The sequence below is a fragment of the Paenibacillus uliginis N3/975 genome (genome assembly GCF_900177425.1).
GTDB classification, from domain to species: domain Bacteria; phylum Bacillota; class Bacilli; order Paenibacillales; family Paenibacillaceae; genus Paenibacillus_AQ; species Paenibacillus_AQ uliginis.
Genome location: NZ_LT840184.1, coordinates 6,233,763 through 6,291,433 on the forward strand (window position 1 = coordinate 6,233,763; position 57,671 = coordinate 6,291,433).

Annotated in this window: 58 protein-coding genes and 1 riboswitch (1 of these 59 only partly in view); of the genes, 3 read left to right on the forward strand and 55 right to left on the reverse strand. The window is 47.8% G+C overall.

Translation table 11 applies throughout. The features are described from left to right. Positions 1–333: 333 nt before the first annotated feature. Positions 334–876 (reverse strand): hypothetical protein, encoded by a 543-nt coding sequence (locus tag B9N86_RS28955; RefSeq protein ID WP_208916685.1) that lies wholly within the window; start codon positions 874–876, stop codon positions 334–336. Between the two features lie 105 nt (positions 877–981). Here B9N86_RS28955 and B9N86_RS28960 point away from each other — a divergent pair, with 105 nt between their 5' ends. Further along, positions 982–1,575 carry a TetR/AcrR family transcriptional regulator gene (locus B9N86_RS28960; RefSeq protein WP_208916686.1) on the forward strand — a complete coding sequence of 198 codons (594 nt, stop codon included), beginning with the start codon at positions 982–984 and terminating at the stop codon, positions 1,573–1,575. A 129-nt stretch (positions 1,576–1,704) separates the two neighbouring features. On the opposite strand, the gene lysS is transcribed toward B9N86_RS28960, so the two are convergent. From lysS to pth, 36 genes are all read right to left on the reverse strand, one after another. Continuing rightward, on the reverse strand, positions 1,705–3,222 hold the full coding sequence (gene lysS, locus B9N86_RS28965) for a lysine--tRNA ligase (RefSeq protein WP_208916687.1): 1,518 nt from the start codon (positions 3,220–3,222) through the stop codon (positions 1,705–1,707). 156 nt (positions 3,223–3,378) lie between these two features. Beyond that, on the reverse strand, positions 3,379–3,855 hold the full coding sequence (gene greA / locus B9N86_RS28970; RefSeq protein WP_208916688.1) for a transcription elongation factor GreA: 477 nt from the start codon (positions 3,853–3,855) through the stop codon (positions 3,379–3,381). A gap of 219 nt (positions 3,856–4,074) precedes the next feature. After that, on the reverse strand, positions 4,075–5,097 hold the full coding sequence (dusB, locus tag B9N86_RS28975) for a tRNA dihydrouridine synthase DusB (RefSeq protein ID WP_208916689.1): 1,023 nt from the start codon (positions 5,095–5,097) through the stop codon (positions 4,075–4,077). Between the two features lie 43 nt (positions 5,098–5,140). Then, positions 5,141–5,347, reverse strand: coding sequence for a helix-turn-helix domain-containing protein (locus B9N86_RS28980; protein ID WP_208916691.1), 207 nt, complete (start codon positions 5,345–5,347; stop codon positions 5,141–5,143). Further along, positions 5,299–5,847: a 2-amino-4-hydroxy-6-hydroxymethyldihydropteridine diphosphokinase gene (gene folK / locus B9N86_RS28985; protein ID WP_208916693.1), complete on the reverse strand. Its 549-nt coding sequence runs from the start codon at positions 5,845–5,847 to the stop codon at positions 5,299–5,301. The genes B9N86_RS28980 and folK overlap by 49 nt, the downstream gene beginning before the upstream one ends. An 8-nt stretch (positions 5,848–5,855) precedes the next feature. Further along, on the reverse strand, positions 5,856–6,218 hold the full coding sequence (gene folB, locus B9N86_RS28990) for a dihydroneopterin aldolase (RefSeq protein ID WP_208916695.1): 363 nt from the start codon (positions 6,216–6,218) through the stop codon (positions 5,856–5,858). A 41-nt stretch (positions 6,219–6,259) separates the two neighbouring features. Continuing rightward, entirely contained in the window at positions 6,260–7,117 is an 858-nt protein-coding gene (gene folP, locus B9N86_RS28995) for a dihydropteroate synthase (RefSeq protein WP_208916697.1), read from the reverse strand. Continuing rightward, positions 7,118–7,999 (reverse strand): aminotransferase class IV, encoded by an 882-nt coding sequence (locus tag B9N86_RS29000; protein WP_208916699.1) that lies wholly within the window; start codon positions 7,997–7,999, stop codon positions 7,118–7,120. After that, positions 7,996–8,577, reverse strand: coding sequence for an aminodeoxychorismate/anthranilate synthase component II (gene pabA, locus B9N86_RS29005; protein ID WP_208916701.1), 582 nt, complete (start codon positions 8,575–8,577; stop codon positions 7,996–7,998). Before pabA ends, B9N86_RS29000 begins: the two co-directional genes overlap by 4 nt. Positions 8,578–8,589: 12 nt before the next feature. Next, positions 8,590–10,173: an anthranilate synthase component I family protein gene (locus B9N86_RS29010; protein ID WP_244562887.1), complete on the reverse strand. Its 1,584-nt coding sequence runs from the start codon at positions 10,171–10,173 to the stop codon at positions 8,590–8,592. A gap of 203 nt (positions 10,174–10,376) precedes the next feature. Continuing rightward, positions 10,377–11,315, reverse strand: coding sequence for a cysteine synthase A (gene cysK / locus B9N86_RS29015; protein ID WP_208916703.1), 939 nt, complete (start codon positions 11,313–11,315; stop codon positions 10,377–10,379). Between the two features lie 283 nt (positions 11,316–11,598). Further along, positions 11,599–12,546 (reverse strand): peptidyl-prolyl cis-trans isomerase, encoded by a 948-nt coding sequence (locus B9N86_RS29020; protein WP_208916705.1) that lies wholly within the window; start codon positions 12,544–12,546, stop codon positions 11,599–11,601. A 22-nt stretch (positions 12,547–12,568) separates the two neighbouring features. Beyond that, positions 12,569–13,453 (reverse strand): Hsp33 family molecular chaperone HslO, encoded by an 885-nt coding sequence (gene hslO, locus B9N86_RS29025; RefSeq protein ID WP_208916707.1) that lies wholly within the window; start codon positions 13,451–13,453, stop codon positions 12,569–12,571. A gap of 109 nt (positions 13,454–13,562) precedes the next feature. Beyond that, positions 13,563–14,327: a type III pantothenate kinase gene (locus B9N86_RS29030; RefSeq protein WP_208916709.1), complete on the reverse strand. Its 765-nt coding sequence runs from the start codon at positions 14,325–14,327 to the stop codon at positions 13,563–13,565. Further along, on the reverse strand, positions 14,324–15,199 hold the full coding sequence (gene nadC / locus B9N86_RS29035) for a carboxylating nicotinate-nucleotide diphosphorylase (protein WP_208916711.1): 876 nt from the start codon (positions 15,197–15,199) through the stop codon (positions 14,324–14,326). The genes B9N86_RS29030 and nadC overlap by 4 nt, the downstream gene beginning before the upstream one ends. Beyond that, positions 15,189–16,805, reverse strand: coding sequence for an L-aspartate oxidase (gene nadB / locus B9N86_RS29040; protein WP_208916713.1), 1,617 nt, complete (start codon positions 16,803–16,805; stop codon positions 15,189–15,191). The genes nadC and nadB overlap by 11 nt, the downstream gene beginning before the upstream one ends. 35 nt (positions 16,806–16,840) lie before the next feature. Beyond that, a complete protein-coding gene (gene nadA, locus B9N86_RS29045; RefSeq protein WP_208920938.1) occupies positions 16,841–17,779 on the reverse strand; it encodes a quinolinate synthase NadA in 939 nt (312 codons plus the stop codon). Positions 17,780–18,007: 228 nt separating this feature from the next. Continuing rightward, a complete protein-coding gene (gene ftsH, locus B9N86_RS29050; protein WP_208916715.1) occupies positions 18,008–20,074 on the reverse strand; it encodes an ATP-dependent zinc metalloprotease FtsH in 2,067 nt (688 codons plus the stop codon). Positions 20,075–20,175: 101 nt separating this feature from the next. Beyond that, positions 20,176–20,715: a hypoxanthine phosphoribosyltransferase gene (hpt, locus tag B9N86_RS29055; protein WP_208916717.1), complete on the reverse strand. Its 540-nt coding sequence runs from the start codon at positions 20,713–20,715 to the stop codon at positions 20,176–20,178. Positions 20,716–20,772: 57 nt separating this feature from the next. Beyond that, entirely contained in the window at positions 20,773–22,218 is a 1,446-nt protein-coding gene (gene tilS, locus B9N86_RS29060; RefSeq protein WP_208916720.1) for a tRNA lysidine(34) synthetase TilS, read from the reverse strand. Positions 22,219–22,276: 58 nt separating this feature from the next. Next, the gene (locus B9N86_RS29065; RefSeq protein ID WP_208916722.1) at positions 22,277–23,191 is read right to left on the reverse strand and encodes a serine/threonine protein kinase; all 915 of its coding nucleotides are present in this window, start codon (positions 23,189–23,191) and stop codon (positions 22,277–22,279) included. Continuing rightward, on the reverse strand, positions 23,175–23,915 hold the full coding sequence (locus B9N86_RS29070; RefSeq protein ID WP_208916724.1) for a vWA domain-containing protein: 741 nt from the start codon (positions 23,913–23,915) through the stop codon (positions 23,175–23,177). The genes B9N86_RS29065 and B9N86_RS29070 overlap by 17 nt, the downstream gene beginning before the upstream one ends. 162 nt (positions 23,916–24,077) lie before the next feature. Next, positions 24,078–26,588 carry a stage II sporulation protein E gene (gene spoIIE, locus B9N86_RS29075; protein WP_208916726.1) on the reverse strand — a complete coding sequence of 837 codons (2,511 nt, stop codon included), beginning with the start codon at positions 26,586–26,588 and terminating at the stop codon, positions 24,078–24,080. Between the two features lie 344 nt (positions 26,589–26,932). Continuing rightward, on the reverse strand, positions 26,933–27,415 hold the full coding sequence (locus B9N86_RS29080) for a S1 domain-containing RNA-binding protein (RefSeq protein WP_208916728.1): 483 nt from the start codon (positions 27,413–27,415) through the stop codon (positions 26,933–26,935). Positions 27,416–27,536: 121 nt separating this feature from the next. Next, positions 27,537–27,878: an FtsB family cell division protein gene (locus B9N86_RS29085; protein ID WP_208916730.1), complete on the reverse strand. Its 342-nt coding sequence runs from the start codon at positions 27,876–27,878 to the stop codon at positions 27,537–27,539. A 12-nt stretch (positions 27,879–27,890) separates the two neighbouring features. Beyond that, a complete protein-coding gene (yabQ, locus tag B9N86_RS29090; RefSeq protein WP_208916732.1) occupies positions 27,891–28,460 on the reverse strand; it encodes a spore cortex biosynthesis protein YabQ in 570 nt (189 codons plus the stop codon). After that, positions 28,457–28,738, reverse strand: a complete 282-nt coding sequence (gene yabP, locus B9N86_RS29095) for a sporulation protein YabP (RefSeq protein WP_106769539.1) — start codon at positions 28,736–28,738, stop codon at positions 28,457–28,459. Before yabP ends, yabQ begins: the two co-directional genes overlap by 4 nt. Before the next feature lie 182 nt (positions 28,739–28,920). Continuing rightward, positions 28,921–29,199, reverse strand: coding sequence for an RNA-binding S4 domain-containing protein (locus B9N86_RS29100; protein WP_208916734.1), 279 nt, complete (start codon positions 29,197–29,199; stop codon positions 28,921–28,923). Next, positions 29,199–29,471, reverse strand: a complete 273-nt coding sequence (locus tag B9N86_RS29105) for an HU family DNA-binding protein (RefSeq protein ID WP_208916736.1) — start codon at positions 29,469–29,471, stop codon at positions 29,199–29,201. Before B9N86_RS29105 ends, B9N86_RS29100 begins: the two co-directional genes overlap by 1 nt. 165 nt (positions 29,472–29,636) lie before the next feature. Beyond that, entirely contained in the window at positions 29,637–31,151 is a 1,515-nt protein-coding gene (gene yabN / locus B9N86_RS29110; RefSeq protein WP_208916738.1) for a bifunctional methyltransferase/pyrophosphohydrolase YabN, read from the reverse strand. A 96-nt stretch (positions 31,152–31,247) separates the two neighbouring features. Next, complete coding sequence (locus B9N86_RS29115; protein ID WP_208916740.1) at positions 31,248–32,933, reverse strand: putative polysaccharide biosynthesis protein; 1,686 nt, start codon at positions 32,931–32,933, stop codon at positions 31,248–31,250. A gap of 268 nt (positions 32,934–33,201) precedes the next feature. Continuing rightward, the gene (gene spoVT / locus B9N86_RS29120; protein WP_208916743.1) at positions 33,202–33,744 is read right to left on the reverse strand and encodes a stage V sporulation protein T; all 543 of its coding nucleotides are present in this window, start codon (positions 33,742–33,744) and stop codon (positions 33,202–33,204) included. Between the two features lie 427 nt (positions 33,745–34,171). Continuing rightward, positions 34,172–35,281 carry a peptidylprolyl isomerase gene (locus B9N86_RS29125; protein ID WP_208916745.1) on the reverse strand — a complete coding sequence of 370 codons (1,110 nt, stop codon included), beginning with the start codon at positions 35,279–35,281 and terminating at the stop codon, positions 34,172–34,174. Continuing rightward, on the reverse strand, positions 35,265–38,792 hold the full coding sequence (mfd, locus tag B9N86_RS29130; protein WP_208916747.1) for a transcription-repair coupling factor: 3,528 nt from the start codon (positions 38,790–38,792) through the stop codon (positions 35,265–35,267). The genes B9N86_RS29125 and mfd overlap by 17 nt, the downstream gene beginning before the upstream one ends. Before the next feature lie 155 nt (positions 38,793–38,947). Further along, complete coding sequence (gene fin / locus B9N86_RS29135; protein ID WP_208920940.1) at positions 38,948–39,178, reverse strand: anti-sigma-F factor Fin; 231 nt, start codon at positions 39,176–39,178, stop codon at positions 38,948–38,950. Positions 39,179–39,304: 126 nt separating this feature from the next. Continuing rightward, positions 39,305–39,865: an aminoacyl-tRNA hydrolase gene (gene pth / locus B9N86_RS29140; protein ID WP_208920942.1), complete on the reverse strand. Its 561-nt coding sequence runs from the start codon at positions 39,863–39,865 to the stop codon at positions 39,305–39,307. Between the two features lie 144 nt (positions 39,866–40,009). On the opposite strand from pth, the gene B9N86_RS29145 reads away from it, so the two are divergent. Next, positions 40,010–40,210 carry a hypothetical protein gene (locus tag B9N86_RS29145; protein ID WP_208916749.1) on the forward strand — a complete coding sequence of 67 codons (201 nt, stop codon included), beginning with the start codon at positions 40,010–40,012 and terminating at the stop codon, positions 40,208–40,210. 129 nt (positions 40,211–40,339) lie between these two features. Here B9N86_RS29145 and B9N86_RS29150 read toward each other — a convergent pair whose 3' ends face one another. The 13 genes from B9N86_RS29150 to B9N86_RS29215 all read right to left on the reverse strand — a co-directional run bounded on the left by B9N86_RS29150 (position 40,340) and on the right by B9N86_RS29215 (position 53,068). After that, positions 40,340–41,293 carry a ribose-phosphate diphosphokinase gene (locus tag B9N86_RS29150; RefSeq protein WP_208916751.1) on the reverse strand — a complete coding sequence of 318 codons (954 nt, stop codon included), beginning with the start codon at positions 41,291–41,293 and terminating at the stop codon, positions 40,340–40,342. Between the two features lie 78 nt (positions 41,294–41,371). Next, positions 41,372–42,772 carry a bifunctional UDP-N-acetylglucosamine diphosphorylase/glucosamine-1-phosphate N-acetyltransferase GlmU gene (gene glmU / locus B9N86_RS29155; RefSeq protein WP_208916753.1) on the reverse strand — a complete coding sequence of 467 codons (1,401 nt, stop codon included), beginning with the start codon at positions 42,770–42,772 and terminating at the stop codon, positions 41,372–41,374. 110 nt (positions 42,773–42,882) lie between these two features. Continuing rightward, the gene (gene spoVG / locus B9N86_RS29160; protein ID WP_006207419.1) at positions 42,883–43,167 is read right to left on the reverse strand and encodes a septation regulator SpoVG; all 285 of its coding nucleotides are present in this window, start codon (positions 43,165–43,167) and stop codon (positions 42,883–42,885) included. A 183-nt stretch (positions 43,168–43,350) separates the two neighbouring features. Next, positions 43,351–44,178 (reverse strand): pur operon repressor, encoded by an 828-nt coding sequence (gene purR / locus B9N86_RS29165; RefSeq protein ID WP_208916755.1) that lies wholly within the window; start codon positions 44,176–44,178, stop codon positions 43,351–43,353. Positions 44,179–44,283: 105 nt separating this feature from the next. Continuing rightward, entirely contained in the window at positions 44,284–45,138 is an 855-nt protein-coding gene (gene ispE, locus B9N86_RS29170; protein WP_208916757.1) for a 4-(cytidine 5'-diphospho)-2-C-methyl-D-erythritol kinase, read from the reverse strand. Between the two features lie 185 nt (positions 45,139–45,323). Further along, positions 45,324–45,506 carry a small, acid-soluble spore protein, alpha/beta type gene (locus B9N86_RS29175; RefSeq protein ID WP_208916759.1) on the reverse strand — a complete coding sequence of 61 codons (183 nt, stop codon included), beginning with the start codon at positions 45,504–45,506 and terminating at the stop codon, positions 45,324–45,326. Positions 45,507–45,652: 146 nt separating this feature from the next. Continuing rightward, on the reverse strand, positions 45,653–45,928 hold the full coding sequence (veg, locus tag B9N86_RS29180) for a biofilm formation stimulator Veg (protein ID WP_208916761.1): 276 nt from the start codon (positions 45,926–45,928) through the stop codon (positions 45,653–45,655). 357 nt (positions 45,929–46,285) lie between these two features. After that, positions 46,286–47,179: a sporulation peptidase YabG gene (gene yabG / locus B9N86_RS29185; protein ID WP_208920944.1), complete on the reverse strand. Its 894-nt coding sequence runs from the start codon at positions 47,177–47,179 to the stop codon at positions 46,286–46,288. A 285-nt stretch (positions 47,180–47,464) separates the two neighbouring features. Then, a complete protein-coding gene (rsmA, locus tag B9N86_RS29190; RefSeq protein ID WP_208916763.1) occupies positions 47,465–48,349 on the reverse strand; it encodes a 16S rRNA (adenine(1518)-N(6)/adenine(1519)-N(6))-dimethyltransferase RsmA in 885 nt (294 codons plus the stop codon). Continuing rightward, positions 48,346–48,897 carry a ribonuclease M5 gene (rnmV, locus tag B9N86_RS29195; RefSeq protein ID WP_208916765.1) on the reverse strand — a complete coding sequence of 184 codons (552 nt, stop codon included), beginning with the start codon at positions 48,895–48,897 and terminating at the stop codon, positions 48,346–48,348. The genes rsmA and rnmV overlap by 4 nt, the downstream gene beginning before the upstream one ends. 119 nt (positions 48,898–49,016) lie before the next feature. Further along, complete coding sequence (locus B9N86_RS29200) at positions 49,017–50,240, reverse strand: resuscitation-promoting factor (protein ID WP_208916767.1); 1,224 nt, start codon at positions 50,238–50,240, stop codon at positions 49,017–49,019. A gap of 273 nt (positions 50,241–50,513) precedes the next feature. Beyond that, a riboswitch (cyclic di-AMP (ydaO/yuaA leader) is annotated at positions 50,514–50,725 on the reverse strand. 201 nt (positions 50,726–50,926) lie between these two features. Next, the gene (locus B9N86_RS29210) at positions 50,927–51,694 is read right to left on the reverse strand and encodes a TatD family hydrolase (RefSeq protein ID WP_208916771.1); all 768 of its coding nucleotides are present in this window, start codon (positions 51,692–51,694) and stop codon (positions 50,927–50,929) included. A gap of 84 nt (positions 51,695–51,778) precedes the next feature. Continuing rightward, positions 51,779–53,068, reverse strand: a complete 1,290-nt coding sequence (locus tag B9N86_RS29215) for an HD domain-containing protein (protein WP_208916773.1) — start codon at positions 53,066–53,068, stop codon at positions 51,779–51,781. A gap of 317 nt (positions 53,069–53,385) precedes the next feature. Between B9N86_RS29215 and B9N86_RS29220 the strand changes: the two genes are divergently transcribed. Beyond that, positions 53,386–53,640, forward strand: a complete 255-nt coding sequence (locus B9N86_RS29220) for an AbrB/MazE/SpoVT family DNA-binding domain-containing protein (protein ID WP_208916775.1) — start codon at positions 53,386–53,388, stop codon at positions 53,638–53,640. A gap of 195 nt (positions 53,641–53,835) precedes the next feature. Here B9N86_RS29220 and rsmI read toward each other — a convergent pair whose 3' ends face one another. The 5 genes from rsmI to holB all read right to left on the reverse strand — a co-directional run. After that, the gene (gene rsmI / locus B9N86_RS29225) at positions 53,836–54,726 is read right to left on the reverse strand and encodes a 16S rRNA (cytidine(1402)-2'-O)-methyltransferase (RefSeq protein WP_208916777.1); all 891 of its coding nucleotides are present in this window, start codon (positions 54,724–54,726) and stop codon (positions 53,836–53,838) included. Next, the gene (locus B9N86_RS29230) at positions 54,723–55,481 is read right to left on the reverse strand and encodes a tRNA1(Val) (adenine(37)-N6)-methyltransferase (protein ID WP_208916779.1); all 759 of its coding nucleotides are present in this window, start codon (positions 55,479–55,481) and stop codon (positions 54,723–54,725) included. Before B9N86_RS29230 ends, rsmI begins: the two co-directional genes overlap by 4 nt. A 282-nt stretch (positions 55,482–55,763) precedes the next feature. Further along, entirely contained in the window at positions 55,764–56,135 is a 372-nt protein-coding gene (gene yabA, locus B9N86_RS29235) for a DNA replication initiation control protein YabA (RefSeq protein ID WP_208916781.1), read from the reverse strand. A gap of 32 nt (positions 56,136–56,167) precedes the next feature. After that, complete coding sequence (locus B9N86_RS29240) at positions 56,168–56,968, reverse strand: PSP1 domain-containing protein (protein WP_208916783.1); 801 nt, start codon at positions 56,966–56,968, stop codon at positions 56,168–56,170. Positions 56,969–57,026: 58 nt separating this feature from the next. Beyond that, on the reverse strand, positions 57,027–57,671 hold the 3' portion of the coding sequence (holB, locus tag B9N86_RS29245; protein ID WP_208916785.1) for a DNA polymerase III subunit delta'. 339 nt of this gene lie beyond the right edge of the window; the window shows 645 of its 984 coding nt (coding positions 340–984); the start codon falls outside the window, past its right edge; it ends in the stop codon at positions 57,027–57,029.

A 57,671-nucleotide genomic window follows, 5' to 3' on the forward strand; every position in this document is an offset into this window, starting at 1 on the left:
TTTATGATCTTACCGAAGTAAGATCGGTTTAACTCACTCGTTGTTCAGTTTTCAAAGGTCAACTTCTTCAGTGTTACCGGCGAATCTCGTTCGCAGCAGCAACTCTTATAATATATCACACTCTATCGAGTTTGGCAAGCTTTTTTTTGAATTTAATTTTCATCAATTCATTTTGACTTGCTATTCGTTTGTCGTGTGTCGACCGTATCTCTCGGCCGGAAATATAATATACCATATGATTGGCGCGATAGGCAACCCCTAATTGCAATTTTTTTAAGTGGTAAAGTTATACAGTAAAAGATAGCTCTTTTCTTTGTCATCACTAAATATTCGCTAACCTTCTCGAGCTTCCTTTTTAGGCCATAGCGTGTAACTAAAACTAATTACAAAATCAATGACTACAACGCCAGCCCAGCCAAAAGCAATTCGTTCAAGTTCTTTCGTTCGCGATGCATCTCCTACTATCATTACCATTCCTACTAATAGGAGAGCTCCCAGTACCCAAGCCAGTAAATGCCGATACCAGCCCTGCCTTTCCCATTGTGCACGATTCTTTCCGTACTTCGGTCTGGTTTCAGGCTTAGGTCCTCCCGCAAATCGGTGAGCAAACCTCTGATCCGCCCACTTAATCATTCGATGTCCGAAAGCGATCGTTACTCCAATATATATAGCTGCCAGGCCATGCACCAGTTCGGCTTTCGCTCCATTCTTCAGATCAATGACCGTAACCACAATGAGAAGCAAATCGATTGCGGGAGTGCAAAGCAGCAGTATACCACCAGCTTTTTTCCATCCAAAAATATATCTTGCGCTAAGACCCGATAACACAAAAATCCAAAAAGCAATTTCACAGCCAATAATCAAAGCTCCAATCATCGTACAGTACCTCTCCCCTTGATCAGATTGTTTATTTAGAACGATTGTATTAAAAACAATATAACACATGTGTGTTAAATAAAACAACCATGATATAATAAAGACATGCCAAAAATAGTTGATCATGAACTTCAAAAAGAGAAAGTGGCAGAAGCTGCTTGGAGAGTGATTCGTAAGAACGGCATGGAGCAAGCCTCCGTCCGCAATATTGCAGAAGAAGCCGGTCTTTCCGTTGGATCCATGCGCCACTATTTCTCATCTCAGTCGGAGCTCTACATGTACTCCATGAAACTCGTGTCGGAAAGAGTAAACCTCCGGATTAAGAATATCGCTTTTACAGGAGAGCTTCTGACAGACATTCCGGTGCTTGTTCAGCAGATATTGCCTTTAAATGAAGAAACAATTCCCGAAATGGAGGTGTGGTTTGCTTTTGTTGTAAAGTCGATGTCCGACCCCTCACTAGCGGTACTGCGTAAACAAGTAGATGACGATATGCGCCAAATGTTCGTTATGATCATTCAGGCGTTGACCGATCAAAATTTAGCCTTGCCCGATCTGGACTATGATATTGAAATTGAACGGTTCTATGCCCTTATCGATGGTTTGGCCATTCATGCCGTTCTTAGACCTGAGGTGCTTACCAAGGAAAAAATAGAGTCTGCCGTAAACCGTCATTTACAGTCTATATGTCGTCCTTAGTGATTGCAGAAAGACACAAAAATAACAGTCTTCCTAGATAGAATATCTATACTTAGAGATGCATATAAAAAAGGAACAGCCGCCAAACAAATGGCACAGGCTGTTCCTTTTTGTATAAACAATATTTGATTAGTCTTGTGTACGGTTCCGCATGTGAGGGAACAGCAGTACGTCACGGATGGACGGAGAGTTGGTGAGCAGCATGATCAGACGGTCCACACCGATACCAAGTCCTCCTGTAGGCGGCATACCGTACTCCAGCGCACGAAGGAAATCCTCATCCATTTCATGTGCTTCATCATTACCCTGCTCGCGCTCCTGAAGTTGCCCCTCAAAGCGTTGACGCTGATCGATCGGATCATTCAGCTCGGAGAAAGCATTCGCATGTTCACGCGCTACGATGAACAATTCGAAACGATCCGTAAATCGCGGATCTTCATCGTTCTTTTTCGCTAGCGGTGAAATCTCTACCGGATGACCAGTTACAAACGTCGGCTGAATGAGTGTTTCTTCCACAAACTGCTCGAAGAATGCGTTCAGAATATGTCCAAACGTCATATGCGGTTCAACAGGAACTTTATGTTCTTTAGCTAGACGGTGAGCTTCTTCATCCGACATTTGCACACCAAAGTCTACACCCGTTACTTCTTTAACTGCATCTACCATGGAGACACGGCGCCATTGCGGCGTCAGATCAATTTCCTGTCCCTGATAGGAGATAACTTGAGTTCCAAGAACTTCTTGGGCAATGTGAGCAATAAGATTTTCGGTCAATGCCATAATATCTTTATAATCCGCATATGCTTCATACAGCTCGATCATCGTGAATTCCGGATTGTGGCGTGTTGAAATACCTTCATTCCGGTATACACGTCCAATTTCATAAACCTTCTCCAAACCGCCTACAATTAGGCGTTTCAGGTGAAGCTCAATCGCAATACGCATATACAATTCCATATCCAGCGCATTATGATGCGTAATAAATGGACGTGCAGCTGCACCACCGGCGATGGCGTGAAGGGTTGGTGTTTCCACTTCCAAATAACCGAGCGAATCCAAATAGCGTCGCATCGATTGAATGATCTTGGAACGGGTAATGAACGTCTTTTGGACTTCCGGATTAATAATAAGATCGACGTAACGCTGACGGTAACGAAGCTCCACATCCTTCAAACCGTGAAATTTCTCAGGAAGAGGGTACAACGACTTTGAGAGAACTTCCAAGTTTTTAACCTTAATCGTGGTTTCCCCTGTTTTGGTCTTAAAGAGTGTACCGCTGATACCAATAATATCTCCCAAATCCAAAATGCTGAAAGCTTGGTATTTCTCTTCAGCAACCGAATCTTGGCGCACATAAATCTGAATCCGTCCGCTCAGGTCCTGAATGTGAGCAAAGGAGGCTTTACCCATACCGCGTTTTGCCATGATCCGGCCAGCAAGGTTAACTTCAACCTGCTTCTCTTCCAATTCCTCTTTAGTTAAAGCATCATACTGCTTCAGAATATCTCCGGCATGATCTGTTCTTTCATATTTACCGCCGAATGGGTCAATTCCCAGCTTGCGAAGCTCGTCCAATTTATTGCGGCGAATCTGCAGCAGCTCACTTAGTTCCTGTTCTTGTTCCTGATTGTTCATTTCTTCCGTCATCGTCGATTCATCTCCTTCATTCTCGCGTCGGCCGAATCATACTCGGCCATACCTACCAACACAAACACTCAGATTTTAAGTCCTGACCTATTGGACAGTCCCATATGTAAATAGCGAAAAAAGCCCCCCAAAGGAAGCTTCCACGCTCATTCCAACTTACTTCTTAATTTCTACGATTTTATATTGAATGACGCCGGCTGGAACGTTAACGTCGACCACTGACCCTTTTTGCTTGCCAATAATCGCTTTACCAACAGGACTCTCGTTGGAAATCTTATTGTTGAGCGGATCGGATTCCGCCGTACCGACGATTGTATATTCCATTGTATCACCATACTCCAAATCCTCAACAATAACCGTATTGCCTACATTAACGACGTCGGTATTGATATCGTCGTTATTGATGATACGCGCGTTGCGGAGCAATTTTTCCAGCGTAATGATACGGCCTTCGATAAAGGCTTGTTCGTTCTTGGCGTCTTCATATTCGGAGTTCTCACTAATATCACCATAACCAATGGCTACCTTGATACGTTCCGCGACTTCACGCCGTTTAACGGACTTCAGATTCTCGAGTTCGTCCTCCAGTTTCTTCAGACCATCCTGTGTAAGAATGACTTCTTTATCGCTCATCTTAACCGATTCTCCTGTCATGTAGATAATTTAAATCACCATACCACCATACTATATGCGAATCTTTGGGGATAAGAACTTTCCCCTGATGCTTGCTGTATATCAAGGCGAATTTATACTGAAAAATTATATGGTAACCATTTCAAAAAGTCAATGAACGCCCTCGCACGAATGAAAACGCTATCGTTAGCCCTAGGTGCGCAAAAGGTGTTCTGCTTATTACATCGCTGTAGCTGCTTGCGGATATGCACTCTTCGTTGCATCATCGAAGGACTCCAACTGATCGACAAAATTAGTCAACAGACTAACCATCTCGTCCCGCTTCGTTTCTTCCATAATAACGTCCTTAATCCGGGCGGAGCCTTTAAGCCCCTTCAAATACCAGGACAAGTGTTTTCTCATTTCCCTGACAGCAACGTCTTCTCCTCTAAGAGCAATCAGACGGTCCATATGCAAGATCGCTATCCGGATTTTCTCCTGTGGTAATGGATCAGGAAGAAGTTCACCCGTCTTCAGATATTCCACAGTACGGTAGAGCATCCATGGGTTGCCGAGCGCTCCACGTCCGATCATCACGCCGTCACAGCCCGTTTCCGTGAGCATCCGCCGAGCATCTTCCGGTGTTACCACATCGCCATTGCCGATAACAGGAATGGATACAGCTTCCTTTACCTGTCTTATAATGTCCCAGTCCGCGTGTCCGGTATACAGCTGCTCCCGAGTACGTCCGTGAACACTCACGGCTTGACCGCCGGCACGTTCCACAGCTTTGGCGTTCTCAACCGCATAAATATGATCGCTGTCCCAGCCTGTGCGCATTTTAACCGTTACCGGTTTATTAACGACATCCACAACTGCCGATACCATTTCATAAATTTTATTCGAATCTAGCAACCAGCGTGCTCCTGCATCAACCTTCGTTACCTTGGGTGCGGGGCAGCCCATATTGATATCGATAATGTCAGCATTGGTCTGCTGGTCCACCACTTTTGCCGCTTCCACGAGCGATTCGCGGTCTCCTCCAAAAATCTGCAGACTCATCGGCTTCTCTCGTTCATCAACAAACAGCATTTCCTGCGTCCGCTTGTTGCCGTGAACAATCGCTTTGCCACTCACCATCTCGGCACAGACCAGCCCTGTGCCAAATTCTTTGGCAATCAAGCGAAAAGCCGGGTTGCACACACCCGCCATCGGGGCAAGTACGACCTGATTTTTCATCTCGATATGTCCAATTTTCAACATGTTCTTTTGTCACTCCTTTGTTTTTCATTTATATATTTTCAACTCAACTGCGTTCCTTCAACTCTTGTAGAGTAATGTTCAAGGCCTCCGCAATTTTAACTAAAATTTGTTCTTCTGCGCGGCGGTTGCCACGCTCAATCGCCCCGAGCACAGCTAATGAGATGTCGGTTCGTGCTGCCAGCTCATGTTGGGTAAGGCCCTTTAATTTTCGGAAAGCGCGGATACGCTGCGCCAGCTGCATGTTTTCCAAAGCTGTATGCCTTCCTTTCCATCCAGGTTCTCAATCGCTGTCTTAACCGTAGTAAATAAACCGGAAGGCTCATCTTTGGGAGTGATGTCGGCAAGCGGCATTAATACAAATGCCCTCTCATGCATACGAGGATGCGGAAGGATTAGGTCCGGCGTATCGAGCCTTTTTCCGTCCATCCACAGAAGGTCAAGATCGACAGTACGTGGTCCATTGTGAATATGGCGAACCCTTCCGAGCCGTTGTTCAATCTGCTGCATTACTTCCAAAAACGAATGCGGTTCAAGCGATGTAGCCACAGTAGCCGTCATATTCAGGAACATCGGCTGATCTACATATCCGACCGGCTCTGTTTCATATAAGTTGGAACAGCGAAGTACGGTAATACCAGGTTGTGAATCCAGCAGTTCCAGAGCTTCCATCAGCGTCGCTTCCCGGTCTCCCAGATTAGCCCCTAAAGCAATATAAGCCTCTGAAGTCTCAGAGGTAGTATGTGAATTCATGGTATATCTCACTTTCTGGTCCGGTGCAGCTCTACGGTGACACCTTCAAAATGAATATCAAACGGTGGATGCGGCTTTGTTAGCTTAACCGTTAAAGCATCGATATTAGTATAAGTGTCAAGTACCTTAGATGCAATATGCTCCGCTAAAGCTTCAATTAACTTAAAAGACTCATCCCGCATAATCCCTTGCAGCAGCTCATGCACCTCGGCATAATTTACCGTTTGGGTCAGGTCATCCGTTGCTCCGGCTTTGCTCAAATCGAGCTCCAACTCAAGATCTACATAAAATCGCTGCCCGAGCTTCCGCTCTTCCTCAAATACACCATGGTATCCATAGTACTCCATTCCGCGCAAAATCATCTTGTCCATTCCTTGTTCCGCCCTTCCATAGTTGAGGTTGTACTTCCTATTTATACCCGCTGAAGTCCCGCCGAAGCATACAGCATGGCATCACACATACGCGCCGTACGTTTGATCTGCTTCACATCATGAACTCGAACGATCTGGCAGCCCTGTGCAATTCCATAGGCTACGGTAGCCGCCGTTCCTTCAACAACATCATCCACCGGAAGGTCCAGTGCAGTACGGATGAATTTTTTGCGTGAAGTAGCCAGAAGAACCGGGTAACCGAGGCCTACCAGCTCATCTAATGCCATCATGACCTTCATGTTCTCATCATAATCCTTCGCAAAACCGATTCCCGGGTCTAAAATAATACGGCTGCCTTTTACTCCGACTTCCAGAGCAATTTTCACACTTTCCATTAGATCTGACTTCACATTTTCAATCAAATGAGTGTAATCCCGATTTTTACGGTTATGCATAAGAATAACAGGGCAGTCCAAAGCCGCAGCGACACCCGCCATATCTGGATCCTCTTTAAACCCCCAAATATCATTAATAATATGCGCACCTGCCTCGATGGTCTGACGCGCTATCTCTGCTTTGTACGTATCGATCGAGAGAGGAATATGCGGCGCCTCACGGTGAATCGCTTCTACTACAGGAATCACACGACTTAGCTCTTCATCTACACTTACTTTCTCGTGACCAGGTCTGGTGGATTCACCACCAATATCGATAATATCGGCCCCATCTGCAAATAGCTGCAGAGCATGTTTCACAGCATGTTCCGTTTCGTTATAACGCCCTCCATCCGAAAAGGAGTCCGGTGTTACATTTAAAATGCCCATGATCAGTGTTGAATTCCCGAGCTTTAGCTGCGACTCTCCGCAGTCATATGTTTGTTCATAAATGGTTGTCTTCATCTATAGCCCTGCTTTCTGTCGGTAAGTTTTCAGTAAATGCTCCGTGATAGGACCCACAAATCCACTGCCCACCACAGCATTCTCCTCACCGTGTCTCAATAAACTTGTCACCGGTACAAGCTCCTGCACCGAACCCGTTGTAAATATTTCATCGGCGTAAGTTAATACATCCCATGTATAACGACCTTCTTCGGCTGGAATGCCAAGGTGATTGGCCAGCTCAAGTACAAAAGCCCGGGTAATGCCGGGCAAAATGCCTGTATCAACATCAGGTGTATATAATTTTCCATCCTTGATGAAAAATATGTTACTTACAATACCTTCAGCCAGATCGCCGTTTCCGGTCAGCATTAACCCCTCCGCCTGAAGATGTACCGCATCCGGATAACTTTGAAGCTCGCGTTTGGCCATAATATTGTTCATATAATGCAGCGACTTCAGCCGTACGGCCGTCTCCGGGGTGTTACGCGGCGTTGAGAGCAGTTGCAGAGCTCTCCCTTTCTTATAAAGGGAATCCGGCAGCACTGGCAACGGTTTAATATATACCAGCTCCGTTGGATTCGTGTAATCACCTGCTGGAAGCCCAAGCGCCTCCACACCTGCCGTAATCGTATAACGAATATAGGCATCCTCGAGCTCGTTAGCCGACATAAGCTGAAGAATCCATTCCCGCAGGCGCTCCGGATTTGGATTGTAGGCAATCCCCAGCATTTTGCAGCTGTCTGCAAGACGACTCAAATGGCGTTCTAGTAAAAAGGGTTCTCCTTGATATGTCCGGAACGTCTCAAATAAGCCCATGCCATATAAAAGGCCGTGATCCATAACGGATACCACGGCCTCAGCCGTATCCACTACACGACCGTCAACTCCCATAAATCTCATGCCTTGGTTCCCGCCGTACGTTTCAAAAAGTTGCGCAACATTTGGTGCCCATGGTCGGTAATAATCGATTCAGGATGGAACTGTACACCCTCTACCGAATACTCCTTATGCCGAAGCCCCATAATTTCTCCTTCTTCGGTCCATGCCGTAATTTCAAGGCAATCCGGCAGGGTTTCTTTTTCTACAAGCAAGGAATGGTAACGGGTAGCTGTAAACGGAATTGGAAGCCCCTCGAATACAGAAGTGCCCAGATGATGAATCGGCGATGTCTTTCCGTGCATCAGACGCTCGGCCCGGACAACTTGTCCGCCAAAGGCCTGCCCGATTGCCTGGTGACCAAGACAGACACCGAAGATCGGAATGCTCCCTTTAAATCGCTCAATAACCTCAAGACTGATTCCAGCTTCGTTCGGGGTACAAGGACCTGGCGATATCAGAATATGATCAGGGGCTAATGTCTCAATTCCCGCAATGTCGATTTCATCATTTCGGAACACCTTTACCTCTTCGCCGAGCTCTCCCAAATACTGAACGAGATTGTACGTAAACGAATCGTAATTATCTATCACGAGTATCATGATATACTCCCCCTATTTTACTGCCGTTACTGCGGCTTCTTCTTCACTACACATGACCGCTGCAATCAGCGCTTTGGCTTTATTATGGCATTCCCGGTATTCCCTGTAGGGATCGGAATCAATAACAATACCTGCTCCGGCCTGGATATATCCAACCCCGTCCTGAACGGCCAGAGTCCGTATTATAATATTCAATTCCATATCGCCATTGTAATCAATCCACCCCATTGACCCCGTATAAGGCCCCCGGGTAACCGGCTCTAACTCTTCAATAATTTCCATCGTCCGTATCTTCGGCGCACCCGTGATCGTTCCACCTGGAAAAGCTGCCGCGATGACATCGTATGCGTCCTTATTGTCGGCAAGCTGTCCTTCAACCTGGGAAACGAGATGCATCACATGAGAATAACGTTCCACCGTCATCAGTTCAGGCACATGCACCGTACCGTAGGCGGCAATACGCCCGATATCATTACGCTCCAGGTCAACGAGCATGATATGCTCGGCCCGCTCTTTCTCGCTCCCAGTCAGTTCAGCCTCCATGACTGCATCCTCTTCCAGTCCCGCTCCCCGGCGGCGTGTACCTGCTATCGGTCTTGCCGATACACGATCTCCATCCAGCTTGATGAGCAGTTCTGGGGAACCGCTGGCCAGCGAAAATCGCGGCGAAGTGATATATCCCATGTACGGAGAAGGGTTCAGCAGACGCAGCCACTCATAAACATCCGCAGGATCGGAGTTAAGCTTCAAATGCCTCCGCAGCGACAAATTAACCTGAAACACATCTCCCTGACGGATATATTCCTGTATGGACAACACCGCCTGTTGAAATGCCTCCTGTGAAAAATCGCTTTCCAACCGGTCCCAACCTTCCACATGTGGACCTGCAAGACCTGCAGCCTTACTCCTTCTAGCCAACATTCGACTACGCTCTTCCAAACTATCTTCCTTACCGGCTGTATTGCCAAGGAAAGTGTTCCATTGCTCGATCATACTCATGGCTTTAGTCTCAGCGTCCGCATACATTCTCGTAAGTTCTTCCGTACAAACGCCGCCGCTTTCTGCCGGTAGCCATGGCACATGCACCGTACAATATATGGATTGCTGTTGATGATCATAAATCCAGACCTCTTCCATTCGCATCCACATGTAATCTGGAAACCCTGCATTATCCTTCGCTAACGAAGGTAAGTCCTCAAGGGAACGGATCACATCATATCCGATAAATCCCGTACAACCGCCGCGAAAATCAGGCCAGCCTGGTACCCTGGGCGATTTGAGGTTCCCCATCCAGTTCTCTAACAGCTGAAGCGGTTTACCCTCGCTATACCGGGTTTTGCCTGTACGTAGGTCTGTTATCTCACCGTGTAGTCCTTTACCCGTTAACACCGACACCGGGTTCAATCCCAAATAAGTATATCTGCCGCTTTTGCCGCTTTCGAGCACGAAGGCATAAGGTGAAGCCGCCTTCCATGCTTGTTCCCAAGTTGTAGGAAGTCCTTCCTTCCGGCTCTGGAACTGAACCATATAAGGCAGCATGGACCAACCTTCATCTGCCCAATCAAGCCATTGAGCCAGCTCTATTTTTCTATCCACGCTTATCCTCCCTAATGACCGCAAGCCTGTTCTGTTGCCTGTCAGTATACTGTATCCTGCCCCACTTGAAAACCCCGAAACCATCTGCCTTCTCGAATATTTTAATGGAATGGCTTTCACGGGCAAAAACATGAACATAAGAAAAAGCCTCCAATGCTTAAATACATTGAAGGCTGTAAACTATTCATTCAAATCAGAATGGATTAGGACTCGAAATTGTATAACGGTGTACTTAAGTAACGCTCTCCGTTGCTCGGAATGATGGCAACCACACGTTTACCCTTACCCAGCTCCTTGGCGACCTTCAGAGCAGCATGGACTGCAGCCCCTGAAGAAATACCAGCAAGAATACCTTCCTCTTTCGCCACTCGGCGAGCCGTGTCAAAAGCATCATCATTCTCAACATGAATGATTTCATCATAAATTTCTTGATTCAGAATTTCGGGAACAAAGTTGGCGCCTATACCCTGGATTTTATGAGGACCCGGTTTACCGCCTGCCAAGATCGGGGAGGCTGCAGGTTCCACAGCGTAAATCTTAATGTCTGAAAAAGCTTCCTTCAGCACTTCACCAGCACCCGTAATCGTTCCTCCCGTACCGATACCTGCTATGAATGCATCCAATGTACCGCCAATGGATTGGACAGCCTCTACGATTTCAGGCCCTGTAGTTTCGCGGTGGATTTTTACGTTAGCTTGGTTCTTGAACTGCTCAGCCATGAAAAACCCTGAATTCTCCTGCAAAATTTCTTCCGCTTTCTTTACCGCACCGTTCATGCCTTCAGCTCCCGGCGTAAGAACCAGCTCGGCTCCGTAAGCACGAAGCAGATTACGACGCTCCAAGCTCATGGTCTCCGGCATAACGATAACAGCCTTATATCCCTTAGCCGCAGCAACCATAGCCAAGCCAATGCCTGTGTTGCCGCTGGTCGCTTCGATAATCGTATCGCCCGGCTTCAAGCGGCCTTCTTTCTCGGCTTCTTCCACAATACTGATGGAAATCCGGTCCTTAACACTCGAGCCCGGATTCTGGTATTCCAGCTTCAGGTATATCTCCGCACTGTCCTCCGGAACGATCCGATTCAAACGGACAAGTGGTGTTCCACCGATTAACTCTGTTACACTGTTCACTACTTTAGCCATAATGAAGCCCTCCCTTGATTCGCTTTAGAATTCGTATATATCCGGTTATCTAGTTGTATGATTGAGAAAACGAAGAAGCTGGTCTGTAAATCATGTCCGACTTCCGCTTTCTTAATATCCGAGTAATTCGCTAGGTTTTTATATATTCATATTATCAACCTTATTTATCCTTGTCAATAAGAAGAAACAGCATAGTCTGCCTTAGAAAACATTTAATATTTCTTACCAAACAAAACAAGCCTTTGCAGCAAGGGAATCACTCCGCTGCAAAGGCCTATTTTAATTAATTATTGTGTAGTGCTAAAGGAACACCAGCCACAATACGGGCTGCATATTTGTCCCGAAGCTGGCGCTCAAGCTCAGAAAGAGAAACGGACTGCGTAAGCGCAAGTTGTTTACGTACCGTCTCCCGGATTAAATTCTCATCTGGCGTTTCAGGAACTAAGATATCCTCAACATAAACGATTGCATAGCTGTCCTTCAGATTAATTGGACCGGCGATATCCCCTTTGCTTAAAGATAATACGGTCTCCATCAACGCCTCCGGCTGAAAGGGATCGTCTTCTTCAACCAATCCCAGCTCGCCTCCATTATCCCGGGTATATTCATCAATAGATACCTCAGCGGCAAGGGAGGCAAAATCCTCACCGTTCTCCAGCTGGTCCAGTACTTCATCCGCTTCTGATTCCGTATCCACCTTAATGATGGATAGGTTGAACTGCTTTTTGGGATGGAATTGGTCCAGATGCTGACTCAGGTATTGATCAATCTCCACATCGTCAACTTTAACGTCAGCTGTCGCTATTTTTTCCAAAGTAAGCCTATATTCCGTCTCGACCTTCAGCATTTCTTCTGACAGACCGAGCTGCTGCTCCATTTCCTGCAGGAACCGTTCTTTCGAGCCGTATCCCTGACCGATCCGCTCAAGCTCCCGATCAACCTCCTCAGGAGTGACCGCAATATTGGTGGCATCAGCCTCCAGAGCAACCACCTGACGGTTCATCATCGTCATCAACACTTCGCTGCCGTACCTCTTCTTTAGCTCTTCAGTCCACTCTACTTCTGTAATCGCCCTGTCTTGCACAGATGCGACGACAGGCGGATCTTGTTCAGGTTTATTATTCCCCTCCTGAAATAGAACCCCGGAGAAAAATATCCAGCTCCCCATAAATAACACACCTGCAGTCAAGACAATGACGGTTACCCATAATCCCTTCTCTTGTCTCGTCATGACGGTTGCTCATCCCAATACCTTAAGATTTGGCCCGCTCTAAAACGGATTTTAGCTGATCTTCATCATACGTGTATGCTTCATTGCAAAAGTGGCAGGTAACTTCCGCCTTACGATCTTCGCGGATCATCTGTTCAAGTTCTTCCCGTCCCATACTGATCAGAGCCCGCTCTACACGTTCATGGGAGCAATCACAGTGAAAATGCACTTCTGTTTCTTCCAAAATGGTTACATCAGGCAAAATACGACGTAAGATATCCTCGAGCTCAAGTCCTTCTTCAAGAAGTGTTGTAACTGGTGGAATCTGGCTTAACGCTCTCTCCAGCTCTGTAATTTCATCATCCGTCACACCAGGCAGCAGCTGAATAATAAACCCACCTGCGTTAGCTACGGTATAGTCAGGTGAAACGAGGACACCAAGGCTGACAGCGGAGTTCGTCTGCTCAGATACGGCAAAATAATACGTAAAATCTTCTGCCAACTCACCGGATATGATCGGTATACTACCACGGTACGGCTCCTTCAGCCCAAAATCCTTAATGACATGGATATAACCGGTTGTTCCAACGGCTGCAGCCACATCCATTTTGCCTGGTCTGATGTTCGTCAGCTCTACATGAGGATTGTTCACATAGCCCCGAACTTCTCCATGTGCATTCGCTTCAGCCGCAATCAAACCAATCGGGCCATCACCGCGAACTTGAATACTGAGACGCTCCTTCCCTTTCAGCATGTTACCCATCATGGCAGCAGCCGAGACAGTACGGCCCAAAGCGGCTGTTACGACGGGAAAAGTGTCATGTCTGCGCCGCAGTTCCTCTACCAGGTTCGTTGTTCGTACGGCGAAGGCTCTTATTTTGCCCCCCATCGCCGTTCCCCGGAGTATGCGGTCTTTGTGGTTGTCCATCTTACAGCCTCCTTGTTCTCTTGTTGTTAAATTTCACAAAACCCTCGTTGTATATAACTCTTGCATTTTACTATTTGTTTGACCTTATATAAAATTTGAGACTTACGAATTAGTTACGTTCGTAGATGATCCGCAGTCCTTCCAGCGTAAGCATTTCGTCGATCTTATCGATGGAATCCGATTCACTGGCGATCAGCTCAGCCAATCCCCCGGTTGCGATAACCTTCACATTGTCCGCTTCCATCTCCGCTTTTATTCGTTTCACAAGCCCATCCACCTGGCCGGCGTAACCATAAATAATGCCTGCCTGCATTGCGTGAACGGTATTGCGGCCAATCACCTTCTTCGGCTTCTCCAGCTCAACACGGGGCAGCTTGGATGCGCGCTGAACAAGTGCTTCAGTCGCTATGCCGATTCCCGGCACAATCGCACCCCCGAGATAGTTCCCCTTACTATCGATACAATCAAACGTCGTTGCCGTTCCAAAGTCCACAACGATCAGTGGGCCCCCGTACTGCTCGACAGCTGCTACCGCATTAACGATACGGTCGGCTCCGACTTCTCTCGGATTTTCGTAACGGAGATTCAGACCTGTTTTGATTCCCGGGCCTACAATAAGCGGAGCCTTCTTAATATATTTAAGGCACATTTCTTCCACCACCCGCACCAGCGGCGGAACCACCGAAGAAACGATAACCCCTTCTATTTCGCTTATCAATATTTTAGACATTTGAAACAAATTATGAATCAGTACTCCGTACTCATCTACTGTCGATTGACGCGAGGTACTAATCCGGAAATGATGAAGGAGTTCCTTTCCTTGATAAATACCTAATACAATATTTGTGTTTCCAACGTCTACAACCAAAATCATGATGTTCCGCCTCCTTTCTTGGCGTTTAAATCTAAGCTGATGTCCAGACTGTTAAAAGAATACGTCAACCGTCCTACGGAAATAACATCTACACCCGAAGCTGCTATCGTGCGTACGGTCTCAAGCGTTACATTGCCGGAAGCTTCAATTGTAACATGAGGTGCATCGGTTTTAATCCGGTGTACGGCTTCCGCCATCATACCCGGATCCATATTATCAAGCATAATAATATCCGCTCCGGCTGTTAAAGCTTCCTGCACTTGCTCCAAGCTTTCCGTTTCAACCTCGATCTTCATGGTATGCGGAATATTGCTACGCGCACGGCTGACCGCTTGAGTGATTCCCCCGGCTCCCTTAATATGATTATCCTTGATCATTACCGCATCATACAAACCGAACCGGTGATTGGCTCCTCCGCCCACACGCACTGCGTATTTCTCCAGCATACGATGGCCCGGAGTTGTTTTTCGGGTATCTACCAGCCTTGTCGGCAACCCCTCAAGAGCATCCACAAATGCCCGTGTCTTCGTAGCAATGCCCGATAGTCTCTGCAGCAGGTTAAGCGCAAGCCGCTCTCCAGTCAGAATCCGGTGTGTACTGCCCTCAATCTCAGCCAGCACATCCCCCTTATCCACCCACTGACCATCCCGGACATAGGCCTTAAAGGAAAGGCTCTGATCCACAATGTCAAAAACGAGTTCCGCGACTGGTATGCCTGCCACAATCCCCGCCTCTTTAGCATGGATAATTGCTTTCGATTCATGCCCTTCAGGGATCGTTGTCATTGTGGTGATGTCGCCTGATCCGACATCTTCTTGAAGCCAAGCCCGGATATTGTCCACCAAGCTCTCATTATATCCATTAAACATCATCACTGAATTCCTCCGTCATTCCTTGATCCCAAACATGAACAATGTGCTTGCGCCATCCTTCATTATCCCGCTGTGGGAAATCCTCCCGGTAATGGGCTCCCCGGCTTTCCTCACGACGCAGCGCACTCTGAATGACCAGCAGAGAGCTCGTGAGCATGTTCGCGAACTCATATTCCTCCCGTTTCGTCAGTTCGGACTGAAACAGCGGCAGCTGACGATTGAGATCGTCAATTGCCCGCAGCAGGGTATCCTTACTGCGTCGCAGGCCGGCATACCGAACCATAACTTTCTGCAGTTTCAGCCGGCGTTCAACAATCGCCTGAGACGGCGCTTCCTTACGCTGCCAGCTGAAAGACAGCGGTACTGGCTCCGCAGGAGTCTCCGGAAGCTGTCTTATCTGGTCCACAATCCTCCGCCCATATACTAGCGCCTCAGACAGAGAGTTACTCGCCAGCCGGTTGGCACCATGTACGCCGGTGGACGATACTTCCCCGCAAGCAAATAACCGGGAAATACTGCTCTCGCCGTGCAAGCCAGTCTTGACGCCCCCCATCATATAATGCGCTGCAGGGGACACGGGAATCCAATCTGTGGTCAAATCAAGTCCGTAACGCATACACGTTTCATATATCGTCGGAAAGCGGTGCTTCACCATCTCCGGCGATTCATGCGTTATATCGAGATAGACAAACGTCGACCCTGTCTCTTCCATTTCACTGACAATGGCCCGGGCAACGATGTCCCGCGGAGCAAGTTCGAGCAGTTCATGGTATCGGTCCATAAAACGTTCGCCTTTGATATTCCGCAGATACGCACCCTCACCCCGAACTGCCTCCGAGATTAGAAACCTTGGTGCGCCCGGATAGCTGAGCGCCGTCGGATGAAATTGAATAAATTCCATATCCCTAATCTCAGCCCCGGCACGATAAGCCATAGCAACTCCATCTGCTGTAGCTACCTCCGGGTTCGTTGTGTAACGATACAGCTGCCCTGCACCCCCGGAGCATAACACCGTCGCCTGGCCCCGTACAAATACACGGCTGCCATCCGGCATTTGCACCAGGGCTCCCAGGCACTCATTTTCCCGAGTAACGAGGTCAATAACAAAATGATCATCCCACACAGTCACATTAGGAAGGTGTTCCACCTGCTTGGAAAGTGCACGGACAATTTCATAACCTGTCGCATCCCCGTTCGCATGTAGAATGCGCCGGTGACTATGTGCCCCCTCCTTGGTCAGAGCAAGCACCCCGTCCTCCACATCAAACATAGTACCTAACCGGATCAGCTCCTGAACACCGGCCGGGCCTTCATTGACCAGTACATCTACAGCAGTAGAAGAACAAAGCCCGGCTCCAGCCAACAAGGTATCCTGCCGATGATACGCCGGAGAATCATCCTCTGCGGTCACCGCAGCAATACCACCCTGGGCATAGCGAGTATTGCTCTCCAACAGTGTTTTCTTGGTAATCAGCAGAACTTTACGGTCAGTGCTTCCTTCAATCGCTGTGTATAATCCGGCAATACCGGAACCGACCACAATTACGTCCGTCTCTACTACCGGCAAATCCTGCAGATCAAAATCGATCAAATATTGCGGTATCACGTGACTCACCTGTCTTTAGCGAAGAGTAGCGCATGCTACTTGACTTGTAGCATGCGCTCTAATGAAGTTCTGGCTTTTTCCGCGACAACCGGCGGCACATAGATTTGAGGTTTCATCGTTTCCAGACATTTGACCAACTTTTTAAGATTATTTACTTTCATGTTAGGACACACGAGAAACTTGGTCGCAAAATGGAACGATTTGCCCGGACTATCCAGACGGAGCTGATATCCGGTTCCATCTTCGGTGCCTACAATAAACTCCTTACAGGAGGATTGCTTGCAGTATTCCAGTATAGCGGTGGTGCTGCCCACAAAATCTCCCATTGCAACGACTTCCGGACGGCATTCCGGATGAACGACAAATTCGGCATTCGGGTATTTGGCTTTCATCTCCACAACATCTTTAACGGTCAACATGTCGTGTGTGTTGCAGTAGCCTTCCCAAATAATGAGCTTCTTGTCGGTATGCTTTTGAACATAATGCCCTAGGTTTTTGTCAGGGACCCAAATAATTTCATCAGAATCAACAGACTGGATGACCTTTACTGCATTAGAAGACGTACAGCAGATGTCCGTCTCAGCCTTGATTTCGGCGGATGAATTAATGTATGTAACGACCTTGGCGTTCGGGTGCTGTGCCTTCAGCTTACGCAGTCCATCGACGTTGACCATATCCGCCATGGGGCAACCCGCACGCTCATCGGGTATAATAACTGTTTTGTTCGGTGCAAGAATTTTCGCACTCTCTCCCATGAAATGAACACCGCAAAATACGATGACATCCGCATCCGTCTGTGCTGCCTTTTGGGCAAGCAAGAAAGAGTCTCCCCGGAAATCCGCAACCTCCTGTATCTCATCCCGCTGATAATAATGCGCCAAAATAATGGCATTGCGTTCTTTCTTCAACTGCATTAATCGTTCGCGCAATTCACGGTTTTGTTCCGCTTTACGCTCCAGCGCCAAAGCTTCCACGAGCGACCCTCTCCCCTTGTGTATTACGGCCTGCATGACCGCTGCTGAACCAGTACTTCAAGATGCTCTTATCCCCTTGTGAAAGTAAGCACCTTTTGTTTATCACCTAATGTACACAAGGTTCGAAAGACTGTCAATGTGACAAGAAGCACAAAAAGAACCGGAAAACGAATGATCGTTCTCCGGTTCTTTGTTTTTATTCGTCATGCGATGTTTTTATCGCTTTAATTATGATAATCCGCCGCCACCGTTGTCCGAACCACCCGGAGGTGTTTTGCCATCTGGATCTTTACGTTCAGAATCCTGATGATCCGTCGGACTGTTCTGGATCTCTTCGTCAGAAGTCGGACGCTCGCCTTCTTCTTTGCCTTGGATCCGGACGCGAACATCACCAATGTTGTCGATAACAGGCTCTCCGTTCTCGGATGGTCCTTGACCGCCTTCTCCTGAATCTTTTCCACTCAGTGCACCTGTTTCGATCAATTGCTTGATCTGCTCAAGTTCCAGTGTTTCTTCTTCAAGGAGTGTATTGGCAATTAAATGAACTTCCTTGGAATGCTCAGTGAGCACCTGTTTACATTTTTCATAACAATCATTAATGAAGCGCTGCATTTCCTGATCGATTTCATAAGCGATCTGGTCACTGTAGTTCTGCTCATGTCCGATGTCACGGCCCAAGAACACTTGACCTTGCGAGGTTCCGAACTGCATTGGTCCGAGCTTCTCACTCATACCATATTCCACAATCATGCTGCGGATAATACCTGTTGCTTGCTGGAAGTCGCTGTAAGCACCGGTTCCGATTTCTCCAATGAACAACTCCTCCGCTACACGGCCGCCAAGCAACCCGGTAACGCGATCCAGAAGCTCTTGCTTCGTTACAAGCATGCGGTCTTCCTTCGGCATCATAATAACATATCCCCCAGCGCGTCCGCGCGGAATGATTGTTACTTTATGCACCATGTCAGCATGCTCAAGGAAGTAACCGACAATGGTATGACCTGCTTCGTGGTATGCCACAATACGTTTCTCGCGGTCACTGATAACACGGCTGCGTTTCTCCGTACCTACGATAACGCGGTCAATCGCTTCATCCACCTCACGCATGGAGATATCTTTCCGGTTACGGCGTGCAGCAAGCAATGCCGCTTCGTTCAAGAGGTTCTCCAGATCAGCACCGGTAAATCCGGTAGTCCGTTTCGCAATGATGTCCAGTCTAACATCCTTCGTCAACGGCTTGTTACGTGCGTGTACTTTCAATACCGCTTCACGGCCCTTCACATCCGGACGATCAACCGTAATCTGACGGTCAAAACGACCTGGACGAAGTAACGCTGGGTCGAGAATATCCGGGCGGTTCGTCGCAGCTACGATAATGATTCCTTCGTTAGCTCCGAATCCGTCCATTTCAACGAGCAATTGGTTGAGTGTCTGCTCACGCTCGTCATGTCCGCCGCCAAGTCCGGCACCACGCTGACGACCAACCGCATCAATCTCGTCAATAAAGATGATACAAGGCGCATTTTTCTTTGCATTCTCAAACAAGTCACGAACACGGGATGCACCGACACCGACGAACATTTCGACGAAGTCAGAACCCGATATACTGAAGAATGGCACTCCTGCTTCGCCTGCGACTGCACGAGCAAGGAGGGTCTTACCGGTACCCGGAGGGCCCACGAGAAGTACACCTTTAGGAATACGGGCACCTACTGTGTTAAACTTCCGCGGATCTTTCAGGAAGTCGACAACTTCAATAAGCTCCTGCTTCTCCTCATCCGCTCCCGCTACATCCTCAAACGTAATCTTCTTCTTCTCTTCATTATATAGACGGGCTTTGCTCTTACCAAAGTTCATTACCTTGCCGCCACCGCCCTGTGCCTGGTTAAACAGGAAGAAGAACAGAACAAACATAATCACGAGCGGAATAAAAGAAGATAACAATGTCAGCCAAATGCTCTGACCTTCCATTTTCTTAACGGTAAATTGGATCTCGTTATGATCACTCGCCGCAACGAGTTCTTCCATCGCAGCATCCGTAGCCGGGATATAGGTCGAGAAGTTCTCTAATTCCTTCTCGCCCTTAGGCGTATTATATTTACCGGTCACAAGATAAGCATAACCGTCAAATTGAGCTGTTATTTCTTTTATGTTGTTGGCCTTAATTTCCTGCCGCAGTTGATCATACCTAGGGGTATCGGCTACTTCGTTACCATTGGTAACGAATTGAACAATGCCCACCACGACTAAAAATAAAATCAAATAAAAACCAGAATTCCGGATGAACCGATTCATCCCCTACCTCCTCTCAAAGACACATAAGATATTTTACCACAGCCTGTCTGACCATCTCAACAATGCGGGATGGAGCAGTGATCCGTGATCCGGCGTAGTATTTAGTTGCTGTAGATTTCCGGTTTCAAAATCCCGATGTATGGGAGGTTCCGGTAATGCTCGGCATAATCGAGTCCATATCCTACGACAAACGCATCCGGAAGAACAAACCCGGCATAGTCTGCCTGCAGGTCTACAGTCCGGCGTGCCGGTTTATCAAACAGGGTCACCACAGCAATCGACTTGGCTTTACGGTTCTCAAGCAGGTCGATCAGGTAGCTGAGCGTCAGACCGCTGTCGATAATATCTTCGACAATCAGAACGTCTCTGCCTTCAACGGATTCATCCAGGTCTTTAATAATTTTAACTACACCGGATGATTTCGTAGAAGCACCGTAGCTCGACACCGCCATGAAATCCAGTTCCATCGGTACCGTAATGTTTTTAACCAAATCTGCCATAAAAATAAACGCACCTTTGAGAACACAAATCACCAAAGGATCGCGTCCCTCATATTCTGCGCTGAGTTTTTCCCCTAATTCCTTAATCTTAGCCTGTATTTCTTCTTCGCTGATGAGCACTTCCTGAATGTCATTCTGCAACTGAGCGAACCTCCTACGTGTTTATACTATGAAAGTGTAAAACGGGCCATTCCCATTTTACGCTTTCCCCGCATTCACGAGTTCCATGCGGAGAATACATGTTGTATGCCGCCCAACGGCAGCGTGAACAGAGCGTCTTACACCCGGAATCCATACGATGCTACCTGAGCCATCGCACACCATGGGGATCATGGAACGTACAGAAGGAGGGATTTTCTCATCAATGAGAATATCTTTCACCTTTTTGCTGCCGTTTAATCCCATGACCTTCATCTTGTCCCCGGGTTGCCTGCAGCGTACGGTTAAAGGGAAAAGTAGCTGATCCGCATCAAAGGAAGCTTCTCCTGAAGCCAGCTTTATGCCGTCCCTCATTTCCTCTCCATCCACAAGCGCAAGCTTTAAAATTTTTCCGATTTCCGGCAGAACCAGATCCGGTCCATCGGGGGAATCCAACTGATATATGTACTTCCCCTGTCCTACAAGCGGCTTAGGGCAAAAGCTTACCTCTCCGTATTCACGGATACAGGTTAATCCTCCCCCTAAATCCAGTCGCCAATTGGTCCGGCGATCCTGCAAAACTCCTTGGCGGACCGTTTCAATCTTAACGAAATCCGTATTTTCCTGGTCTGCCGACAGATAATTTAATATTAGTTTAATCAAACGCCGTTGTAAAGCAACATGTAAGCCCAAAAAGGAAGGTGCGTCAAAAGACGTCCTTCCATCGATCTCCCTAACAAGAGAGCGGTAAGCATCCTCAGCAGCAAGCTCCATGTAATCATCTTCCTCACCAGTCACTTCAGCTAACTGGTTAAGAGAAGAAGAAATCTGTGTATTGTACTGCTCCAAGAAAGGAAATACCTCCAGTCGAACTGCATTGCGGCGGTATTTTGTCAGCATGTTGCTATAATCAATTGCATAGGAGTAACCACATTGATCGCATAACTCAATCAGGTCCGTTTTGTTAATACGAAGAAACGGACGGATCAGTTCCACATTTTTTTGGGATCTTTTGATTTTCATACCGGCCAGGCCCGATGGTCCGGTTCCCCGCAGCAGACGCATGAGTACAGTCTCTGCCTGGTCGTCTGCATGATGGGCCAGTGCAATGGATCTCGCTCCATATTTCCTTGCCGTTTCAAACAGGAATTCGTACCGTTTGTCACGCGCCGCTTCCTGTACGCCTTTTCCGCTTGATTTCATATAGGCCGGCACATCAATATAAGCTGTTTCCACAGGGATGCCCAAACTTTCGGCGAGCCTTTGTACCATGACTGCCTCATCGTCAGATTCCTGACGGAATCCGTGATGTACATGGGCGCAGATCAGCTTAAGCGGTATACGCCGACTTGAAATCTCATGGAGAACGTGCAATAGAGCCACCGAATCCGGACCGCCGGAAACAGCCACAATGATTGTGTCTCCTTCATCCCACAGTTGCTTCTCGGTTGCCACATCCTCAACACGTTCAACTAATGATTTCAAATAATCCTGCTCCAATTTCATTGTCCCCTTTTTATGCCGGTAAACAGGCTGTATATCGCAGGTTCCATGAGACTTCCATTTAAGTTCGAAGGAACAAATAAACAGCGCAGGCTAAGATAATGAGTGACATGACAAAAGAATTTTTGAGCCACAGCGGCGTCTTCCCTTGTCCACTTTCCCACCGTGATGGAGAATATACGGTATTTTTCCAAAGGTTCACCGCTTCTCGTGAATCTGCGAACCCGCCCGCGAGAGCTTTACTCAGCCAGCCGGCATATGGCTTGAGCTGCGGGCTCTTTCGCAGTGCTGCCTGAAGATCCGCAACACTGCGGATCTGGGGCAACTGTGCGGAGGCCGTCCTAAGGACCTCTTCATCCAACAGCTGGATACACATCACGGCAAACGAGAACAGGTCATAGGCCTCATCGCCGGTTCGGCTACCGGCATTCCAATATCCGCGGTCGTACCATTCCGTAAACTGCTTCACACTACGGCCAACCGCACTGACACCGCCATAGTCGATCAATTCCACTTGACCGTAAGCCGAAACCATGACATTCTCAGGCTTAAGGTCGCCGAAAATATAGCCGGACCTATGCAGAACAGTGAGCTTCTCCAGCAGCTTGAGCCCAACGAGACCAAGCCATTCTCTTCCGCGCGAGCGTATAAAATGTTGAAGCTGGCTTCCCTCAATGTACCGCATTACGTAAAAAGGAACTTCTCCGCTGCTGTCCTGATGATCATCGGCTTCAACCAAATAATGATCAGACATCTGCTCTTTCAACGTGTTCAACACATTGATCTCCGACTGAAGATCAAGTGTATCGTAACCTACTTTTAAGGCATAGCGCTCCGTATGTCCGGGCCGCTGCACCAGATAGACTCGGCCGTTTGCCCCTTTGCCTAACATCCGTTCCACGATGTACCTTTTCTTCCGCCATTTCCCTGTAATTACGGTCCCCGGCGGATAACCAGGATTAGACAACGTAGTCACCGAGCATCCCTTCCTCTTGGCCGGAATCACCCTGCCATGATTGATTACCTTCTAGTGTACCATATCGGTAATAATCAATCACCTTTAGCAGTGCCGGCCCCGTCGGAGTGGCGCCCTTCATCTGAAGCCGATGGAACAATCCTCTTGCTCCGTCCAGATCGGTAGTCCAATCGACATCTTTGACGACATCTTCTCCGCTCCCGCGTCCGGGAAAGTGAAATACCGCCAGTCGGCTTGAGCCTGCACGTGCTTTTAAACTGAGCATCAGATCTCGGATCGCTTCCTCAACTGCACCAAGCTTAGGTTTCATACTTGCACTTGCATCAATCAGAAGCGCAACCTGCAGGGGCGAGGTCTCGGCGAGCTCGTCCACTACTTCAACCACCTGGGATCGTTTATCAGGCGGAAGATCCTCAAGGGCACCCCCTCCTAAAATTTGCTGTATTTCTTTATTAACCGCCTGCTGTATGGTTTGAACTACCGTTTTACGGGTCATCATTTGCATCGTTCTGGCAAGCTGCGGGGTTCCAACAATCCGGTGAATGCCTCCCCCGGCTTTCGCAATCTCTTGAATTTCAAATCCGCCCAGCTCGCCTATCGTCCCATAATCAAGCACACCGACAACATTGACCGTAATCCCTTCTTGCAGCGCATGCGCTGCCGCCATAATCGGGCTCGGGCCGACATTAGAGCAACCGTCCGTAATGAGCAATATTTGTTTCATTTCCCTGCTACCTCCCCGTCACATCATTAAACTATCGTCTTGTCTCTATCATTCCCATTTTTTATAGAGTTCAAACGATAAATTGAAAGAATAGACGAAAGGTTCGCCACGGATTCCCTTATAATCTCATAGACTGATATTATAAATCTTTAGTTCACTTTATCAGCTTACCGTACGGGGCCGCTCCATCCGTGCAAAACCCGGCACGTGAACGTTGGCCCACTCGGGGTGGAAGTGATCCACACGACCAACCACAACTGTCATATCATCGTGAATCTGATTTTGCTGATACCGTATCACCTTTTCCAGCAAGCAATCTGCTATTTCTTGAGGGTCTGAGCTGTTCACTTCCTGAATGATCCGCTTCATCCAAAGTTCCTTGTTTACGGCGTAGCCCGGCGCATCATAAATGCCGTCCGTCATCATAATAAGCACATCCTCCGCCTGGAGCTGTAGGGACACGAGATCCACCTCAATATCCTGAATAATGCCGATCGGTAGGTTGCTTGCGGTAACAGGAATGACTTCATTGCCCCGTTTAATAAAACTCGGTGTTGAACCTATCTTCAAAAAAATAGTCTGTGCCGAATATTGATCAATCAGTGCCATATCCACCGTTGCATAAATTTCATCTGGCGAACGCAGCATCAGAATCGAATTGACCGATTTGATCGCAAGCTTCTCATCCATTCCCGACTGCAGCAGCTGTTCCAAAATATTTAGTGCCGAACTGCTCTCCATTCTAGCTCTTTCTCCATTCCCCATTCCATCACTCAGCGCCACTGCAAAGGTACCATTTCCAAGCTCAACCGTACTGAAGCTGTCTCCAGACAACAAATCTCCACCTTTGGCCGCAGCAGCCACACCTGTTGTAATCTCAAACGTTTTGGCCGAACCAAACCGCACGGTCGCGAGCCCATCACGCGGATGAGTCATCGTCTCTTCCACAACGGCAATATGCTCACCGATGATATCCGAGAGAAGCGGAGCGATAATCTTCCGGCACTCATCATACCCCCGGGTATATGCATGAATGATTTCTATCTCTACGTGACCCGAGTCCAAACTGATAATATCAATGCCTTGAATGGATAGGCCAAGATGCTGCAGCGCTTCACGAATCTGTTCTTCCTGAATATACATCGTCTGACTTTCCCGTTTGATCTCCCGTGCCAAGTCCTCCATGACTTGCGACACACCGGATAGCTGTTCCGCAACCAGATGACGGCTATCGAATATTTGGCGTTTCCACTGCATATCATGTTGATATAGATGATACTGCTGCTTGAGAACACCCAACACTTCTTCTTTTTTGGCACATATCTTATCCCATACCGGCGGCAGATCCTTGGCCTCCAGATCTGGATTTTCTTCTATAGTTGTCATCATATCGGTCATATATTTATAGGTCTGATAAAATTTCGCATCCCAGCAGTGATTCCGCTTAAAGCAGGACGAGCATGTTCCATCCGCCACCGCATCCATGAAATGATTCATTTCCTCCGTCTGTTTGCCGGGAGGCTGCATCGTTCCAGTTGTCTGCCCGAAGCTTTGCGATAGCTGGCGGAATACCTTAGAGAATTGGGTTACCCGATCTGCTGTCAGATCCCGAACCCGCTTCGCATACTCATGTTGTGACTTCGTATGGTCCTGCGTACCAGGCACATACTTGCCAATCGCCTGCATCACGCCTTTAGGTGTAACCAGGAACAGTCCGATCGCTATACAGGTTTCCCAAGTAGAGAGCATCACTTCGTTTGGCTTGTTGAAGTAAATGGACAATATCGTCGCGCCTAGCAGCATCCCGAGCGAAACACCGCCTTTCTTGCCTTCCCGAAGCATACCAGCCAGCATTCCCGCAAAAGCCAACAGACTCATCTGGGCAAATGCCGAGATATCAGCCAAGCTGAGAATCAAGCCGGTCACCACCCCGACGGAAGCACCCAGCGGAGCTCCTCCAACAAGAGCAAATAACAGGATCAAATAGCGTGACAATACATGTTCTACGGATAGCCCTTGGACTACCCAGCCCACAGCTCCTGTCATTACGGATGCGAGCAAGATGATCAGGCAAAGGATCTCCTCGTTCTTAAGCACATAATTTTTTTTGCGTAAGGTAAATACCGGAATGGCTTGGATAAATACCAGTGTAAGCACAAACCCAAGCACCGCATCTAATGTCATCATTATCATGGAGTACCAGGTCATGGATGGACCGACCAGCAACGCGAACAGATTCACCACGAAGGTGGACACAAACACCATTATTGGTGCATAGGACAGCTCCGCCCGTTCATACGTCTCCAGCCCTCTGAGCATAAAGTAGAAAAGTATAAGCTCAGCCGGAATCATGAGAAAAGATGAACCTGATGCAAATATACTTCCCGCTACAACAGCTGCTCCGACCGGGAGCAAATAATCTCTGCGAATAAAAGCGATGACTGCAAAATAAGCAACTGCAAACGGTGACAGCTCGTCCAGGATCATAGCTCTTCCCAGCAGAAATCCCATAAATGTCAGCAATATCATCCATTTCTTCGCGGCCAGCAGTTCGATGGGTCGCTTCACGAAGGATAATTGCCCGATACGTTCCGCCAAGCGGGCACGAATAGCTCCCGCTCCTCCTTTTGCCGTCTCTGTCCCCGGAAACATGACTACATTTCTTTTTTCCATCACCCTGGCACCCCATTCTTCACGAATTTGTTGGTCTCATTATAAAACCCTTGTGCCGAGAAAGTTTGTCAGAACACCGGACAAGCCCCAAAGAAATTTCCGACAAAAAAGCCTGCCCCCGCGAAAGCTCGGAAGAGACAGGCTAATCCCTTGATCTATTCCCATTTTTTTGATTTATTCATCCACATTTTGGTTAATCAATTTCCCGAATTGGGGCGCCTTAAATTTACCAATTCGCGTTTTGGCGGCGTAAATCACGTAGGAACCTGTCGTACCCTTGCATTACGCGACAAAAAAACCGCAGAAGGTTATTTCCCTCTGCGGTAACTTTATATTTTATCGAATTACACCCGTTTGGCTCCGCGTCCACCGCGTTTGCCCTCTGTATTCTTCTTAAGCGAAGAAATACGTTCTTCACTATCTTTCAGGAAGCGTGACATTTTATCCTCAAATGAAGGCTTATTGACCGCAGGCTTAAACGGGCGTCCGCCACGTTCACGGTTATATCCTCCACCGCCACCTCCGAATCGTTCTCCGCCTCCACTACGTTCCGGTCTTGGTGCGCGGGGTGGACGACTTTCGGAAGCCGGCTTGTCGACAGCTTGCTTGATCGAAAGACCGATCTTGCCGTCCTTGTCGACATTAATCACCTTCACGGTAACGACATCGTTGATCTTCAAGTGATCGTTGACATCCTTAACGTAATTGTCGGCGATCTCCGAGATGTGAACGAGACCCGTGACACCTCCTGACAGATCCACAAATGCTCCAAAATGCGTTATGCCTGTCACCTTGCCCTCTAACTTGGTGCCCACTTCAATTGCCATAGAATAAAATGATCCTCCCTTAAAAATATACAGTCCGATTTCTTGAATCTCGCTGCGGTGATTTGATTATACCCAATGACCTAAAAGAGGTCAACAGACGTATGTCATGGCTTTACCGGCATTATTCACCCGAATTATGCGGTTGAATAATCGGAACTTCGTTCGGTGGATAAAGTCCGAACTTCTTCCTGGCGATTTGCCCGATATATTCGGGATCCTGCAGTCGTTCGACCTCAAGATTCAGCTCGTTCCACGCTTCTTGTACAGCCTTCTGCTCGGTGCGTTTCTCTGCCAGCGTTTCATTCCGATTCTGGATATGAACATTTTGAGACCAGAGCGTTGAACCTGCCCAGATCAAAAACAGCGCCATCATGGCCATATACATTCTTCTGCGCCGAAGTGCGCCTCTGTTCTTTATTGTCTTTTGGGGAGCCTGCTTCGGTTGTTCAGCAAATCTTCCCATGACTCATTCCTCCTAAAACCAGCGCTTCCACGCCTTTATAACCTTGTCCGCCACATGCTTGCACCACACCGGCATCACTATACGTGATGTGATCGGCCTCAGCATCCATTTCAGAAGACTCCAAAAAGGCAACAAGCATCGCAGTACCATACGTAAAAGGAACATGACCAATCTCCATAGAAGTTTGAACAGACCTTTCAGCAGGTTCAGGATACCCTTGATCGGATTCCAGACCAATATGCGAAACATTGTCATTAAAACCGACAGCAAGCGTTTTGCCACCTGAATTAACATTACCACAAAACGTCTGGTTATAACACTCCATAATAAAAAATAGATCCAAACCCCTAGAAAGAGTCCTACAAACACATAAAAGCGCAGTTGGCCGTAGTTGGTAACATACAGCATCCTGAATACAAACAACGCGGCTGCGATCCAGTAGACAAGGTCCAGCGCATGTTGTAACCATCTGGGAAAACGGAGCTGGCCTGCCAGCACCCGGTAGCTGTCATAGACCAGTCCCATGGCTGCTCCGGAGAAGAGCATCCAGAGCAGCGTTATCCATTGGATTTGCGGATTCATTTAAACAGCTTGCCGAGGAGGCTTTTATTTTTAGCCTGGGATCCGGGATTCAGGTAGATAAGGGAATGTACCAGTCCTTCAATAGACAGCAGCCCCTCTTCCAGGCTGAGATTTTTAATATGTAAATTTTGCCCCCGGATGGTCAGATGCCCGAGTTCGGTCTGCAGCAAAAACTCTTCACTGTCGAAACTCTCCACATTTTGGACGCCGGTTATGTCAAGCTGCTTACGGTTTTGCATCCGCAGGTCATGATGTTTACCCTTCCCTTGGTCGATCATGGCATGTACCCCTCCTTTTAAAAATAGCTTATGGGGTGGAGCCTGTCTTTAGAACTGCGGCTATACCTTTTCGAACAAGTAGAAACAACTTCGTCGTCCTTCTCAATGACGACGAACGTTTCTCGAGAACAAAAAAGCACCCCCTCACATTCGTGAGAGAGTGCTTTATAAGCAGATTGATCTTACCAGTTCAACCCGTTATCTTTGGCGATCGGTTCTTCCTTAACCAAGGCATAGAGGCTTGCAGCCTCATCTTTACGGGTCGTCTCGGCAAGACGCTCGACGCGGACTGTGACCAGCTTCTGGCCAAATTGGACCGTGATCTCGTCGCCCACCTTGACTGTACTGCTTGGCTTGGCCTCACGGCCGTTGATCAGCACCCGTCCTTGATCCGATACATCCTTCGCTACGGTACGCCGTTTGATTAACCTCGATACTTTAAGGAATTTATCGACACGCATTACTTTACAGCTTCTTTAAGTTTGTTACCCGCTTTGAATGCAGGAACGTTGGACTCAGGAATTTCGATAGTGTTACCTGTTTGCGGGTTGCGGCCCGTGCGGCCTGCGCGTTTGCGGGTTTCGAATGTACCGAAGCCGATCAATTGTACTTTGTCGCCGCTAGCAAGGGCGTCTGTGATTTCGCCAAGGAAACCGTTCAGGACGTTCTCTACGTCTCTTTTAGTCAATCCGCTTTTGCTGGAAATGTTGTTGATCAGATCTGTTTTGTTCATGAATTAAATCCTCCCAATTATCAGAAAAGTAAAAGATTCCGTATTGCTGGCAGTAGATCAGCAGCATAAGCCGCGATTCACCTTACATGAATATTCTGGGTTTCTTACTGAATTCCTGCCGCAACACCCTATTTTTTTATTTTTTGCGAGAAAAAATATGTTTTTTCACGGCTTGTCGTCGCCATCGGGTGACGAAATTTGTTTGGCCGATTGCCACAAAACTTCCATCTCATCGAGCGTGCTGTCATGTACCGTCTTACCCTGTGCCTCCAGCTGTTCTTCGATATATCGGAATCTTGTAACAAACTTCCGGTTTGTTCTCGACAAAGCTTCCTCTGGATCCGCTTGGATAAACCGGGCCGCATTGCTTACAGCAAATAGTAAATCGCCCAGCTCAAGCGCCTGTTCATCCGGCGACTGCCCTTCGGCTACCGCTTCGCGGAGCTCAGCAAGTTCTTCCTCGATTTTTTGAAACACACCGTTGATATCATCCCAGTCAAAACCGACTTTAGATGCTTTCTTCTGCAGCTTGTAGGCCTTCATCAGCGCAGGCAGGTCACGGGGAATACCGTCCAGTGCAGATGCCTTTTCCGGATCAAGTCCCTTGCGCCGCTTCTCTTCTGCCTTCATCTGCTCCCAGTTCTGTAGAGCAGCCTCAGCGTCCTTGGCGAGGTTCTCGCCAAACACATGAGGATGGCGGAAAATCAGCTTGTCGTTCAGGCCTTGAATCACGTCATAGACCGTAAACGTACCGAGTTCCTCTTCCATCTGAGCGTGCAGCAAAATTTGAAGGAGCAAATCGCCAAGCTCCTCTTGCATATGCTCAGGGTCATCCTCATCAATCGTTTCCAGAACCTCGTATGTCTCTTCAATTAGGTTCTTACGGATGGACTCATGAGTCTGATCCCGGTCCCAAGGGCAGCCCTCGGGACTTCGAAGAATGCCGACAATTTCGTGAAGCCGGGCGAAGGTCCGATGACGAAGCTGATCGTCATCGCTCCGGGGCACGTAGACCAGCGACAGGTTTCCGTAACCCTCGATGCGGTCCAGTTCGTACAACGGAATGCGGACAATGGACTCTTCCCCTTCCACACCGAGTGCATGTCCTACAATAACCTCATACTCATCCGGATATATTTCCATCAGTGCGAGCTTAACCTCTGATGCAGTAAACATATCATACACTTGGCCGATCAGCGTATGAAGTTGCGGCTGAATGAGACTGCTGCGAAGTTCGGCAGCATCCAGCAGCTGAAAGCCTTCAATCGGATCAAATCCAAGGCGGACGAAGGCCTCGTCGAGGAAACTTTCGCCACCCAGCACCGTCAGAGTTATGTTCTGCTTCGAGCATCGCTCCCGAAGCAGCTTTACAGTCGCCTCCGCTACCATAGGGTGACCCGGCACTGCGTAGACAATCTCACTGCCGTCGCCCTCCGTCTGGGATGTTTGGATTAACGCAGAAGCAATGTAATCATAAACCTCCGGAAACGTGTCGTGGCTCTCATAGGCCTGGTCGAATGATTCCATCTTTACACCCAGGTCTTCCAGTGCCGTAATAACCGGGTGCGATAAGGTGCGCACATACACCTTGGCTGCGCGCTGCAATGTTTTCATAATGCCTAAAGTCAGCCTGTCCGGATTGCCCGAACCGAGACCGACAACCGTGATGGTTGCACTCATAAAGCTTCCTCCGCTCTTCGTCCGCCTTAGCAAGGGCGGTGTTTGTCGTACACTACTATACCACAGACGAAAAAACATCTCACGCCGGGCCACTCATCAGCGCATCACATGCATTGCCTTGAGCATTGCTGCCAGCGGTCTGCCGACCTTCGGCAGCATGAGAAGCTCCTCCTCTGTGAGGAGCTTCGTGAGCGCGGCTCCCGCCAGAAAGGCGCCGCCTCCAGCCACGACGCCGACCAGACTTGCGGCTGCGGCGCTTATGCGGCCCGGGGCAAATCCGGACGCTGCAAGAATGCTGCTGGCCGCGCTAGCAGCACCCCAGGCGGCCAGCGCCAGTCCCGCGAGCATAAACGCGGGCTTGGCAAGCAGGTTTACAGCACGAAGCCGGACGCCGATAGAGCGAACCAGCATGGCCACGTTCAACGCAGCGGCGACGAAATGCGCGGCCACGCCGGCAATGGCTGCGCCGGTAATACCCCACTCAGGCACCAGCAGTAGGTTAAGCCCTAGCTTAAGCAGAGCTGCCGCCAACAGATGGACCGCCGGAGCCCTGACGATGCCAACGCCCTGCAATAACGCCGCTGAGATGATGCTAACCGTGCCGCCAACCGCCGTGAAAGAGATCCAGCGCATGACGCCGCTGCCTTCCGCATCCTGATACAGCATAATGTTGATCGGTTCGGCCAGCACAGCCAGGCCAACGGATGCTGCAAGGCCAAACAGCCAGAACCAACGCAGCGCCAAGCGGCACTGGTTGACCACTTGCCCGATCTCTCCTTTAAATTTAGCTTCCGCTAGGGCAGGAATAAACAATACAGACAGTGAAGTAGCCATCATGGTCACAAGCTGCACAAGCGGAAGCCCCCGGTTATATACACCAAATTCGGCCATCACAGCCCCACCCGGCAAACCGATGTCTTTCAGCAGTCTAGGTACAGTAAACGTGTCTACGAGACCGATTAGCGGCACAGCAAGTGCGCTTAAGCATATAGGTACCGCATAAACAGCCAGACGCCGAAGCATTTGGCCATACCCTTCCCGCGCTGCAGGCAGCTGAACTGTATGGTGATGCTGTTCTGCTGCACGCGAGCCATTGCCTTCCGGCTCTTCCCCCACAGTCATTGTTCTCCGCGAAAAAGCATGTTTACGCCAATAGAATGCCATCACAAGCAATCCTGCCGCTCCGCCTGCAGCTGATCCGAACAGCGCACCGGCTGCAATCTCATCAACATCTGCCCCTGCACCTGTCATGTATAGCAGAAGAATGATCATGACAGCCACACGCACGCTCTGCTCCACAATCTGCGATACCGCTGTCGGTACCATGTTGTGAAGCCCCTGAAAATATCCCCGCAGAAGCGCCATCCACGGCACAAAAGCCAAGGCCAGTGCCCCGCTGCGAAGTGCAGGTACGACATGATCATCTCCGATCCATACTCCGAGCTGCGGAGCGCCGAAATACATAGCCGCTCCCAGTATAAGACCGAACAAGACAAGGACGGCCGTCGATACACGAAGCATCCTCCAGCTGTCTTCCCGCCGTCCCGCTGCCTCATATTCGGCCACATATTTCGATAGAGCCGCCGGGAATCCGGCCGCGGCTATCGTAATGATCATCATGTATAAAGGGTAAACCGTATTATAAATGCCGAAAACAGCATCGCCGCCCATGTTTTGCAGCGGTATTTTTTGCAATGTTCCAATCAGCTTGGAGACAATCGCTGCTGCGCTGAGAATAAATGCCCCTTGAAGAAGCCTTGATCCTGATTCAGTAGGTTTCATCGTCTGTAACCATTCCTTGCCTCTCCTGTTTAACAGGTCCTTTGATATCCCATTATAACCGGAACCGGAACACAGACTCAAAATTAGACTAGCTGATGTTCATTTCCGCACGTATTCCTAAGGTCACTAAACCTGTCACCACTAGTCCATACGCGGTCCAAACATATACTTTCTTATCTCATCAAAAAAACTCCCACCTGCCTCGGACCGGTACGGCCCGAAGATCAGCGGGAGTAGTTACTTCTATGCGGAAAGGAGCGTCTTAATCTTATTGCTCCATTTGTTTGCCAAGAAATGCAGCGGCTGTTTCAGCCATCTTCACTTCCATCTGGCCCATCGTAACCGATTCGTCTTTATTCAGCAGCAGCACACTACCGATCGGATCTCCACCTGTAACGATTGGAGCCGCTACAAAGCAGGAAAATTCCTCAGGTGTATCTTTACTGATCTCATATGTGCCTTTGTTCGTTTCCAACACAGTCTTGCGGTTTTCCATACAGTTTTCGAGCAGGTTACCGATCTGCTTGTCCAAATATTCTTTCTTGGATCCCCCGGCTACAGCGATGAATGTATCGCGGTCGGAGATGATCGTAATGTGACCTGTGCCTTCATACAATGATTCGGCATACTCCTTCGCGAAGTCTCCCAGTTCCCCGATTGGAGAGTATTTCTTTAGAATTACTTCTCCATCCCGGTCAACAAAAATCTCAAGCGGATCTCCTTCACGGATACGCAGTGTGCGTCTAATTTCTTTTGGGATGACCACGCGCCCGAGGTCATCTATACGGCGGACGATTCCAGTAGCTTTCATTTCACATGTTGCCCCACTTTCTTAAGAAGATTTTTCAACTACTGATCGATACGGGAAGAGGATGTCCCCAGGTATATAAGTGTAATGTCTGACCATAGTATTCATCCTTTCCCATATCCTTATACATACTCAGTCCTATATTGGTTGCGAAAGAGTTATTTTCTTTTTGAACCAGCAGGGATATCGGGCAAAAAGATCCATAACGCAGTATCCGCGCTATGGATCCATCGACATCCTTTAACACACCTCAAAAACGTAGCTCAGCCCGAGATACAGGATAAACTGCATAAATGAGGGGCCGGAAGGAAACCGATCCTCATCTGCGCGATTTTGTTTTTTTCATCGGATGACTGACTAAGGACTAGTGGATAGACTGTGAAAAAAACACGGGGCTGAGCCTGCTGTCCTGAGCTAGCTTGTCCGCTTCCTATTTCCCGGTATCTTCCGTTTTCTTGTTGTCTTCTGTTTGCTTGCCGTCTTTCGTTCCCTCGTCTGTTGCAGGGGCATTATCCGTGCTTTCGGCTCCCTTGTCCTCACCTTCAGTAGCTGGTTTGTCAGGAGTCTCACTCTTTGGAAGATCCATTTTTTCAATCAGATCGTTCAGCTCATTCTTCATGAACGTGTCGACTTTGGCCGAAGCCAGTTCGTTATGAATACCTTCCTTCTGGGTATCACTCAGCTTGTCATACGTGACTTCCTTACGGCTTTCAACCTTCATGATATGGTAACCATAATCTGTCTCAACAGGGTCACTGATTTTGTTCAGCGGAAGCGTCAGTGCTTGTTCTTTGAATTGGGTAACCCAGGTGCGGGCTTCCTTGTTCTCATACAGGCCACCTTGATCCTTGGAGCCCGTATCCTCGGAATACTCCTTTGCAACCTTAGCAAAGTCCTCACCCTTGTCCAGTTTAGATTTAACCTCTTTAGCAAGTTTTAAAGCATCTTCTTTCTTGCGCTCCTTGCCTTCCAGATCTGTAAAACCAATCAGAACATGGCGGACACTAATTACCGAGTAGTCCAATTTATTGCTCTCGAACTCCTTCTTGATATCCTCTTCCGTCACCTTGTTCTTCTGATCCTCCATCACGGTCATAACGCGAAGCATGTAATTCTTAAAATCCTGCTCCGTCAGTTTTTGAGCATCGAGAGCTTTTTTGAATTCCTCTTCACCCATCGCGTTTTTGTACTGCTTCACCATATCATCTGCCTGTTTTTCGGCTTCTTTCTTCGCCTCATCACCAGCTTTGGAATAAAGATATTCGTAAGTAACTCCCTGCTTGGCCAAATACTCTTTGAATTGGTCCATCTGCAAGAACTGGGCGTATTCTGGAGACATGAACTGCATAACCCGCTGTTCCAGGTCGAATTCCTTCTCGGTGATTTCCCCACCCTTGTATTTAACGACGACTTTGCTGTCGTCCTTCTGTGGTTCTTTATTATTAGTGTCGTTCCCGCATGCAGCGAGCACCGACATGGACATTACCGCAGTAAGCGATACGATAAATGTTTTCCATGCCTTTTTATTTCTTGACGGCATTTTGTAAATCTCCCTTCCTGTTGAATGGCTCCTTGGCGGCCTCAAGAAACTGCTCCAGCAGTTCCAACAACTGTTGATCCGAAAGGCCTTTGCCCTTCAGACGGATCAGCATGTTCTGGCCCTGTTCAAATTGTACACGTCTTTCGAACAGATTTCCAACTTGCGCAAGCTGAGCTGTATTAATTACCTTATCCTGTCCTTCATAAAACTGCAAAAGCAAATCATCTCCGCGTTGAGAGATAGAGTCTATTCCGTACATCCGTCCGAACACTTTCAGACGCGAAACTGCAAGCAGATTTTGCACCGCCAGTGGCAACTCTCCGAATCGGTCAAGCAGCTCATCTTCAAGCTCAGCCGCTTCATCGAATGAGGCCACGACTGCCACCTTCTTGTATATCTCAATCTTCTGAATGCTGTCATAGATATAATCCGACGGCAAATAAGCATCAATTCCAAGATCAATGGAGGTATTCCAGTCTTGGGAGGGAACTACCTGCTCACCCAACATACTTACTTTACGCTTCTGAATTTCTTCGGCCAGCATCTGCGAATACAAATCAAAGCCGACGGAGGCGATAAATCCGTGCTGCTCGGCACCGAGCAGATTTCCCGCTCCGCGAATGGATAAGTCGCGCATCGCGATTTTGAAGCCGGAGCCGAGCTCCGTGAATTCCTTGATAGACTGGAGGCGCTTTTCAGCTACTTCAGTCAGCACCTTGTCGCGTTGGTATGTGAAGTAAGCATAAGCAATCCGATTGGAACGACCAACCCGGCCGCGCAGCTGATACAACTGGGACAGTCCCATTTTGTCCGCATCATGAACAATCAGGGTGTTCACATTCGGAATGTCTACACCCGTCTCAATAATGCTCGTGCTTACAAGTACGTCGTATTCACCGTCCAAGAAGTCCAAAATGGTCTTCTCCAGTTCAGTTTCAGACATTTGGCCGTGGCCTACCCCCACCTTAGCCTCTGGAACGAGCATGGAGATTTGGGCAGCCATTTCCTGTATACCCTGTACCCGGTTGTAAAGATAATATACTTGTCCTCCGCGCGCCAGCTCCCGCTCAATGGCCTCTCTCACAAGAGTCTGACTGTGCTCAACAACATACGTCTGCACCGGAAAACGGTTTTCCGGCGGAGTCTCAATGACAGACAAATCGCGCACACCGAGCATCGACATATGGAGCGTACGCGGAATCGGGGTCGCCGTCAGCGTCAGCACGTCTACATTCGTCTTGAGGCGCTTTAGCTTTTCCTTGTGGGTTACGCCAAACCGCTGCTCCTCATCGACAATCAGCAGACCCAGATCTTTAAATACGAGATCCTGCGACAAAAGACGGTGCGTTCCGATCAAAATATCGGCCGTTCCCTGCTTCACCTTCTTGATGGTCTCATTCTGTTCCTTACGGCTGCGGAACCGGCTCAACACCTGAATGTTGATCGGATAATTGGCAAACCGCTCCCGGAACGTCTCATAATGCTGTTGAGCCAAAATCGTCGTCGGCACAAGTACGGCCACCTGCTTGCCTTCAATAGCGGCTTTAAAAGCTGCACGGACCGCAACCTCGGTCTTACCGTAACCGACATCGCCACAGAGCAGTCTGTCCATCGGACGGTTCTGCTCCATATCCTTCTTGATCTCCCCAATGGCCCTGAGCTGATCATGGGTTTCATCATAAGGGAACAAATCCTCGAACTCCTGCTGCTCCGTTGTATCCTTCTCAAAGCCGTAGCCGGGTGCGGATTGACGGTCAGCATACAACTTGATCAGATCATCCGCAATGTCCTGAACGGACGAGCGGACCTTGTTCTTAACGCGGGTCCATTCATTGCCGCCGAGCTTATAAACCTTCGGCTCCTTATCCTCAGAGCCCACATATTTCTGAATGAGATCAATCTGCTCGATCGGTACGGACAGCTTATCGCTTCCGGCATAAAGGATATGCATGTAATCCTTGTGAATGCCGTTGATTTCAAGCGTTCCGATCCCCATATATTTTCCGATACCGTGATTTTGATGCACGACATAGTCGCCGACCTTGAGCTCCGTGTAACTTTTGATCCGTTCGGCGTTATCCATGTTTTTGTTTGTTTTGCGTGCTTTCCGCTGCTTCTGAGAGAACATTTCTGCTTCGGTAATAATTGCAGCATGAACCGAAGGCATCTCAAAGCCGTTCTGTAGACTTCCCTCGAGCATTACAGGCTCGTCAATACCGTAATCGTTAAGAACACGTTTCATCCGATCCATACGGTCCGGTCCGCCGGCCAACATCATGACTTTTACGCCGGTTTTATGCCAGCGTTCCATCTCGGCCTTAAGCACGTTCATCTGCCCGTGGAAATCCTGCATGCCACGGGTAATAAAGTTGACGATGTTCTGTGGCTGGATTCTTGGAACTTGACGCAAAAATATCGAAATGAGCAATGTCTGGAACCGATGCTGATACATCACCTCGTCACTGTCGAGCGACAGCGGCAGATCTGGCAAGGACTTGCCGTTTTGCATCAAATGCAAATTCCATTCGGCCTCATCTCGCTCAAGCTGCTTGGCCGTTTCAAGAAGACGTGCTGGTTCATCCATAATAAGCAGCGTGTCTTCAGGCATATAATCATATAAATGCGTTTTTTCCGGATAGAGCAGTGAAATGTATTTGTAAATTTCCGGGAAATAGACACGCTCCCGCAGCATTTCCATCTCACGGTTAATTTCCTCACGCAATCTAAGCTTTGCCTGCCTGTCAGTCATTCTTTCCAGCTGGGTCTCCAGCATTCTTGAGATGATATCCGCCGCACGGCTCAAACGCTCCGTATCTGCAATTATTTCTTTGCAAGGCGTAATAATCACTTCTTTGACCTTATCAATCGAGCGCTGGTCGGAAGGATCAAAAGTACGGATGGAATCAATGTCCTCGTCAAACAGCTCAACTCTAAAAGCAAATGCCGACGTCATTGGATAGAAATCGATAATTCCACCACGCACGCTCATTTCTCCGCGGCTTTCCACTCGCTCCACACGCTCGTACCCAAGCTCGATCATCCGGCTTAAAAAAGATTCCAGCTCAAGCGTTCCACCATCGTTTAATATAATCCGGGCATCGGCCATTACTTCCGTGGCCGGCAGCAGACGGCGCACACCGGAAAACGGCGCAACAACAACACCCCGGAAGCCACGTGCACAACGGTGCAGTACATCAATCCGCTGAGCGAGGGTCTCCGGGCTTGAAACTGCTGATTCCGCTGCCACCAATTCATTGGCCGGATACAGCAGCACCTGGTCTGCAGACAATACCTCCTGAAGGTCATCCGCAATCTTTTGTGCCGAGAACATATTGTGCGTAATCACCAGCAGCGGACGCTGCTGATTCTGATACAGTGCAGCCATCAAGATTTGCCGGGACGAGCCGGACAGACCTGAGATCAGCTGTTCTCTCATGCCGGCCGATGTGCCAGCCGCAATGGACTTAAAGTCCGAATCTTCCGAAAAGACGTCTATAAGTGCTTGTAACAAAAGGGGCACCTCTCTTATGCAAACGAATGAATTTATGGGAAATGTGTAATCGAAAAGAAGCCTCAGCAAACTGCCAAGGCTAAAGCGCGGCCTCTGTTAACCGCGTTGCGTCCGTCTTACGTTACATCATGTGACTGATTTTCAAAAATGATATCTTACTGAAGAGGATTGGCCAACAGACTGAGCTCCGGATGAGTTTCCAGTGCTTCCCTGCAATGATCGCAGGTTACTCGTACGGTAACATCTCCGTTAAAATCATACGCTATTATATCCTTGCGTTCCTCGGGGGTCAAGGAATCGAATCCAAGCTGAGACTCTGAAATCTCGCTCGATTCAATCCGGCCCTGAAATGTCCGGCAGTGTCTGCAGGTATAATTTATCGCCATCATATGCCTCCTGAAGGTCTTTTATACCTTCAGTATGCCCGGCTTAAGGCTCTTTCAGACAGCCTGTCCTGCGGACGCTTTCTCGCCATTTAACTGGCGAGGCCAATGAGGCGGCGGATACGATAGCTAACCGTTAAATTTTTGCATCGTCTGTTCAAAAGTATGGTCCAGACTGTATTCGAGAGAATCACAGGTTGTATCTATCATACTTTTTAACAGGTCACGTTCATTTTTAGGGAAATTCCCCAGCACATAATCAACTACAGCAAATCCCGGTTCGGGGCGTGATATCCCCATTCTTACCCGATTAAATGTTTGGGTTCCTGTATGCTGAATAATCGATTTGATGCCGTTATGTCCGCCTGCGCTGCCTTGGTATCTCAGACGAATTTTTCCAACGGTAGTGTCTAGGTCGTCATATACAACAATCATATCTTCCAAATCGACTTTATAGTAATCCATAAACGCACGTACAGCTTCCCCTGACAGATTCATAAATGTCATTGGTTTAATCAAAACGGTCTTCTTGCCTCCGATGAAGCCTTCTGCGATCACCGATTTGCATTTGCTGTTATTAAATTTCATCCCATGACGCTCCGCCAAGGCATCAAGTGCCATAAACCCAACATTGTGGCGCGTCTTCTCATAAGCTGGACCAGGGTTGCCCAATCCGACAATCCATTTCATTTCAGTATAATTCCTTTCCGTAATTTTACTTTCTTCTTTGCAGCTTTCTGAGTACAATATGAACAACACAATCATTCGGGGCAACGCAGCTTGCGCTAATCAGACCCCTTAATCTATACCCTCACATAAGAAGGTGGACCAGCATTGAAAAATTATGAACAGAGATTGACGCATCATAGCCACTTTCAATACCACATGAAGCACGCAATCCCGGTGCAGGTGTACGAGCAGGGATGTCATATGGAAGTTGGCCTTATCACGGCTGTTGACGCTCATTTTGTGGAAGTCGAAGGAACTTTGTATAACCGAAGCTCTTTTACCTTCATCTCACGTCCTGGGTACTGATGTCCCGCAAGCATAATTGTAAACGGTTTCTCTAGCTGTTATCTATCATCTCTATCAAAATGCCGCTATAGCCGACAAGGGTTACATTTCCTGAAGAAGGAAACGTAACCCTGTAAGTTATAGCAAATATTATTCAATCTCGAACAGCTTGCTGATGGACAATTCTTCATGGACACGAATAATCGCTTCACCCATGAGTGGAGCAACTGACAATACCGTCAGCTTGCTGCTCGGATTATCATGTGTAATCGGAATTGTGTCCGTCACAATAACCTCCTTAAGCGGGGAATTTTCCAGTCTCTCCATCGCTGGACCGGAAAGTACCGGATGTGTACAGCATGCGTATACTTCTTTTACGCCGCCTTCCATCAATGCGTTTGCGCCGAGGCAAATCGTTCCAGCCGTATCGATGATATCATCGATCAGGATCGCCGTTTTGCCCTCGATATTTCCGATAATATTCATGACTTCACTAACGTTCGGTTCTGGACGTCGTTTATCAATGATCGCAAGTGGAGCATTCAGGAAGTCAGCTAGCTTTCTGGCACGAACTACACCACCATGGTCTGGTGATACGACCACCGGGTTCTCAATTTGCTTCGAACGGAAATATTGAGCAATGATCGGAACACCGAGAAGATGGTCAACCGGAATATCGAAGAAGCCTTGAATCTGCATCGCGTGCAAATCCATGGTGATGACTCGATGGGCGCCGGCCTTTTCAATAAGATTTGCAACCAGTTTCGCGGTGATCGGATCCCGGGAACGCGCTTTACGGTCCTGACGAGCATATCCATAATATGGAATAACCACATTGATGCTCTTCGCGGATGCACGCTTCAGTGCGTCAACCATAACCAAAAGCTCCATCAGGTTATCATTGACCGGTCCACAGGTAGACTGCACGATATATACATGACAGCCGCGGACGCTTTCGGAGAGCTTTACTTGGATCTCACCATCGCTAAAGCTTGTTGTATGGGACTCCCCCATCGGAATTCCGATATAATCGGCAATTTGATGGGCTAGCTTTGGGTTGGAATTACAAGTGAAAATTTTCAATTTAGAATCAAGATAAGTCATAGAATAGAAACCCTCCGTGCTGGTTCATTGAAATTAGGCTGCCCGATCACCGCTTCTTCGCTTAAGGGAGGACAGCAATTATGATTGTGACTGACTGTTCTTCTTTGCTTTTGCGTGTGCCCGGATTTTTTCAGCGTAACCGGGCTTATTTTCCTGCCGCTGTCTTGCTATTGCCAAATCGTTCTCCGGTACGGATTGAGTGATGGTGGAGCCAGCTACGATAAACGCGCCTTTACCAACCTTAACCGGCGCAATCAAATTAACGTTGCTGCCAACAAAAGCATCATCCTCAATTTCGGTAACGAATTTATTATAACCATCATAGTTCACCGTTATCGCACCACAACCAACATTAACGTTCTTGCCGACTTTTGCATCTCCAATATAACTCAAGTGGGACACTTTTGATCCGTTATCAATCGTTGAGTTTTTCACTTCAACGAAGTCGCCGACCTTCACGTGCTCACCCAGTTTGGAACCAGGACGCAAATAAGCGAACGGCCCTACGGTTGAGCTCTCGCCAACTTCGGCTTGGCAGAGAACTGAATATTTTACAGACACTCCATCCGCGATAACCGAATCTTCGATTTCACTGTTAGGTCCGATCTCACACTCCCCGCCGATAACGGTATTACCTTTTAATATTGTACCCGGATATAGAACCGTGTCTGCGCCTATCGTCACATCGGCTCCAATATATGTGGAAGCAGGATCAATTATCGTTACCCCGTTCAGCATATGACGACGTGTTATACGCTCCCTCATATAGCCCTCAGCTTGCGACAAGGCCAGGCGGTCGTTAACTCCGATGGATTCGGCTTGATCGTCAGTTTGATAAGCCAGTACCGTTTCGCCGGCTTGTTTCATGATACCGATGACATCGGTTAAATAATATTCTTGCTGCGCGTTTTGGTTCGTTACTTTTTCCAGCGCGTCAAACAGCTTAGCATTGTCAAAACAATACGTACCTGTATTAATCTCACACACAGCGTCTTCCTCAGGACTACAGTCCTTCTGCTCCACTATTCGCAGCACATTGCCTTCTTCGCCCCGGATAACCCGTCCATAGCCTTTAGGGTTGTCCATATGAGCCGTCAGCACGGTTGCGGCAGCTTTGCTGTTCTCGTGCAGCTCCAGCAAGCCTTCCAGTGTCTCAGGTGTGACTAGCGGTGTGTCTCCGCAAATGACGATCGTCGAACCTTGTTCACTGCCTAGAAGATCTTTTGCCTGTTTCACGGCATGGCCGGTTCCAAGCTGTTCTTCTTGCAGCACATATTCCGCCGCATCTCCCAGATAAGAACGAACTGTTTCCGCTCCATGGCCAACAACCACAACACTGCGTTCGCAGCGTACCTGATCAACCGTTCGCAATACATGACCCACCATCGGTTTCCCACAGACGGGGTGAAGCACTTTATATAGTTTCGATTTCATTCGTTTGCCCTGCCCAGCGGCGAGGACAATAGCCAATCTTTTCAAGGGCCCTGCCTCCTCCTCTTGAACTCACTACTGAATATATCTCATTCTAGAAAAAAAGAAAAGAGAGCCATGAGTATGGCTCTCTTTTCCTTGAACCCCAATTATGAATCTTAAGCGCCTTCTTCAATGACTTCTTCTTCAGTAGCAGCACGTTCGTACTCAGCCAATACAGCGGACTGAATCTTCTCGCGGGTACCGGAAGAAATCGGATGGGCAATGTCGCGGAACTCTCCGTCAGGAGTGCGTTTGCTCGGCATTGCAACAAACATTCCATTGTTTCCGTCGATAACGCGAATGTCGTGAACGACAAATTCATTATCGATGGTAATGGATGCGATTGCTTTCATTCTCCCCTCAGAGTTAACACGGCGGAGTCTGACATCCGTAATTTGCATATGTGTTCACCACCTTTTTCCATCAGAGACTTGGTGTATAATTCCACATAGCAAACCGAATTCCTTCTTTTTAATTGTATAAAATGTCCTAAATTCAGGAATTTTTTTTAGAATGTGATATTTTCGACAGACTTCGTGCCCATTCGCTTGAAAACGCTATTATATCGACAAATACCGCCAGTCCTATTTTTCGAAATAATTTCCAGGATTTACGGTGATCATCTTACTCTTGGAATCCACATCCGAGAGACGAGCCAGAGAAATGTAGTCCTGCAGTAGTCGTTCCTCCGACTCAACCGCACCTGATTCCAAAAGCACTCCGACTCCTGCCACTTCCGCATTGAATTCAGCAAGCAGATCCACCATTCCCTGGATTGTGCCGCCAGCCTTCATAAAGTCATCCACAATAAGAACGCGTGAGCGTTCTTTGAGCGCCCTGCGAGAGAGGGACATCGTATGAATGCTCTTATGAGATCCGGAGACGTAGTTGATGCTCACAGCCGAGCCTTCAGTCACCTGATGATCACGGCGTACAAGAACGACCGGCAGATTCAGTTGAGCGGCTGTCGCATAGGCAAGTGGGATTCCTTTCGTCTCGACCGTCATGACGACATCAATGTCACAGTCCGCAAAGACGGTTGCGAATATTTTGCCAGCTTCGTTCATCAGGGAGGGCTCTCCCAGAAGGTCAGACATATATAGATAGCCGCCAGGCAGTATCCGGTCGGACTGCTGCAGCTTATGGCACAATTCTTGGGCAAAAGAGAGTGCGTGGTCCTTCCGCAGCTTTGGAATGTACTTCACACCCCCGGCTGCTCCGGCAAGCGTCTGCAGCTCGCCCATTCCTTCGTCTTCAAACACTTCCTTGATAATCGCCAAGTCCTCACTTATGGAGGATTTGGCTGCTCCGTAACGTTCAGCGAACGTAGTCAGCGAAATCAAAGTATGCGGTTCAGACAATAAATATTGGGTCATGTCGACCAATCGTTCGCTTCGTTTTAATTTTTTCACATGAGTTCCTCGCTAAATCCGAATATTATATTGTAAATATACCACTTTTGTACGTCTTTCCACAAGGTCAGAAGTTCCTAACCTGGTAATCAGCTCTTGATATTGTTACGTTAGAAGTCTAACTGCATAAACTTCTTTGCAAAAGCCTCTCAGGCCATTATAAATTCGCGCGACTTTGGACTCTTTAGACACAAGCCCAAACACGGTTGGCCCGCTTCCAGACATGAGCGCTCCATCAGCGCCAAGCTTTAACATAGCTTCTTTCAGCTGCTGCACTTCCGGGTGCATCTTCAGTGTCACCTCTTCCAGCACGTTACCGAGTGACCGGCACATTTCCTGAAAGTTGCCCGATTCCAGAGCTGAGACCATATCCTTGGCGGACGGATGTTGTTGTATGTTGTCACTGCGCAGACGACCGTACACTTCTGCTGTAGACACATTAATCGGCGGTTTCGCCACGACAACCCAGCATTGGGGAGGGTTTAGAACAGGGGTCAGAACTTCCCCTCTACCTGTCGCTAGGGCAGATCCGCCTGTAACACAGAAGGGCACGTCAGAGCCCAGCTCAGCTCCCAGAGATAACAGCTCTTCCTGCGGTATATTCAGATCCCAAAGACGGTTCAGGCCACGAAGCGTGGCCGCAGCATCACTGCTTCCGCCTGCCAGACCGGCAGCAACAGGTATTTTTTTGTCTAGATGAATATGTACACCTTTACGGACGTCATAACGCTCCTTGATGAGTTTAGCCGCCTGAAAGGCCAAGTTCTTCTCATCAAGCGGTATATAGCCCGCTTGGCTAGTGATGATGATCGTATCTCGAGGCTGCTCAGACATCTCTAGCCGGTCTGCCAGATCGATCATCGTCATGACCATCTCCACTTCGTGGAAACCGTCGGGTCTTTTATGAAGTACGTCCAGCATCAAATTGATCTTAGCAGGCGCTTTTTCGTATATTTTCAAGAACGTTCACCTATCCTTAGCTTTTCCCATAAGCACAACTTAACACATTACAAGAAAAACTTCTAATTGACTTTATATTAACAAACCGACGCGTTGAAGTCATTTTCCATGCGCAAATAAATGCGAATAAATGGTTATAAGATAAAAGGGCCTCCGCATTCGGAAGCCCCCTATAATTCAAATTATTAACGGTCAGACTGGCGGGCAGCCCGCTCCGCAAGTTCAATTGCCTTTTTAACCATATTTCCGGCATCACTGGCTTTAATACCGCCCCAGCCTTCTTTTTGCACCGTATCGTAGAATCCCAGCTCCTTAGCAAGCTCGTTCTTCAGTTCTTCCGACATAATACTCCGTCTTCTCCGACTCATTCGTATTCGACCTCCTTGTGAATGTGGTGATGATGGCTTTGACCCTCCTTATTATGCGCTTTGGAGCAGGTTCCTCATTCCCACCATTCACATGGCAACAAAAAACAGCCTCCGTAAATACGGAAGCTGTTCTGCATTACATAAAGTTATGACTTGATATAGGTTATACGCAGTTGGCAGTCATCGTCCAAAACCATGATTTCCACCGTTTCGGTTAACACATCCGCATAACTGTAAGACACTCGTTTAAAGGTTTGCTGGTCTTGATCCAGCTTTACAATGAAAACAGAAGGGTACGTTTCTTCCAAAACACCAGTACGCTCTACGGTCTTACGGCGACCACCGTTTGCCCGCAGCGTAATTTTTTGCCCAAGATGAGCATCCAAACTGCGTTTGATTTCCAACAGCGCATTTTTAGCCATTGTCGACGACCACCTCTTTCCTTGTCCATTATAACTAATTATCAATCATTTGTCAAACCAAAAACATTAATTATATCAGCATTAAAATTATCTTGTCAACGAATTTTTTTTGAGCCTTTATATATCGAGCGTAGAACCGTTATTATGCGTAAAACCGACACGAAATATGCACATTTTATTTAAAATGTCACAGCTTGTCCTCTTCATGTACATAATGACAATATCAAACAAGTAGTAACGGTTTTGCCATCCTTTCAAGACGGCACCCATTTCTGTGAGGAATAAAAAAAACCCCTGTAATTAGGGGTTTTAGGAAGAACCTGTTCAATTTACCCGGCAAGGCGACCTTGGAAGGCTCTAGCTGACCGATGGAGTCACTTTAAGTGTAGATAAGTCATTGAGACGAGGAAGTCCAATCCGATAGCTTCCTCGGGTCTCAATGCCCCCTACCCCCTGGCTGCCGCTGATGGTGTTGTGAAGCACGTCGTTCATGTTCACCGTCTCGCGCATGGACGTATATGCCGTTTTAGCAGCCACATAGACCGGATCTAAAGCATGAATAAGTATCCGCCCCGGAGAGCTCGCAAAATTCGCTCCTGCCTGCAACAGTGCTTCAAAATGCGATTGGCACGCACCGGCCACCACAACAAGGGTGTCCAGATTACGTTCATACTGCCTTGCGCTCTGAATTGCCTGCACAAAATTTTGCGAATTTTTATAACTGTCCAAGCTGTACAAATCATGAGATTGACGTCTTTTCAGCACACCGTCATGTCCGGTAATAACTACAATATCAGGCCGAACACGCGGCAGCATTCGATATAAGGCCTCAGCCATGGATGATTCGTTAACATAGTAGCCTTCGGCTGGAACACGAAGCTGATTGTATAAGGTTAAGCTCTTTTTCAAATAATGGGGATCTCCATCTAAATGCAGCACCTTGCCGGGCACGTCGAAATATCCCTTTTCACCGGTTCCCCATTCGGTTCGCAGATCAGCCAAATGCCGCTCACTCTGCTCCTGCCGGTCCTTTTGCAAGCGGGATAGCGACTCGTTTGCTTTGATCTGTGCCTGCTTCGTCCGTTCGCTCATCGTGGGATGCGGTACACGTACCAGGTCCCCAAGGGGCGAGTCGGCCAGCAACCGAAAGTCCGTTCCCTTAATAATGGCTGTGTTCTGCTGGACACCCTCCACCCGGAACGTTACATCGCCGCCGTACGATTTACGAACGACCAAGTCTCCATAATTCATCACAACATCCCCCCTGCCTCTATCCTATGGGCGAATGCGGGGATTGGTTCATGGTTGAGAAGGATGACACCAAAAAATCGGTTCGTCCTTAACCCATCTCTCTTGGAAAGGACTTCGACTCTCAAGGGCGCAATAAGGTCGCTAAGACGATGAAACGTGTCGCTGCAAAAACCTGCAAATTGAAAAAGCAGCCCTTTAGGGGCTGCTTTAAAGATCTCTGCTTTAAACGTGAAATTTTTTTATTAAGGCTGCACGATCCATTGCCTCGTCCATACGCTTTCGTATCTACCGTACTCCAGCCCTAAGAAGCACGCTGCTCAGTCTGGCGTATTCTTCGATGCTAAGGGTCTCACCACGTCGTGAAGGCTCAATTTCAGCCTCCTGGAGCAGCTGCTCCAGCCGCTCACGTCCCTCTCCCGGGAAAAAGCGACTCTTCAGATTGTTTGCTATCGTCTTACGACGTTGAGCGAATGAAGCATGCACAACCTCGAAGAAGTGTTTCTCGTCATCGACTTCAACGGGAGGCTTGTCCCGCACCTTCAGACGAATGACGGCCGACTCTACATTCGGCTGAGGGATAAAGACGGTATGGGGAACCGTACACACCAGCTTCGGCTCGCTATAATATTGGACGGCGATACTCAAACTGCCGTAATCCTTGCTGCCTGGGGAGGCTGCCATGCGTACCGCAACCTCTTTTTGAATCATGACTACAATATTCTCAAGCGGCAGCTTTTCTTCCAGCAGCTTCATCAATATCGGTGTCGTTACATAGTAAGGCAGATTGGCTACGACGCTGACCTTAGACACTCCGCTGAAATAATTGCGGAACAGCTCATGTAAGTCCACCTTAAGCACGTCCCCGTGGTGCACGCTTACATTGGGATACGGCTCAAGTACCTCTTGTAATATCGGAATAAGCCGCTGATCAATCTCCACGGCTGTAACTCTGTTTGCTGTCTGTGCCAGCTTCTCCGTTAAAGCTCCAATGCCGGGACCGATCTCCAGTGCGCCTTTTTCCTTATCCAGATCAGCGGCCTCTACAATTTTGAACAGTATATTTTGATCGATGAGAAAGTTTTGTCCAAGACTCTTCTTAAACGAGAAGCCATGACGCTGTATAATCTCCTTCGTTCTTCTCGGGGTTGAAATATCATCAATCCGTGTCATAGCTCTGTACCTCCCTCTTCCAGCTGAGCGAGCGCTGCTGCGAATTCTTCACGTGATATTTGAAACATGGCCAGCCGTTTATGAAACTGTTTGCCGTTACAATATCCAATGCCGAGCAGGTTGCCCATCGCCATCCGTCTCGCTGCAGCCTGCGGATGCACAATCAGCCCAGCCTCAATCAGGTCATCCAGCCCAATAAGGCTTTCCGATCCTTCAAATGACGTATGCAATCGTTCCAGCGCATGGCGAATCGCCTCCGGCGAGGCATTCTCCACCCCGATGTCTCCTTTTCGCGTTGCATCGGCTTCCGGAATGAAGGCATGCTTGCAGCCAGGGACCTTAGTGTCGATAATCTTACGGATCCGCTCTCCGGCATGGTCCGGATCGGTTAAAATAATGATTCCGCGCCGTTCTTGCGCCAATGCAATTCGTTTCAGTGTGTGGCTGTTAATGGCCGATCCTCCGGTTTCAATCGTGTCTGCTTCAACAGCCCGCTTCACAGCCACTGTATCGTCCCGGCCCTCCACGACAATGACTTCTTTGATCATTCCCTGTTTCTTCCTTCCCAAAACAAAAGAAGAGGATGATTCATCCTCTTCTTAGCATCACATTAATATTAATTAAATAGTATAGCATTAGCATGGCAATGTAAAACGGAATTCATGCGTTAATTAAGCTCTGGTTTCACAGGGCCAATCACATAAACGGTATGCCCGCTTTTACGCCCAAAATTGTATGCCGCTTTTAAAGAATCAAAATAGACATCAATTTTGTTGCCTTTAATGGCACCACCAGTATCTTCTGCACGGCGGAAGCCTACGCCCTCAATATATACCCACCAACCGATTGGAACCACACTCGGGTCCACCGCAATCGTACGTCCTTCCGTTACGCGTGTACCGGAAGCTGTGCGGGTACCGATGCCTTTCTGTTCGGCGGAATAAGCTGTCATAGAAACATTGTTTAGTACTTTTTTATATTCGAAGTCAACTCCGGCTCTGGAAACCACATTGTTAACTTTAACTTTTGCGGATGCCGCCTTAACTGCTGGCTTTTCTGGACTCGATTCCTTGGCTGCCGTTCTCACGGTAGCATTTGCAGTCGTGGTTCTGTCAGCAGACGCAGTTTCAATAACAGGTGCTTCAGGCACTACTACTTTTTTCGTGCCAACTGCAATAATTTTATCCTTCGTCTTACGCTGTATCTCTTTGTTTATCACATTTTTTGAAACAAGCTTTCCGTCCTCGTAGACTTTCTCGATATGGTTAACCACGATGCCCGGCTTACCACTTTGAATCACCCGGTTATCGCCCTTCACAAGAGAAGGATCTGCCGTTTTGATGACACGGAAAGAGCGGTTTTCAGTTTGCTTAACCGTTTGTTTCGTGACGCGAACGACGCGAATGTCTGCTTTTTCAATAATTTTCGTTTCCAGGGAAGGCTTTACTGTATCTTCGCCCTTGATTGAAATGCCTGTTTCCTTAAGCACATTTCCAACCGTATCTTGGGTAGTAAATATTGTGTTTACTTTACCGTCTGCAGTCACTTTTACAGGTACTGCGAGTTTAATAAATACACGGTCTCCATCCTGGAGCACACCGTTTAACGGCATGGAAACCTCATCCTGCGGTTTCAGGGAGATGGCCTGCTCATCCAGCACTTCATGAAGCATAGCCTCTCGGGTTTCCACTGTGGTGACACGTCCGTCAACCACAAGGTGAATTTCTTTGCCCGCCTGATTGTGAACAATCAGAAGTACGAGCACTGTAATTGCGATGGCGCCAATGGCGGCCAGCATTAGGTGACGCAAATTCTCATGCTTCCATCGTAATGCGTAAGACATGCTGGATGATTGTGATTCATGGGTCTCTTCTGGTTGAATAACGCCCACTATGTCATCCTCCTTCATAGTCCCGCCGTCTAGGTAACGCATGATTGCATTTGACGTGACTATAGCAAATTGTCTCACAGGGTGCCCTGCTATCTATCTACACCCTGCGTTAATCCCCGTCTTCCCGTCCATACGATCGTCACCTCCTGTTTACCAAAAGTATGACGATACTGTCTCCAATATTCTAAAATAAAAGAAAGCCAAAGAAAGAGTTATAGAGACTCTTTCGTGGCTTCCTGATGTCTAGAATCTGGAAAATAGCATGCACGAGTTTGCCTCTCTTACTTACGCTTACGGAGTTAGCTGTCGGGTTCGGACGTAAGAGAGACGCCCTATCTCAAGTCACCCGCTCATGGCGGCTGCCTTCAAATTCACCCCAAAGACCCAAAAAGAAATCAAATACAGTGGAGCGCAGCATGATTGCCAGCTATTCCTGTATCGGTTCCCCCGTTCTCCGAATATCGGAGATTAAGCGAGACGGTTCATAAAATATTCGGCTGTTCGTTTTCCGATCAGCTTCTTATCACTGAAAAGATGATATCCTGTTTCTATGCAGGTTGTAAAGCAACAATCAACCACATTTTTTCAGATAAAAGGTTAAAATATTGTAATATCGTCGCCTTTTTCGGTTAAAAAACTTTAATTGGTCGTTAATGCTCTGTTTTTCATCGCATTTGCTCTCGATTTCATTTAATACCAAATCGTTCCAGAGCATTTTTGGTCGTAATTGAACCTAATTCTTCCAGAGACAGGCCCCTAATCTCAGCCGCTGCCTCGGCCACTAATTTCACATGAGCAGACTCATTACGCTTCCCCCGAAACGGATGAGGCGTTAAATAAGGGGAGTCGGTTTCGATGAGCAGTCGGTCCATCGGGACCTGTGCTAAGACCTCTTTTGGCTGTCTCGCATTTTTGAACGTTATCGGCCCGCCGAAAGAAATATGGAAACCCATATTTAGGCACTGCTTGGCCGTTTCCCAGCTGCCAGAAAAGGAGTGCATCACTCCACCGACCTCTGACGCCTTCTCTTCTTTCAAAATCTTCACGATATCCTCATGTGCATCCCGGTTATGAATAACAATCGGCATGTTCAATTCCCGTGCTAAACCAATCTGCCTACGCAGCACCTCATGCTGAACTTCCTTGGGAGAGGTGTCCCAATGGTAATCCAGGCCGATTTCACCGATAGCCACTACTTTCTCATGACTGCAAAGAGTAGCGATCCATTCCAAATCTCCGTCCTTCATCGTGATCGCATCTACGGGATGCCAACCCACTGCCGCATAAATAAAATCATAAGTTTCCGCCAATTTCATGGTCGAAGGAATCGTTTCCCGGTTAAAGCCGATGTTGATCATTCGGGTTACACCGGCTTCCAAGGCGCGGTTGATAACCTCCTCACGATCTTCGTGGAACTCGGGAGCATCCAGATGTGTATGTGTGTCGAATAACATAAATAAACAATCTCCTTTCTTGTCGCAGACCAGCACAGTAATAACCGCCGGTTCTAGCTGTTCAATACTTTACTTATATCTATTTTATCTAACTTGTCCAAACACGCTTTTGACATCCTCCGGCAAGGTATTCAAAACGTTCCTCACCTTTTCCTCAGGAAAGTATAGACGGTATCGCCCGCGGTGAATCCCGCTAATAGAGCGCACTATATCAGATACTTCGGATATTTCACGCACATGTTCATGTCTGTCCAGCAACAAAATCTGTTTATCGCTCTCAGGCGATCCGGAATGAAATTCATCATAAGGAAGATCGGTCGGATAATCAATCTCGAAATCATAATCCGGGTGGAGTCCCGCATCACGAAACGCCTGGCGGATTCCGTCGACGGTCTCTCTATCTATGGTGTCGATTTCTACATATTTATAGAGCCTACGATGCATAAACCGACCACATAAATCACTCAGAAGCTCATCCTTCTCAGCCGTCCACTGCAAAAAGGTTGTCTGAATCAACGCTTCATCCAGACGCAAATATTGGCTCACCGTCGTATTTCCCTCAAATAAAGCTGGTAACGGCTCTACCATAAAACTGAAATCATAACCTTCGCGGTATAGTTCCTTCGCTCTCCTGAAGATTTGCCTCAGTATAATCTCCGAACTTCGGGTCACCGGATGAAAATAAACCTGCCAGTACATCTGATACCTAGACATCAAATAATCTTCCACCGCGTGCATTCCTGATTCTTTCACCACCACCCGGTCCCGATACGGGCGGAGCATCCGCAATATCCGGTCTATATCAATCGTGCCATAATTAACACCCGTGTAGTATGCGTCGCGCAGCAGGTAATCCATCCGGTCTGCATCCAGCGGACTGGTCACAAGATTGATGACGATCGGCTTTTCATATGTTTTGTTGATGACTGAGGCTACCCGCTGCGGAAAATCTGAAGCCACCTCTCGGAGTACACTATTTACACATGTATCTCCAAGCAGAATTTTACAAGTCCAGTCCTCGTGATTCATTTGAAAAGCCTCTTCTATAGAATGAGAAAATGGCCCGTGCCCGAGATCGTGAAGCAACGCAGCACATAAAGTGAGCAGACGCTCCTCTTTCGGCCAATCGGGATAACCGCTACGTTCGAATTGAGAAATGATTCTTCTCGTAATTTCATATACGCCTAATGAATGTGAGAAACGACTATGCTCGGCTCCATGAAAAGTTAGGAATGAAGTCCCAAGTTGCCTTACCCGGCGAAGCCGCTGAAATTCCGGTGTATTAATTAACCTCCAGATCATGTCGTCCTGTACATGAATATAGTTGTGAACCGGATCTTTAAATACTTTTTCCTCCGTAATCGGTAAATGCATGCTTTTCATCCCCTTATCCTAGGCATCGAAATCGCTTCCCCACTTTTTTTGACACCTATTGTCGAACAATGTCGAATAACGTAAAATCCCGCTTTCCAAATCGACATGAACAAAAACAAGCTTATTTACCTAAGACTTTTGACATTTCTCTAGTAGAATAAGGCTTTTGTTCACTATATATTCGTAAATAAGTTTCTTATTTTCAAATTTATAGGTTGACTGATTTGGGAATCGTTGGTACTATAAATAACATAAAAAAGAGAACATTGTCGAATTATGACTTTTTTAAATTATGGCGAGAGGGGCATCAATCAGTTATGATGAAATCAACAGGTATTGTAAGAAAAGTAGATGAACTAGGAAGGGTCGTTATTCCAATTGAACTCCGACGCACATTAGGAATCGGAGAGAAGGATGCTCTCGAAATCTACGTGGACGGTGAGCGTATTATGCTCAAGAAATACGAGCCTGCCTGCATCTTCTGCGGTAATGCTGAGAACGTAACTTACTTCAAAGGCAAAATTGTTTGCAATGAATGTATCTCAGAAATTCCAACACCTGTGACAAATTAAGAAACATGGTATATAATAGTTTTAATCGAAATTGTTAATTCTAACCTTTTTCATATCTCCTTGACGCCTTCCTCGGCTATGAACCCAGCCGCAGGGAGGTATTTTTTTTCTTTTTTAACTCCCGCGACTCTATTTCCTTTAAAGATAGCACACCCGTCTGACTGATACTTTCTTACGAAAACTTTGCCTCATCCCCTAGTTGTTCAGCAGTGAGTTATAAATATCACGTTTGGAGACACCACGATCGGAGGCGGTTTTTTTCATGGCATCCTTACGGCTCATACCTTCGCTTTCATAATGCTCTACATGTGCTTCAAGCGTTAGTTCTTGCCACCAAGCGTCTCTCTCCCGCTGCTCTTCCTCCGCGCTGGCACCTTCTACGACGATACAGTATTCACCAAGCGGTGGATGCTCCTCCAGCCAGCTCAGACATTCCGATATTGGACCGCGTACAAATTCTTCATAACGTTTTGTCAACTCACGCGCGAGAGCCACATTTCGGTCCCCAAGCGCCTCTAACATAATTTCCAGCGTCTTCTTTACCCGGTGTGGCGATTCGTAAAATAGCAATGTGCCCTGTGCTGCCTGAAAGGAGGACAACTGAGCTATTATATCTTTCCGCTCACGGGGTAAAAATCCGATAAATGTAAAGCGTTCGGTCGGCAGACCCGAAGCAATTAAACCGGAAAGTGCGGCATTCGCCCCCGGTACAGGAATGACCGAAATACCTTCGGCAACAGCCAGTCTCACCAGGTCCGATCCCGGGTCGGAAATAGCAGGCAGACCGGCATCACTGACGATCGCCACATTTTTTCCTTCTATTATATAGCGTATAATTTCAGGACCACTTGCCCCCTTATTATGCTCATGATAGCTAAACAGCTGCTTGGGCTGAATTTCAAAGTGCGTGAGCAATTTACGGGTCTGCCGAGTATCCTCCGCGGCGATAATATCACACTCACGAAGTGTGCGCACAGCTCGGTAGGTCATATCTTCGAGATTCCCGATCGGCGTTGCCACCAAATACAATGATCCGGGACTTCCCTCAACACGTACCTCAAAGCTATTTTGACAGGTCAGGTTCATGATTTTCCCTCACTTGATCCATAATATATTTCCATCATTTCGCGGCAGTACTGTCCTTGATCATCATAGACAATGATTGGTGGCTGCAAACGAACCTCTGGCTTGCCATCCTTAATACATTCAATCAGCACCATATTGGCTTCCATATGCAGACGAGGGTGGACAAAACGGATAATTTTCGGCTCCAGGCGATACTTCTGCATCAAACTGATAATCTCCGCCAAACGCTGCGGCTTGTGCACCATACACAGCTTACCTCCGGGACGGACCAAACGGGCTCCCGACTGAATAACCTCCTCCAGCGTACAGTGAATCTCATGTCTCGCAATCGCCTGATGACGATTCAGCTTAATATCACTGCCATTCAGCGGCATATAAGGCGGGTTCACGGTAATGGCATCATATACGCCGTACCCTGTGTCCAAATACAGCTCTCTCAAATCACCTTCCCGGATCTTCACCCGTTCCTGCAGATGATTCAGCGCCACACTTCGTCTCGCCATATCGGCCAGTCTAGGCTGTATTTCGATCCCTTCAATGACGGCTTCACTCCGCGTAGTAAGCAGCAACGGGATCACACCATTTCCGGTACACATATCCAAAATCCGGCCCCGACGCGGAATATTCGCAAACCTTGCAAGCAGCACGGCGTCCATGGAAAAGCTGAATACCTCATCACTCTGAATGATGCCAAGCTCATGTGTCAGCAGATCATCGATCCGCTCCGAGCTGTGCAGAACTATATCTTGATTCATAATCCCAATCCTTTTTCGGTTTAATATATAAACTACAGAAACGGCTGCGCCCTGTTGATCATGACTACAACCGCTCCTGGATTATTTGATTCATATGATCATGTAAACAGCAGGATATATACTTTCTTATCTCTAAACAAAAATTCCTTTCGATGTACACCAATGACGCCAGACCGCATTTAGCGGTAGTTTTTCTTGCGAGATAAGGGTGCGTTAGCTACGGTGTCTATTCTTCCTTATCTCTTCAGAAAAAAACCGTAGGCGGTTTTCTCCTACGGTTTCTTATTTGTTCAAAAAAGATAGACAGAAGAGGCAATCCCCTTCGGTTCGCAAATGCCCGTAATAGACATTACAAATATGGAAGCCTTCATGATACAGTCGGGCCAGGTTGTCATATCCTTCCCCGACGACATCCTCTCCGCTTTCCTCATTCTTGACGAGTTGAGGCTGTTTGCGTGGAGATGCCGTTTCCGATTCTGCCGACTGAACTTCCCTCTTAAAAACTTTACGGAGCTGTTCATTTTCAAGGCTGAGACGATGGTTGTCTTCCAGCAATTCCTTGATGACCAGCTTTAGTTCACCCAGTTCACTGTGCATTTGTCCCATCTGTGATTCCATCTCTTGAATGCGCACAAAAATGTTTTTCTTTTCCAAGACTACACCCCGAAAGTAACCGTGATATTGGTCTACTTAATGACAACGTCATCCAAAGGAAGTTCTTTGACTTTACCGACTTCAAACAGCTGTACATGTACAGTCCGTTTGTCCGCATTCAGGCCAACCACTTTACCGTCTCCGAGCGAAGTGACGACCAATTTTCCGACGGACGGCAGTTCTTCCTTAACGCTTTCATAATTGTCATGCTCAAATTTCAAACAGCACATTAGCCTTCCACAAAGACCGGAGATTTTGGTAGGATTCAGCGATAAGCTCTGATCCTTTGCCATTTTGATCGATACCGGCTCAAAATCACCAAGCCATGAAGAGCAGCACAGTACGCGTCCACAAGGTCCTAAGCCGCCAAGCATCTTGGCTTCATCACGCACGCCAATCTGGCGCAATTCGATTCTTGTCCGGAATATTCCGGCAAGATCCTTAACCAGTTCTCGGAAATCTACCCGACCTTCCGCTGTGAAGTAAAAAATGATTTTGTTACGGTCAAAAGTAAATTCAACATCGACCAGCTTCATTTTTAGTGCATGATCCCGGATTTTATTTAAACAGGTTGTAAATGCATCCTTTGCCGCCAGCTTGTTCTCCTCGACCACACGGGCGTCAGAGTCGCCGGCAATGCGGATCACTTTCTTCAGCGGAAGAACCACATCCGATTCCTGTACTTCTTTCTTGCCAATAACAACTTGGCCATATTCGATACCGCGAGCCGTTTCCACGATAACGGATTGCTCCTTCTCCACAGGAAGATCCAGCGGATCGAAGTAATATATTTTGCCCGCTTTTTTAAAGCGGACACCCACTACACTGTACAAAAATTAACCCCCTTGTTAGCCTGTACATATTGGCCATTCTCGGATATTGGGGGTTGTCTCACGCCTGAGTTCCGCCCAAACCCATTAATAACTGCTCGAGACAGAGCTGTCCGTTGACATTATAACGTAACTTCTTCTGACACTCTGCGGCCAAATCCATGCAAGAGACCCACTGTGCCGTGCTGCGGGCTGACGCGTGACCGGAGATAAACTCCGCCTGATCTATGAAAACGAGACGATCTTGCCTTCCGTATTGGACATGTATCATATCCTTGAACCATAAGTGGAACAAGCTGAACAGTGTATCCAGATGTTCGGAGAGTCCTGATTTGAACACTTTCTGACTAGCGGTAATCATTGCTGTGCCAGTACGGTTCATAGACTCCTTCCCTAATTGTAACATTACGTTTCTAATTTCTGCAAACCAATTCTCATTCAAAATTTTCCTGCAACCTTCAAGTCCTGAGGCCAATTGAACCGCACAACGCACAAGGGCTAACGGATAACCTTCATTAACGAGCGCCTGTTCCATCATTTCCGGATTTAAAGCCCGAAAAGGCACAGTCTGTGACCGAGACTGGATCGTTGGAAGCAAAGCTTGTCCATTCTCCGCAATCAAAATAGCTACGGCCGGAACTTGCGGCTCCTCCAGAAATTTCAGCAGACTGTTGGCAGCCTGAACCGTCATCTTGTCGGCATGATC

Excerpts from the sequence above, each read along its gene's own strand:
- veg (WP_208916761.1), bottom strand. The coding sequence starts at position 45,928 with ATGGCTAAAAATGCGCTGTTGGAAATCAAACGCAGTTTGGATGCTCAT.
- folP (WP_208916697.1), bottom strand. The coding sequence starts at position 7,117 with ATGAAGACAACCATTTATGAACAAACATATGACTGCGGAGAGTCGCAG.
- B9N86_RS29105 (WP_208916736.1), bottom strand. The coding sequence starts at position 29,471 with ATGAACAAAACAGATCTGATCAACAACATTTCCAGCAAAAGCGGATTG.
- yabQ (WP_208916732.1), bottom strand. The coding sequence starts at position 28,460 with ATGAATCCGCAAATCCAATGGATAACGCTGCTCTGGATGCTCTTCTCC.
- B9N86_RS29220 (WP_208916775.1), top strand. The coding sequence starts at position 53,386 with ATGATGAAATCAACAGGTATTGTAAGAAAAGTAGATGAACTAGGAAGG.
- pth (WP_208920942.1), bottom strand. The coding sequence starts at position 39,865 with ATGAAATGGATTGTCGGATTGGGCAACCCTGGTCCAGCTTATGAGAAG.
- tilS (WP_208916720.1), bottom strand. The coding sequence starts at position 22,218 with ATGAAATTGGAGCAGGATTATTTGAAATCATTAGTTGAACGTGTTGAG.
- spoVG (WP_006207419.1), bottom strand. The coding sequence starts at position 43,167 with ATGCAAATTACGGATGTCAGACTCCGCCGTGTTAACTCTGAGGGGAGA.
- B9N86_RS28960 (WP_208916686.1), top strand. The coding sequence starts at position 982 with ATGCCAAAAATAGTTGATCATGAACTTCAAAAAGAGAAAGTGGCAGAA.
- B9N86_RS29000 (WP_208916699.1), bottom strand. The coding sequence starts at position 7,999 with ATGAGATTTATGGGAGTTGACGGTCGTGTAGTGGATACGGCTGAGGCC.
- yabN (WP_208916738.1), bottom strand. The coding sequence starts at position 31,151 with ATGAGTGCAACCATCACGGTTGTCGGTCTCGGTTCGGGCAATCCGGAC.
- B9N86_RS29115 (WP_208916740.1), bottom strand. The coding sequence starts at position 32,933 with ATGAAACCTACTGAATCAGGATCAAGGCTTCTTCAAGGGGCATTTATT.
- B9N86_RS29215 (WP_208916773.1), bottom strand. The coding sequence starts at position 53,068 with ATGCATTTACCGATTACGGAGGAAAAAGTATTTAAAGATCCGGTTCAC.
- greA (WP_208916688.1), bottom strand. The coding sequence starts at position 3,855 with ATGAGCGATAAAGAAGTCATTCTTACACAGGATGGTCTGAAGAAACTG.
- B9N86_RS29030 (WP_208916709.1), bottom strand. The coding sequence starts at position 14,327 with ATGATTTTGGTTGTAGACGTTGGAAACACAAATATTGTATTAGGTATT.
- B9N86_RS29080 (WP_208916728.1), bottom strand. The coding sequence starts at position 27,415 with ATGGCAATTGAAGTGGGCACCAAGTTAGAGGGCAAGGTGACAGGCATA.
- B9N86_RS29100 (WP_208916734.1), bottom strand. The coding sequence starts at position 29,199 with ATGCGTGTCGATAAATTCCTTAAAGTATCGAGGTTAATCAAACGGCGT.
- B9N86_RS29070 (WP_208916724.1), bottom strand. The coding sequence starts at position 23,915 with ATGAAACAAATATTGCTCATTACGGACGGTTGCTCTAATGTCGGCCCG.
- hslO (WP_208916707.1), bottom strand. The coding sequence starts at position 13,453 with ATGGACAACCACAAAGACCGCATACTCCGGGGAACGGCGATGGGGGGC.
- B9N86_RS29125 (WP_208916745.1), bottom strand. The coding sequence starts at position 35,281 with ATGCCGTCAAGAAATAAAAAGGCATGGAAAACATTTATCGTATCGCTT.
- dusB (WP_208916689.1), bottom strand. The coding sequence starts at position 5,097 with ATGTTGAAAATTGGACATATCGAGATGAAAAATCAGGTCGTACTTGCC.
- yabP (WP_106769539.1), bottom strand. The coding sequence starts at position 28,738 with ATGATCGACCAAGGGAAGGGTAAACATCATGACCTGCGGATGCAAAAC.
- rnmV (WP_208916765.1), bottom strand. The coding sequence starts at position 48,897 with ATGATCAAAGAAGTCATTGTCGTGGAGGGCCGGGACGATACAGTGGCT.
- rsmA (WP_208916763.1), bottom strand. The coding sequence starts at position 48,349 with ATGACACGGATTGATGATATTTCAACCCCGAGAAGAACGAAGGAGATT.
- cysK (WP_208916703.1), bottom strand. The coding sequence starts at position 11,315 with ATGGCTAAAGTAGTGAACAGTGTAACAGAGTTAATCGGTGGAACACCA.
- B9N86_RS28955 (WP_208916685.1), bottom strand. The coding sequence starts at position 876 with ATGATTGGAGCTTTGATTATTGGCTGTGAAATTGCTTTTTGGATTTTT.
- B9N86_RS29175 (WP_208916759.1), bottom strand. The coding sequence starts at position 45,506 with ATGAGTCGGAGAAGACGGAGTATTATGTCGGAAGAACTGAAGAACGAG.
- B9N86_RS29230 (WP_208916779.1), bottom strand. The coding sequence starts at position 55,481 with ATGAATCAAGATATAGTTCTGCACAGCTCGGAGCGGATCGATGATCTG.
- lysS (WP_208916687.1), bottom strand. The coding sequence starts at position 3,222 with ATGACGGAAGAAATGAACAATCAGGAACAAGAACAGGAACTAAGTGAG.
- B9N86_RS29020 (WP_208916705.1), bottom strand. The coding sequence starts at position 12,546 with ATGACGAGACAAGAGAAGGGATTATGGGTAACCGTCATTGTCTTGACT.
- B9N86_RS29150 (WP_208916751.1), bottom strand. The coding sequence starts at position 41,293 with ATGACTTATCTTGATTCTAAATTGAAAATTTTCACTTGTAATTCCAAC.
- pabA (WP_208916701.1), bottom strand. The coding sequence starts at position 8,577 with ATGATACTCGTGATAGATAATTACGATTCGTTTACGTACAATCTCGTT.
- spoVT (WP_208916743.1), bottom strand. The coding sequence starts at position 33,744 with ATGAAAGCTACTGGAATCGTCCGCCGTATAGATGACCTCGGGCGCGTG.
- B9N86_RS29210 (WP_208916771.1), bottom strand. The coding sequence starts at position 51,694 with ATGTTATTCGACACACATACACATCTGGATGCTCCCGAGTTCCACGAA.
- yabG (WP_208920944.1), bottom strand. The coding sequence starts at position 47,179 with ATGAATTATGGAGACTTGGTCGTTCGTAAATCGTACGGCGGCGATGTA.
- spoIIE (WP_208916726.1), bottom strand. The coding sequence starts at position 26,588 with ATGGAAAAAAGAAATGTAGTCATGTTTCCGGGGACAGAGACGGCAAAA.
- nadC (WP_208916711.1), bottom strand. The coding sequence starts at position 15,199 with ATGATGTTTAATGGATATAATGAGAGCTTGGTGGACAATATCCGGGCT.
- ftsH (WP_208916715.1), bottom strand. The coding sequence starts at position 20,074 with ATGAATCGGTTCATCCGGAATTCTGGTTTTTATTTGATTTTATTTTTA.
- rsmI (WP_208916777.1), bottom strand. The coding sequence starts at position 54,726 with ATGAACCTGACCTGTCAAAATAGCTTTGAGGTACGTGTTGAGGGAAGT.
- B9N86_RS29085 (WP_208916730.1), bottom strand. The coding sequence starts at position 27,878 with ATGGGAAGATTTGCTGAACAACCGAAGCAGGCTCCCCAAAAGACAATA.
- folB (WP_208916695.1), bottom strand. The coding sequence starts at position 6,218 with ATGGACAAGATGATTTTGCGCGGAATGGAGTACTATGGATACCATGGT.
- fin (WP_208920940.1), bottom strand. The coding sequence starts at position 39,178 with ATGGCGATAAATTATACCTGCAGACACTGCCGGACATTTCAGGGCCGG.
- folK (WP_208916693.1), bottom strand. The coding sequence starts at position 5,847 with ATGAATTCACATACTACCTCTGAGACTTCAGAGGCTTATATTGCTTTA.